35 protein-coding genes are annotated in these 42,427 nt (G+C 58.8%); 14 read left to right on the top strand and 21 right to left on the bottom strand.

Annotated features, from left to right (window positions below):
- Window positions 1-24 precede the first annotated feature (24 nt).
- The 7 genes from lepB to rpoE form a co-directional block, all read right to left on the bottom strand.
- The gene (gene lepB / locus EGI20_RS04500) at window positions 25-1,005 is read right to left on the bottom strand and encodes a signal peptidase I (RefSeq protein ID WP_498629991.1); all 981 of its coding nucleotides are present in this window, start codon (window positions 1,003-1,005) and stop codon (window positions 25-27) included.
- The gene (gene lepA, locus EGI20_RS04505) at window positions 1,006-2,799 is read right to left on the bottom strand and encodes a translation elongation factor 4 (protein WP_124734374.1); all 1,794 of its coding nucleotides are present in this window, start codon (window positions 2,797-2,799) and stop codon (window positions 1,006-1,008) included.
- Between the two features lie 71 nt (window positions 2,800-2,870).
- Window positions 2,871-3,122, bottom strand: coding sequence for a glutaredoxin family protein (locus EGI20_RS04510; protein WP_124734375.1), 252 nt, complete (start codon window positions 3,120-3,122; stop codon window positions 2,871-2,873).
- A gap of 2 nt (window positions 3,123-3,124) precedes the next feature.
- Window positions 3,125-3,610 (bottom strand): SoxR reducing system RseC family protein, encoded by a 486-nt coding sequence (locus EGI20_RS04515; RefSeq protein ID WP_498629994.1) that lies wholly within the window; start codon window positions 3,608-3,610, stop codon window positions 3,125-3,127.
- Entirely contained in the window at window positions 3,607-4,563 is a 957-nt protein-coding gene (locus tag EGI20_RS04520) for a MucB/RseB C-terminal domain-containing protein (RefSeq protein ID WP_498629996.1), read from the bottom strand. Before EGI20_RS04520 ends, EGI20_RS04515 begins: the two co-directional genes overlap by 4 nt.
- Window positions 4,563-5,045, bottom strand: a complete 483-nt coding sequence (locus EGI20_RS04525; protein ID WP_498629998.1) for an RseA family anti-sigma factor — start codon at window positions 5,043-5,045, stop codon at window positions 4,563-4,565. Before EGI20_RS04525 ends, EGI20_RS04520 begins: the two co-directional genes overlap by 1 nt.
- Before the next feature lie 2 nt (window positions 5,046-5,047).
- Window positions 5,048-5,647 (bottom strand): RNA polymerase sigma factor RpoE, encoded by a 600-nt coding sequence (gene rpoE, locus EGI20_RS04530; protein ID WP_124734379.1) that lies wholly within the window; start codon window positions 5,645-5,647, stop codon window positions 5,048-5,050.
- A 321-nt stretch (window positions 5,648-5,968) separates the two neighbouring features.
- Between rpoE and prpB the strand changes: the two genes are divergently transcribed.
- From prpB to EGI20_RS04570, 8 genes are all read left to right on the top strand, one after another.
- Window positions 5,969-6,847: a methylisocitrate lyase gene (gene prpB / locus EGI20_RS04535; protein WP_498630000.1), complete on the top strand. Its 879-nt coding sequence runs from the start codon at window positions 5,969-5,971 to the stop codon at window positions 6,845-6,847.
- Between the two features lie 36 nt (window positions 6,848-6,883).
- A complete protein-coding gene (locus EGI20_RS04540) occupies window positions 6,884-7,597 on the top strand; it encodes a citrate/2-methylcitrate synthase (RefSeq protein WP_498630002.1) in 714 nt (237 codons plus the stop codon).
- Window positions 7,598-7,684: 87 nt separating this feature from the next.
- On the top strand, window positions 7,685-10,306 hold the full coding sequence (gene acnD, locus EGI20_RS04545) for a Fe/S-dependent 2-methylisocitrate dehydratase AcnD (protein ID WP_498630053.1): 2,622 nt from the start codon (window positions 7,685-7,687) through the stop codon (window positions 10,304-10,306).
- Window positions 10,307-10,442: 136 nt separating this feature from the next.
- The gene (prpF, locus tag EGI20_RS04550; protein WP_498630004.1) at window positions 10,443-11,639 is read left to right on the top strand and encodes a 2-methylaconitate cis-trans isomerase PrpF; all 1,197 of its coding nucleotides are present in this window, start codon (window positions 10,443-10,445) and stop codon (window positions 11,637-11,639) included.
- Between the two features lie 153 nt (window positions 11,640-11,792).
- On the top strand, window positions 11,793-13,421 hold the full coding sequence (locus EGI20_RS04555; RefSeq protein ID WP_498630006.1) for a methyl-accepting chemotaxis protein: 1,629 nt from the start codon (window positions 11,793-11,795) through the stop codon (window positions 13,419-13,421).
- 152 nt (window positions 13,422-13,573) lie between these two features.
- Complete coding sequence (locus tag EGI20_RS04560) at window positions 13,574-15,730, top strand: methyl-accepting chemotaxis protein (protein WP_498630008.1); 2,157 nt, start codon at window positions 13,574-13,576, stop codon at window positions 15,728-15,730.
- A 167-nt stretch (window positions 15,731-15,897) separates the two neighbouring features.
- Window positions 15,898-17,505: a methyl-accepting chemotaxis protein gene (locus EGI20_RS04565; RefSeq protein ID WP_498630010.1), complete on the top strand. Its 1,608-nt coding sequence runs from the start codon at window positions 15,898-15,900 to the stop codon at window positions 17,503-17,505.
- A gap of 85 nt (window positions 17,506-17,590) precedes the next feature.
- The gene (locus tag EGI20_RS04570) at window positions 17,591-19,369 is read left to right on the top strand and encodes an aminopeptidase P family protein (protein ID WP_498630013.1); all 1,779 of its coding nucleotides are present in this window, start codon (window positions 17,591-17,593) and stop codon (window positions 19,367-19,369) included.
- 113 nt (window positions 19,370-19,482) lie between these two features.
- Here the strand turns inward: EGI20_RS04570 and EGI20_RS04575 are convergent, their stop codons facing one another.
- From EGI20_RS04575 to EGI20_RS04605, 7 genes are all read right to left on the bottom strand, one after another.
- Window positions 19,483-20,790 (bottom strand): hemolysin family protein, encoded by a 1,308-nt coding sequence (locus EGI20_RS04575; protein ID WP_498630015.1) that lies wholly within the window; start codon window positions 20,788-20,790, stop codon window positions 19,483-19,485.
- 238 nt (window positions 20,791-21,028) lie between these two features.
- Window positions 21,029-22,000 carry a M14 family metallopeptidase gene (locus EGI20_RS04580; RefSeq protein ID WP_498630017.1) on the bottom strand — a complete coding sequence of 324 codons (972 nt, stop codon included), beginning with the start codon at window positions 21,998-22,000 and terminating at the stop codon, window positions 21,029-21,031.
- Between the two features lie 180 nt (window positions 22,001-22,180).
- Entirely contained in the window at window positions 22,181-24,484 is a 2,304-nt protein-coding gene (locus EGI20_RS04585; RefSeq protein WP_498630019.1) for a Tex family protein, read from the bottom strand.
- 73 nt (window positions 24,485-24,557) lie between these two features.
- Window positions 24,558-24,914: a SpoIIAA family protein gene (locus EGI20_RS04590; protein ID WP_498630021.1), complete on the bottom strand. Its 357-nt coding sequence runs from the start codon at window positions 24,912-24,914 to the stop codon at window positions 24,558-24,560.
- Between the two features lie 37 nt (window positions 24,915-24,951).
- The gene (locus EGI20_RS04595) at window positions 24,952-25,821 is read right to left on the bottom strand and encodes a DMT family transporter (protein ID WP_498630023.1); all 870 of its coding nucleotides are present in this window, start codon (window positions 25,819-25,821) and stop codon (window positions 24,952-24,954) included.
- A gap of 19 nt (window positions 25,822-25,840) precedes the next feature.
- On the bottom strand, window positions 25,841-26,731 hold the full coding sequence (locus EGI20_RS04600; RefSeq protein ID WP_498630025.1) for a DMT family transporter: 891 nt from the start codon (window positions 26,729-26,731) through the stop codon (window positions 25,841-25,843).
- Window positions 26,728-27,264, bottom strand: a complete 537-nt coding sequence (locus EGI20_RS04605; RefSeq protein WP_498630027.1) for a hypothetical protein — start codon at window positions 27,262-27,264, stop codon at window positions 26,728-26,730. Before EGI20_RS04605 ends, EGI20_RS04600 begins: the two co-directional genes overlap by 4 nt.
- A gap of 254 nt (window positions 27,265-27,518) precedes the next feature.
- Between EGI20_RS04605 and EGI20_RS04610 the strand changes: the two genes are divergently transcribed.
- Window positions 27,519-29,051: a methyl-accepting chemotaxis protein gene (locus EGI20_RS04610; protein WP_498630029.1), complete on the top strand. Its 1,533-nt coding sequence runs from the start codon at window positions 27,519-27,521 to the stop codon at window positions 29,049-29,051.
- 85 nt (window positions 29,052-29,136) lie between these two features.
- On the opposite strand, the gene EGI20_RS04615 is transcribed toward EGI20_RS04610, so the two are convergent.
- Window positions 29,137-31,641 (bottom strand): EAL domain-containing protein, encoded by a 2,505-nt coding sequence (locus tag EGI20_RS04615; protein WP_498630031.1) that lies wholly within the window; start codon window positions 31,639-31,641, stop codon window positions 29,137-29,139.
- 253 nt (window positions 31,642-31,894) lie between these two features.
- Between EGI20_RS04615 and hypF the strand changes: the two genes are divergently transcribed.
- Entirely contained in the window at window positions 31,895-34,198 is a 2,304-nt protein-coding gene (hypF, locus tag EGI20_RS04620; protein WP_498630033.1) for a carbamoyltransferase HypF, read from the top strand.
- A gap of 65 nt (window positions 34,199-34,263) precedes the next feature.
- Here the strand turns inward: hypF and phaR are convergent, their stop codons facing one another.
- Entirely contained in the window at window positions 34,264-34,836 is a 573-nt protein-coding gene (gene phaR / locus EGI20_RS04625; RefSeq protein WP_498630035.1) for a polyhydroxyalkanoate synthesis repressor PhaR, read from the bottom strand.
- A gap of 228 nt (window positions 34,837-35,064) precedes the next feature.
- Here phaR and EGI20_RS04630 point away from each other — a divergent pair, with 228 nt between their 5' ends.
- The 3 genes from EGI20_RS04630 to EGI20_RS04640 all read left to right on the top strand — a co-directional run bounded on the left by EGI20_RS04630 (window position 35,065) and on the right by EGI20_RS04640 (window position 37,745).
- The gene (locus EGI20_RS04630) at window positions 35,065-35,619 is read left to right on the top strand and encodes a phasin family protein (RefSeq protein WP_498630037.1); all 555 of its coding nucleotides are present in this window, start codon (window positions 35,065-35,067) and stop codon (window positions 35,617-35,619) included.
- 150 nt (window positions 35,620-35,769) lie between these two features.
- Window positions 35,770-36,897 carry a M14 family metallopeptidase gene (locus tag EGI20_RS04635; RefSeq protein ID WP_498630038.1) on the top strand — a complete coding sequence of 376 codons (1,128 nt, stop codon included), beginning with the start codon at window positions 35,770-35,772 and terminating at the stop codon, window positions 36,895-36,897.
- A 365-nt stretch (window positions 36,898-37,262) separates the two neighbouring features.
- Entirely contained in the window at window positions 37,263-37,745 is a 483-nt protein-coding gene (locus EGI20_RS04640; protein ID WP_498630040.1) for a glutathione peroxidase, read from the top strand.
- Between the two features lie 42 nt (window positions 37,746-37,787).
- Here the strand turns inward: EGI20_RS04640 and EGI20_RS04645 are convergent, their stop codons facing one another.
- From EGI20_RS04645 to cysK, 4 genes are all read right to left on the bottom strand, one after another.
- Complete coding sequence (locus EGI20_RS04645) at window positions 37,788-38,816, bottom strand: histone deacetylase family protein (RefSeq protein ID WP_498630041.1); 1,029 nt, start codon at window positions 38,814-38,816, stop codon at window positions 37,788-37,790.
- Between the two features lie 97 nt (window positions 38,817-38,913).
- Window positions 38,914-39,309, bottom strand: a complete 396-nt coding sequence (locus tag EGI20_RS04650; RefSeq protein ID WP_498630043.1) for a YchJ family protein — start codon at window positions 39,307-39,309, stop codon at window positions 38,914-38,916.
- Window positions 39,306-39,776: a hypothetical protein gene (locus EGI20_RS04655; RefSeq protein ID WP_498630045.1), complete on the bottom strand. Its 471-nt coding sequence runs from the start codon at window positions 39,774-39,776 to the stop codon at window positions 39,306-39,308. Before EGI20_RS04655 ends, EGI20_RS04650 begins: the two co-directional genes overlap by 4 nt.
- Window positions 39,777-39,819: 43 nt before the next feature.
- Entirely contained in the window at window positions 39,820-40,752 is a 933-nt protein-coding gene (cysK, locus tag EGI20_RS04660; RefSeq protein ID WP_498630047.1) for a cysteine synthase A, read from the bottom strand.
- 120 nt (window positions 40,753-40,872) lie between these two features.
- On the opposite strand from cysK, the gene EGI20_RS04665 reads away from it, so the two are divergent.
- A complete protein-coding gene (locus tag EGI20_RS04665) occupies window positions 40,873-41,739 on the top strand; it encodes an ion transporter (protein WP_498630049.1) in 867 nt (288 codons plus the stop codon).
- On the opposite strand, the gene EGI20_RS04670 is transcribed toward EGI20_RS04665, so the two are convergent.
- A partial coding sequence (locus tag EGI20_RS04670; RefSeq protein ID WP_498630051.1) for a glycerate kinase occupies window positions 41,736-42,427 on the bottom strand: 692 nt, incomplete at its 5' end. The genes EGI20_RS04665 and EGI20_RS04670 overlap by 4 nt on opposite strands.

Raw genomic sequence — 42,427 nt, forward strand, 5'->3', positions numbered from 1 at the left:
CCGGGCAGTCAAAAGGCGAAACCGTTACTCTATTTTCATTCCGATGCGCGAAAAATCACCGAAATTCATCCAGATCAGGAAAGCTTTGCCCACTAGCAGATCATCGGCAACAAAGCCCCAGTAGCGGCCATCCAGACTGTTGTCGCGATTGTCGCCCAGCATGAAGTAGTGGCCCTGTGGCACTTTGCACACAAAACCGTCTTCAGCATACTGGCAATTATCGCGATACGGGAAGTCGCGCACCTGTGCCGGATCATAGACTGGCGCCTGAGGACTCTTCAGCACCTTATAGGTCTTGGCCTCAGGTGTGGATGGCAGGGTTTCAATGTACTGGTCGTTCCGTATCATCGCCAGACCCTGCTCCAGATAGTCATAAGTACCATCCGCCACATCCGGCACGGCCTTGCCGTTGATAGTCAGACTCTTGTTGCGGTACTCGACCGTGTCCCCCGGCAGCCCGATCACACGCTTGATGTAATCGACGCGCGGGTTAGGCGGGAAATTGAACACCGCCACATCACCACGCGCAACTTCATGCACCGGCACTATCACCTTGTTCAGCACCGGCACCCGTATGCCGTAGGTGAATTTATTGACCAGAATGAAGTCGCCAACAATCAGCCCCGGCCGCATGGAACTGCTGGGAATCTGGAACGGTTCGGCAATAAACGAGCGCAGCAGGAATACCACCAGAATGATGGGGAAAAAGCCCTTGGCGTTGTCGACCATATGGCCGGGCTCTTCGCCCGGCGCTCGGCGGCGTGCCAGATAGAACTTATCCAGCGCCCAGCCAAAGCCGGTCACCAGCACAATCACCAGCATCACGGCTGAAAAGCTCATCCAGCTCGACAGCACGCCGAAGCAGCCGACCAGCAAGGCGATATAGCCCCACTGCACGGCAGCCGGCCACTCTTTGGCGCCCGCCTCTTTCTTGCCGGCCGACGCGATCAGCGCAATGCCGACTACCGCTACAACGACAAACACCCAGAACAGATTCCCGCTCACTTATTTGTCCCCTACTTGCAAGATGGCGAGGAAGGCTTCCTGCGGAATTTCCACATTACCCACCTGCTTCATGCGGCGCTTACCGGCTTTCTGCTTTTCCAGCAGCTTTTTCTTACGGGTAATATCGCCGCCATAGCACTTGGCCAGCACGTTCTTACGCAAGGCCTTGATGGTTTCGCGCGCGATAATGTGCGCACCGATGGCCGCTTGCACCGCGATATCGAACATCTGGCGCGGAATCAGTTCGCGCATCTTGGCGGCAACGGCACGGCCGCGGAACTGGGCGCTCTGACGGTGCACGATCAGGGACAGCGCATCCACCTTCTCGCTATTGACCAGAATATCCAGCTTGACGAGGTCGGATGCCTGATATTCCTTGAAGTCGTAGTCAAGCGATGCGTAGCCGCGGCTGGTGGACTTGAGCTTGTCGAAGAAGTCCATCACCACTTCATTCATCGGCATATCGTAAGTCAGCATCACCTGGCGGCCCAGATACTGCATATTGCGCTGCACGCCACGCTTGCCGTTACACAAGGTCATCACCGCACCGACATACTCCTGCGGCAGCAGGATATGGGCGGTAATGATGGGTTCGCGGATTTCTTCCACCTTGGCAGGATCCGGCAGCTTGGACGGGTTTTCCACATGGATCACCTCGCCGTCCTTCATCAGTAGCTCGTACACCACGGTAGGTGCCGTGGTGATCAGGTCCATATCGAACTCGCGCTCGAGACGTTCCTGCACAATTTCCAGATGCAGCAGCCCCAGGAAACCGCAACGGAAGCCGAAGCCCAGCGCCTGCGACACTTCCGGCTCGTACTTGAGCGAAGCATCGTTCAGTTGCAGCTTTTCCAGCGCATCGCGCAGATTATCGTAGTCGTGGCTTTCCACCGGATACAGACCGGCAAACACCTGCGACTGGACTTCCTTAAAGCCCGGCAATGCTTCGGCCGCCGGCGTTTTCATCAAGGTAATGGTATCGCCCACTTTGGCCGACTTGATGTCCTTGATACCGGCAATGATAAAGCCCACCTCGCCGGCCCTAAGCTCGCTGCGCTGCAAGGCTTTAGGCGTGAATACGCCGACCTGCTCGCACAGATGCTCGGCACCGGTGGCCATGAACTTGATCTTGTCCTTGGGCTTGATCACGCCGTCCTTGACACGCACCAGCATCACCACGCCGACGTAGTTATCAAACCACGAATCGATAATCAGCGCCTTGAGCGGGGCATCCACATCGCCGACCGGCGGCGGAATCTTGGCAATCAGGGTTTCGAGGATATCCTCGATACCGATACCGGATTTAGCCGAAGCGCGCACCGCATCGATGGCCTCGATACCGATGATGTCTTCGATTTCCTGACAGACGCGCTCTGGCTCGGCAGCCGGCAAATCGATCTTGTTCAGCACCGGCACCACCTCGACCCCCAGGTCGATGGCGGTATAACAGTTGGCAACGGTCTGGGCTTCTACACCTTGCGAAGCGTCCACGACCAGCAGCGCGCCTTCGCAGGCGGACAGCGAACGCGACACTTCATAGCTGAAGTCGACGTGTCCCGGTGTGTCGATCAGGTTGAGGTTGTAGACCTCGCCATCCCGCGCCTTGTAATGCAAGGCTGCAGTCTGCGCCTTGATGGTAATGCCACGCTCTTTCTCAATATCCATTGAGTCGAGCACCTGGGCGCTCATTTCGCGTAGATCCAAGCCACCGCAGAACTGGATAAAACGGTCAGCCAGCGTGGATTTGCCGTGGTCGATATGGGCAATGATAGAAAAATTGCGTATGTGTTTCATCAGGCTCGCAGACAACAAAAAGACGAGGGCACGTAGTGCGCCCTCGTACAGGTATCAATTAGTGCGCGATTCTAGCGGATTTCGCCGGCATGTGCAGCCAAACGTTCCGCCAGAGCGGCTTCATCCAAGTGCCAGTGGCAGATCTCGCCCTTTGCATCCAGCAACACGGGCACCAGTTCGTTGTACTTTTCTTCCAGCACCGGGTCGGCATCCACGTCGACAATATCCAGCTCAAAGCCGTAGCGCGCCTGCCAGGGCAATAGTGCATCACGCATGGCATGGCACAGGCTGCAATAATCGCGGAACATCAGCGTCAGCGTCATTTTTACTCCAAGGGCCGGTTTTTTGAACGGCAAGTACGAGCCGGCGCGGCCACAATGGCGTCAGGGTCCAGCTTACTGGCAATATGAGGCTGAAAACGCCCATCCTCCGACAGGCGTTGCGCCCGGCGGCGCACCAGCAGCAAGCTCAGCAGCAAGCAACCCAAACCGGCAAGCGCCGACGCCATCTCGCCAAACAGTGCGCCCAGCAGCGCGCCGGCGAACAAGGCTAACAGCGGCAAGACATACATCAGCAACACACTTTGTCTCAGGCTTTTTTCCGGCACGGCCACCATCACCTGGTCCCCGGCCCCTACACCCAGGCTATCCAGCACCCGGAACACCGGATCACGCCCGCTAAACAGGCGCGCGATACTCAAGGAACGACAACCGCCCTCAGCATCACACTGACCGCATGGCGAATGCGGCTTGGGCTCGACCCAGGCCGCACCGGGCTCGACGCGCAATACGCGTGCTTCGGTTTCAATCATGATTTTTTAACAAGCCGCAGATGACGGGCAATGGCCTGCAAGCCGGCATCAGGCAGATCCCCCACCAAGGTCAAACGGTACTCGCCCTCATTGTCTGTAGCTACCGAAATAGGCCCATGCGTCAGATGAGGCGCCGGTTTGGCATCCTTGGCATACTCGACAAACAGAGAAAACACGGCCAGACCATCGCTATACACCCGGTGCTGAACCGGTGGTGCACCATCATTACCCGGCATTTTACGCATGACAGAACGCAGCAGCCGAAAACCCGGCGGAATGCCTTTGATCTCTAGCGACTCCACTCCCTCTTCAGCCTTCACGGCAGAAGCAGAGGATGCTGCGCTTAAGGGATAAACCGGCTGCACACTCACCTTGGCGCGCGGTGCGCGATCATCCAGATCAATAAAGCTGAACAACTCGACCACATCCTGCTGTGCATCCAGCGTGACCCACTTCAGCGGCAGCTGACTGGCCTTATCCAGACAAACGCGCTGTGTATAGCGCTGCCCGGCTTCCAGCGATTTCAACTGCCACCATTGGCATTCGCGCGACGCTACCCTATCCGAGCCCAAGCGGCTTAGGGCATAGCCATCAGCCAGCATGGCCACATTATCCGGCAGAATGGCCGGAAACAGCTTGGCACTGCTTATTTTTGCTGCCAGCAGCGAATGCTCGTCCGGAGCGGACGTAATCAGCACGTCGCCATGACGGATAATCTCGCGCGGCAAGCCATCCAGCGAAACACGGCGCTCCCTGACTTTCCCCTTGCTGACTGAACGCTGGATACGGAAGGTCTCGGATGCAGAACCTATCTGGTGCAGGTAACTGCCGGACAATGTTTGCTGGCGTGCAACCTGCGCAGCCTTGCCAAGCAAGGCCCAGTCATCATCAGGACCGGCCTGTACCAGAGGTGCCAGCAACATGCCGAAAAAAACACAAAACCTGAACTGCATCAATGTGCTGCCTTGTCACGCGCTGGCACATAGGCAACCCGCCGCTGCGAGCCGTCTATTGTCCCCGCCATTTCCTGATGCGCCAGCAGATAAGGTGCATCTACCGCTGTAGCCGGGCTGAACACCTGGGCTTCGCTTGCTTTGGCCACCACCATTTCCGACTCATCCTGCTGCCAGCCCATCCAGCCGACAACGGCCGCGCAAGCAACCGATGCGGCCAATGCATAATGGCGCAGCTTTCGGGAAGGCAAAGGCCAGCGTCTGGCCGGCGCCAAAACAGTAGGCTCATCACGCAGGCGCTCACTGACTTCGCGCCGCACATCCAGCGCAAGACCCCCGCCCCCGCGCATGGCATCCCCGATCAGCTGATAGGTATCCCAGCTATCCTTCAATGCCTTATCCGCCTGTAAATCCGTGATGGCCGCGTGTGCCGCTGCATCATCCAGCGCATCGTCCATCAAAGCAGAGATATTTTCTTTCATCACTACCACCTCTTGTCTTTTGCCGTATCCAGCAAGGGGCGCAACTGCGTTGCAATCGCTTCACGCGCACGGAAAATACGCGACCTGACCGTACCAATCGGACAATCCATCACTTGGGCGATTTCCTCGTAGCTGAGACCATCCATTTCACGCAGGGTAATTGCCGTACGCAACTCCTCAGGCAACGCATTCACCGCCTGGTTAACCGTCTCCACGATCTGGCGGTTCATCATGTCCGCTTCGGGCGTATGGTAATCCGGCATCTGATCGCCCAGATCAGCGACCTCGCCATCTTCATCCTCGACCCCGGCCTTGAACACAGGTCTTCGACCATTGGCACTGAGAAAGTTCTTGGCCGTATTGATTCCGATACGATATAGCCAAGTGTAAAAAGCGCTCTCACCCCGAAATGACGGCAATGCCCGGTAGGCCTTGATAAAGGCCTCCTGTGTCACATCCTCAATGTCCGCGCTGTCCTTGATAAAGCGCGACAACAAGCGCCCCAGGCGTCTTTGATACTTGGAAACCAACAAATCAAAGGCGCGCTTCTCCCCACGCTGGACGCGTTCCACCAATTGCTGATCGAGTTCCCGATCACTCATTCTTGTTTACAGCTCCTGATTTTTTCTATGCTTGCTGTCCAGATTTTTATAGTCATCTCTTATGACTCCTCTGCTCCGGATAAGTTCGACCGTAATAAGCCGTCACCTTAACAGAGCACATTGCAAAGCAAAACCGACAAGCACCAGCTTCTGACCATTGCACGTACTTCCAAACGTGCGTTTACCAGACAAAAACACAACAAGCGGCAAAAAAACAGCTGGGTGCAAGAAAAATAATGCCCTCGCCATTTACGAACTTACCAAGCACTTGCTAGAATTTGGAATAATCACTCAGCCAACACATCATCAAGGAGCCGCCAGATGCATACCCCGGGTCAACGTTTCCGTCTTGCCGTCGAGCAGGAAAAGCCGCTGCAGGTTGTCGGCGCGGTCAATGCCTATTTTGCCCGTCTTGCCGAGCACTCCGGCTTCAAAGCCATTTATCTGTCCGGCGGCGGTGTCGCCGCCTGCTCCTGCGGCATTCCCGATCTTGGCATCACCACCCTGGAAGACGTACTGATCGATGTACGCCGCATTACCGACGTCACCGAACTGCCACTCTTGGTCGACATCGATACCGGCTGGGGCGGCGCATTCAATATCGCCCGTGCCGTGCGCAACCTGGAAAAAGCCGGTACCGCCGCCGTGCATATTGAAGACCAGGTCCAGCAAAAACGCTGCGGCCATCGCCCTAACAAGGCCATCGTCAGCAAGGAAGAGATGGTTGACCGCGTGAAGGCCGCCGTCGATGCCCGCCGTCAGGATATGGTGATCATGGCGCGCACCGACGCACTGGCAGTCGAAGGCCTGGAATCGGCCATCGAGCGCGCCATCGCCTGCGTCGAGGCCGGCGCCGACATGATCTTCCCCGAAGCGATCACCGATCTTGCCATGTACAAGCAGTTTGCCGAAGCGGTGAAAGTGCCGGTACTGGCCAACATCACCGAGTTCGGCTCCACCCCGCTCTATACCACCGAACAACTGGGCAATAACGGCGTCTCACTGGTGCTCTATCCGTTGTCGACCTTCCGCGCCGCCTCCAAAGCCGCGCTGAATGTCTACGAGGCACTGCGCCGCGACGGCACCCAGGCCAATGTGGTCGACACCATGCAGACCCGTATGGACCTGTACGATCACCTCGGCTACCACGACTACGAACAAAAACTGGACGCCCTGTTTCAACAGGAAAAAAACAAATAATCCGCGTCCGCCCCGCTATCTGCAAAGGAGAATCACATGACTGAAGTCGTCATCGGCAAGCCGAAAAAATCCGTCGCCCTGTCCGGCGTAGCCGCCGGCAATACCGCACTGTGCACCGTTGGCCGTACCGGCAATGATTTGAGCTATCGCGGCTACGACATTCTCGACATCGCCGACCGTTGCGAATTCGAAGAAGTCGCCTACCTGCTGGTTCATGGCAAGCTGCCCAATGTGGCTGAACTTGCCGGCTACAAGGCCAAACTCAAGGCGCTGCGCGGCCCCAAGCATGGCGGCGCCAACGAGGTGGCATTCGATATCCAGAAGCGCTACGACACGCCGGATGAAGCGGAAAATGACATCAAGGCACGGGTAGAGAAAAAAGAAGTGGTGATCGGCTTCGGCCATCCGGTGTACACCATTTCCGATCCGCGCAACAAGGTGATCAAGGAAGTCGCGCGCGAGCTGTCGGCCGCCGCCGGCGACAGCAAGATGTTCGACATCGCCGCGCGTCTGGAATCCGTGATGTGGGACATCAAGAACATGTTCCCCAACCTCGACTGGTTCTCCGCCGTGTCCTACCACATGATGGGCGTGCCGACCGCGATGTTCACTCCGCTGTTCGTGATCGCCCGCACCAGCGGCTGGAGCGCGCATGTGATCGAGCAGCGCATCGACGGCAAGATCATCCGTCCGAGCGCCAATTATGTCGGCCCGGAAGATCAGGCCTTCATGCCGATCGAACAACGCTAAGCGCCTGAATTAAGCGGGGGAGCCGTGCGCCTGGCGCCGGCTCCCCCTTGCCGCATGCATGCCTACCCTATCGTGATGACCGACACCATGAATACTCACTACCGCAAACCCTTGCCCGGCACCGGCCTCGACTATTTCGACACCCGCGCCGCAGTTGATGCGATCGCGCCGGGTGCCTACGCCAAACTGCCTTATACCGCGCGCGTGCTGGCCGAAAACCTGGTGCGCCGCTGCGACCCTGCCACACTGACCGACGCCCTCAAGCAACTGATCGAGCGCAAGCGCGACCTCGACTTTCCTTGGTTCCCGGCGCGCGTGGTCTGCCACGACATTCTGGGCCAGACTGCGCTGGTGGATCTGGCCGGCCTGCGCGACGCCATTGCCGATCAAGGCGGCGACCCGTCACAAGTCAATCCGGTGGTACCGACCCAGCTCATCGTCGACCACTCGCTCGCCGTCGAATGCGGTGGCTTCGACCCGGACGCCTTCGCCAAGAACCGCGCCATCGAAGACCGCCGCAACGAGGACCGCTTCCATTTCATCGACTGGACCCGTACCGCATTCAAGAACGTGGATGTAATCCCGGCCGGCAACGGCATCATGCACCAGATCAATCTGGAAAAAATGTCGCCGGTGATTCAGGCACGTGACGGCGTCGCCTTCCCGGACAGCTGCGTCGGCACCGACAGCCACACGCCGCATGTGGACGCATTGGGCGTGATCGCCATCGGCGTCGGCGGCCTCGAGGCCGAAACCGTGATGCTGGGCCGCGCCTCGATGATGCGCCTGCCCGACATCGTCGGCGTCAAGCTCACCGGCAAGCGTCAAAGCGGCATCACCGCCACCGACATCGTGCTGGCACTGACCGAATTCCTGCGCAAGGAGCGCGTCGTCTCCGCCTGGCTCGAATTTTTCGGCGATGGTGCCGATAGCCTGTCTATCGGCGACCGCGCTACCATTTCCAACATGACGCCAGAGTTCGGCGCCACGGCCGGCATGTTCTACATCGATGAACAGACCATCGCCTACCTGAAGCTGACCGGGCGCGAGCCTGAACAGGTGGCACTGGTCGAGAACTATGCCAAAACCACCGGTCTGTGGGCAGACAGCCTTGCCAGTGCCGAATACGAGCGCGTACTGGCGTTCGACCTGTCCAGCGTCACGCGCAATATGGCCGGCCCGTCCAACCCGCACAAGCGCCTGCCGACAACCGAATTGCAGGCACGCGGCATTGCCAGCGAAGCCCAGCTTGCCGCCGCCCGCGCCGAAGAGGCACAAGGACTGATGCCGGACGGCGCGGTCATCATCGCGGCCATTACCAGCTGCACCAACACCAGCAACCCGCGCAATGTGGTTGCGGCGGCACTGCTGGCGAAAAAAGCCAATGAACTGGGTCTGACCCGCAAACCGTGGGTGAAGTCGTCGTTTGCGCCGGGTTCCAAAGTGGCCGAGCTGTATCTGAAGGATGCCGGCCTATTGAGCGAACTGGAACAACTGGGATTCGGCATCGTCGGCTTCGCCTGCACCACCTGTAACGGCATGTCCGGCGCGCTTGACCCGGCCATCCAGCAAGAAATCACAGAACGCGATCTTTACGCCACCGCCGTGCTGTCCGGCAACCGCAACTTCGACGGCCGCATCCATCCCTACGCCAAGCAGGCCTTCCTCGCCTCGCCGCCGCTGGTGGTGGCCTACGCCATTGCCGGCACCATGCGTTTTGACATTGAAAAGGACGTGCTGGGCGTGGTGAATGGGCGCGAGATTCGCCTGATCGATATCTGGCCATCGGATGATGAGATCGACGCCATTGTCGCCAAGAGCGTCAAGCCCGAGCAATTCAAGCAGGTCTATATCCCGATGTTCGATCTGGGTGTGGCACAACAGGCCGACAGCCCGCTCTATGCCTGGCGGGAGCAAAGCACCTATATCCGCCGCCCGCCCTACTGGGAAGGCGCACTGGCCGGCGAGCGTACACTCAAGGGCATGCGGCCGCTGGCGCTATTGCCGGACAATATCACCACCGACCATCTGTCGCCGTCCAATGCCATTCTGGCCAACTCGGCCGCCGGCGAATATCTGGCCAAGATGGGCCTGCCTGAAGAGGACTTCAACTCCTATGCCACGCACCGTGGCGATCACCTGACCGCACAGCGTGCCACCTTCGCCAACCCCAAGCTGATCAATGAAATGGCGGTGGTCGATGGCCAGATCAAGCAAGGCTCGCTCGCCCGTATCGAACCAGAGGGCAAGGTCACCCGCATGTGGGAAGCGATCGAGACCTATATGGCACGCAAGCAGCCCTTGATCATCATCGCCGGTGCCGACTACGGCCAGGGCAGCTCGCGCGACTGGGCGGCCAAAGGCGTGCGTCTGGCCGGCGTCGAGGCCATCGTGGCCGAAGGCTTCGAGCGCATCCACCGCACCAATCTGGTGGGCATGGGCGTGTTGCCACTCGAGTTCAAGCCGGGCGTCACCCGCAAAACCCTGATGCTGGACGGCACGGAAAGTTACGACGTGCTGGGTGCGCGCACCCCGCGCGCGACACTGACGCTGGTCATCATCCGCAAAAATGGCGAGCGCGTCGAAGTGCCGGTCACCTGCCGCCTCGATACCGCCGAAGAAGTCTCGATTTACGAAGCAGGCGGTGTATTGCAGCGCTTCGCACAAGACTTCCTCGAGTCAAGCAAGACTGAAGTTGCATTAGCGTAAGCGCCGGTTATAAGTGTTAGCTGCCAGATGGCGGCTAACACCCGGCTAGGCAATGCAAACCGGTCTGGCCGGTAGCGACCTGCCCTGCCAGACTCGGCCGCCTGGCCTACCCAATACATTCATCAGGAATTCAGCCATGGCTCACCTTCCACAGATCAGGATTCCCGCCACCTACATGCGTGGCGGCACCAGCAAGGGCGTGCTCTTTGCCCTGCAAGAGCTGCCGATTGCCGCGCAAGTAGCCGGTGCGGCGCGCGACGCTCTGCTGATGCGCATCATCGGCAGCCCCGACCCGTACGGCAAACAGATAGACGGCATGGGAGGCGCGACCTCAAGCACCAGCAAAACCGCGATTGTCAGCAAAAGCACGCAGGCAGGGCATGATGTCGATTACCTGTTCGGCCAGGTTTCCATCGACAAGCCCTTCGTCGACTGGAGCGGCAACTGCGGCAACCTCACCGCCGCCATCGGCTCTTTCGCCATCAGCAAAGGTCTGATCGATCCTGCTCGCGTACCGGACAACGGCATCTGCACCGTACGCATCTGGCAGGCCAATATCGGCAAAACCATCATCGCGCATGTACCGGTCAGCGCAGGTGCTGTGCAGGAAACCGGCGACTTCGAACTGGATGGCGTTACTTTTCCCGCTGCCGAAGTCGCCATCGAGTTTCTGAACCCGGCCGCCGACGAGGATGGCGCAGGCGGCGCGATGTTCCCGACCGGCAATCTGGTCGACGATCTGGTGGTGCCCGGCGTCGGCACCTTCAAGGTGACCATGATCAATGCCGGCATCCCGACCGTGTTCGTTAACGCAGCCGATATCGGCTACACCGGCACCGAACTGCAGGATGCCATCAATAATGACAGCGCCGCGCTGATCCGCTTCGAGACCATCCGCGCCTACGCGGCACGGGCCATGGGGCTGATCCAGGATGTGGACGAAGCCGCAAAACGCCAGCACACACCCAAGATCGCCTTTGTTGCACCCGCAGCCGACTATCTGTCGTCCAGCGGCAAAGCCATCAAGGCCAGCGAGATCGATCTTTTGGTACGCGCGCTGTCGATGGGCAAGCTGCACCACGCGATGATGGGCACCTGTGCGGTGGCCATCGGCACGGCTGCCGCCAGTCCCGGCACGCTGGTCAACCTTGCCGCCGGTGGCGGCGAGAAAAGCGCGGTGCGCTTCGGCCACCCGTCCGGCACCTTGCGCGTCGGCGCCGAGGCACAGCAGGCGAACGACCAGTGGACGGTCACCAAGGCAGTGATGAGTCGCAGCGCGCGCGTGCTGATGGAAGGCTGGGTGCGCGTACCCGGCGACACATGCGAATCTTGATCCGCTAAGCAGCAATACCACCCCATCTGCGACCCCGGGCATAGCCCGGGGTTTTTGTCATATCCGGCTTAACTTTTATCACTCCATATCATCTCAAATGGCATATTAATAAGTTATACTTTCCAAATTCCTTTCAGGTATGGATCTTTCTTCATGCGAAAATTTTCCGACTGGCCGATCTGGCTACGCCTGACTTCCGCCATCTGGCTTTGCCTGGCACTGGCATTAGGCGGATTGATTACCTGGGAGACCCGCGTCAGCCGCGAGATAGCCGTCGATCAGGCCAAGGGATTGGCGCACAGCATGAACGAAATGACGCTGGCTGGACTGACCGGGATGATGATCACCGGCACCGTGGCACAGCGCGATGTTTTTCTGGACCAGATCCGGGAGCTGTCCAGCGTGCACGACCTGCGCGTATTACGCGGCGAAGGTGTAAGCAAAATATTCGGCCCGGGCAACGGCGGCGACAAAGCCCGCCCGGTTGACGACATCGAGCGTCAGGCACTGGCCAGCGGCAAACCCTATATCGCCATCGAAAGCTCACCGGCTCAGGGCGAGATGCTGCGGGTGGTCTATCCGGCACTGGCATCCAGCAACTATCTGGGCAAAAACTGCACCAGCTGCCATCAGGTGGCCGAAGGTACACCGCTAGGCGCAGTGAGCATGCGCATCTCCCTGACCAAGACTTATGCTGCCGTAGATGGCTTTCGCAACCAGAGCATCGCCTTTGCCCTGCTGATGTCGCTACCGCTGATGGGACTGATCTTCCTGTTTATCCGCCGCTTCGTGACCCGCCCGCTAAACCAGATGTCGCAGGGGCTGGCGGAACTTGCGGGGGGGGATGGAGACCTGAGCCGGCGCCTGCCGGTCGCCAGCCGTGACGAGATCGGCATCGCGGCATACCGCTTCAACCGCCTGCTGGAAACCATCTCGGCGCTGGTACGTGATGTCAGCCGTTCAGCCGGCGCCGTCGCGACCGCATCGCACACCCTGTCCAGCCACGCCGCCAGCCTGGCGCAAGGCTCGAAACTGCAAAGCAACCAGTCACAGGCCGCGACAAGCGAAGTCGAAACGCTGGCCCAGCACATCGTGGCCATTGCCGGACAAGCCGGCACAGTACGCGATATTTCAGCGCGCAGCTGCGAACAATCCGAAAGCGGGCGCCAGAATCTGGCGCTGCTGCGTAGCGAGGCATTGCAAGTCGAGCAAGCCGTACGCTTAATGGCCGATGCCGAAAACGACTTTATGCACTCGACCTCGGCAATCAACGACATGACGCGTCAGGTACGTGAAATTGCCGAGCAGACCAACCTTCTGGCCTTGAACGCCGCCATCGAAGCGGCACGTGCTGGCGAAGCCGGCCGCGGCTTTGCCGTCGTCGCCGACGAAGTACGCAAGCTGGCAGAGAAATCAGCCGCCTCGGCCGCACAAATCGACAAGGTGACCTCGGCACTCGGGCCGAAATCACTGGCCGTACGTGAAGCACTGGAACACAGCTTGAGCCGCTTGGCGTCCAGCCAGCAATCGACAGAGCAGGTTGTCGCCGTACTGGATGCGACCCGGGTTTCGGTCGCCGATGTCAGCCACGGCCTGGATCAGATCGTGGGTGTGACCGAGCATCAAAAGGCCAGCAGCAACGTCGTCATTCACAATATCGAGAGCATTGCCGAGCGCGCACGCGAAAATGACATCGCCATCGGCCACACTGTTCAGGCTGTGGCCGAACTGGACAAGCTGGCCTCGACGCTGCAGGAATCGGTTTCGCGCTTTCGCACCTGATGCCCCCATATGGGGCATAGCAGTAAACCGCCCCCTTCCAATCGCAAGCCCATTCAGCCAAACGGCAGCGCAACTACGCTGCCGTTTGGCTTCTCCCTGCCCGTCATTGGCACGCCATTTGCATGTCTGTTTTATCGGAAATGGAGGCCACCATGCAAAACATGCTTAAAAGCACGCAAATGGCGCGTAGCACACAGGAACAGCACTGGCTCCCCCTGCTTGGCAAGACCGGAAAAATCGCCATGCGCTGGTCCTGTTTCCTTAATCGCGACCGCTATCCGGTACTCGAAGACATCTTCGAAAATTTTGCCCGTACCCGGGTAGGGATACTGCTCGACTGGACAACGCAACACTGGCAGGCACTGGATAGCCTGGGCAAACACCTGTCCAGCCTGGGGCAGGGCCAATATACGGCAGCGCTTGAAGAGGCTTATGCCACCTTAGGCGATGTAACCGAACTATTTATTCTGTCACCACAAGGGCAGCTTCTGGCGAGCACGGCCAAACACACACGCTCACCAACCTCCCCCCTCCCCCCTTTACTGCAACAGGGTCTTTGCAAACCGGTACTGTACGGGCCGTACCGCGACGAGGAAACCCTACGTCTGGGTGCACGCAGTTCACGCTTTCACGATGCAGTGACCCTGATGTTCCACCAACCGCTGATACGCGACGGCGCAAGCTGGGGCTGCCTGTGTGCGCGTGTGCCCAACGATGTGCTGGGCGACCTGATCCAGCGCGAGGCCGGGCATATTTTCCATGCGTCAGGCGACAACTACCTGTTCATGGTCAAGCCAGTCGTCGATCCTTCCATTCGCCCCGGCACTGCTTTATCGCGATCGCGTTTCGAAGACCATACTTTTAGCGGCGGCGACAACCTGAAAGATGGCGTGCCCACATCCTACGGCACGGTAAAGGTACGCGAACACACCGAACTTGAACTCGTCTTCAACGACCCGGCCAGCGGCGAACTGCACCCTGGCGTGCGCGAAACCATACGCCGCGGCGAAAACCTGTTTGTCACCTATCCGGGCTACGCCGACTACCGCCACATCCCCGTCGTCGGCAAGGGCATCAGCTTCAGCCTGCCCGGCTCGCCCGACACCTGGGGCATGATGTGCGAAGCCGATCTGGAAGAGGTCTATCGCTACCGCTCGGTCAGCTACCAGTTAAGTAGCCGCTTTCTGGGCCTCCAGCTGGCATTGACGACAGCAACGCTGGGGGTCACACACTTTACAGCACTGCCAGGCATACTGCAGGCCGGTGCGGCACTGTGTCTGGCACTTGGCGGAACGCTGGGGTTTCATGCTCTGTTTGCAAAACCGCTGGCGCTACGCATGCGAGCCATGTCGGGGATGATACGCAATGTTGCCGAGGGCGCTGGCGACCTGACCTTGCGCATCAAGCGTGACTCGCTGCGCCATGACGAAACCGGCCTGATGGCCCAATGGGTCAACAGCCTGATTGATAATCTGGATTTGACGCTGGGCCGCCTGCTTGGCGTCAGCCGTACGCTTGGCCACACCAACTTGCGCATGAGCGAACACAACCAGGCCGCAGGCGTCGCAGCCACCCAGGTACAAAGCACCGCGGCCCGCACACGGGAAGGGCTGCAGATGCAAGCGGTCATACTCGCCGACGCCAACCGTTACGCCGACCATGTACGCGCTGCAATGCATGAACAGAACAACAGCAGCCGCAGCCAGATGCAGACTGTCAGCGAACGCACAGGCAGCATTCGCCAGACCGTCGCGCAATCGGCATCAATCATCGACTCGCTAGGCGACAGTACGCAACAGATCAGCAGTGTGGTCGGCCTGATTCAGGACGTCGCCGACCAGACCAACCTGCTGGCACTGAATGCCGCCATTGAGGCTGCGCGTGCCGGCGAGGCCGGGCGCGGCTTTGCAGTGGTCGCCGACGAAGTCAGGAAACTGGCCGAACGCACCCGCAGCAACACCGAAGACATTCGCAACATGATCAGCAGCGTGCAGCAACAGGCTGCCAGTGCGGTCGCGAGCATGCAATCCGGCATGCGGGATCTGGAAGAAGGCTTACAGCTGGCCGAAGCATCCGCCGGAGAAAACCCAGAAGTACAGGCACTTGTCGACGGACTGATCGGCATCATCCAGCAATTGTCGAATGCCGGTCACCAGCGTTTGCATGAGGCAGAAGAAATCGGCGATGTCAGCATCAATCTGGGGCAAACCCAGGCCGCACTGGCCGGTAGCGTCAACGAGGCACGCAACGGCATCGACGGTCTCACCCTGCTGGCTGGCAAATTCCGCGTCTCGCAACTCGCGCGCTAGCCATTTCGGCCATGGGCATAAACGAAGCCCGCATCTGGCATAGACGCGGACACGAAAACAATAGCCAACTGATGACGAGCATCAAATTCCAAATAAATATATAAAAAAGACAATGGACTGCAAAAACCTTAAAATTAATAAGGTCAAAAACAATCAGGCCATGACATATGTCGCTTAAAAAACAGATCATGCTGGCTTTTGCCGGCTCATTGTCACTGCTTCTGGTCGCGGTCTTGCTGGCGCTATTTGCTTTGGGCCAGATCAATGCCGGTTTTAACCGGCTGGCCCAACACGATCAGGTCCTCGCCGACAGCGTCTCCTCGATGTATGCCCAAGGCCTGCAGACAGGACAGGCACTACGCAATGTATTGCTCGACCCGGCGAATCCAACGGGCCATAAAAATCTGGCAAAGGCACAGGCAACATTTCACGAAGACCTGAAACGGGCCGAATCGCTCTCGGATGCGCAATCCCAGAGCGCCCTGGCTCAAATCCGTGCCAAAAGCGAACAACGTGATCGCCTGATCACCGAGATTGCCAGCATGGCAGCCAGCGATGGCGTACTGGCGCGTGAGCGATTGAATAAGCAGGAAACGCCGCTATGGCGTGAAATACGCCAGACACTGATCGAGCAAGGCAAACAAACGGCGCAACATGCCACAAACAAGCGTGCCGAACTGGCCGCAGATCTGCAGTATTACCAGATAGTCTGCGCGAGCCTCGCGCTGGCGGCCGTACTGATGGCCATGCTGTCGATAGCCTGGATGCTGCGCGGTCTTCGCCACAGCCTGGGAGCCGACCCGCAAGAATTGGCGCAGATCGCGCATCAGGTTGCAGCCGGGCATCTGGATATCGCCATACCCTTCGCACCGCCCCGTAGCGCCATGGCGGCCATGGGACAGATGCAATCCGGGCTGACTACGCTGGCGCAAGCCATTCATGCCCAATCAGATGAGCTATCCACCCAGTCCGCGCAAATTGACCAGCAAAGCGAAGGGCTGTTCGAGCGCATCACACGTCAAAGCGATGCCGTGGCGATGATGGCAAGTTCAGTCGAACAACTGACCGTCAGCGTCAACCATATTGCCGAATCCGGACAGACCATTTTGCAAAATGTCGAGGACGGCATGGCGCACTCGGGCAAGGGGCTGATAGCAATAGATCAGGCCAGTAAAGGCATGCTGGATGTTGCCCGGAAAGCGGGAGATGTCAGTATGGTGCTCGAGAGCCTGCAGTCCGAATCGACAAAAATCCAGAATATTGTCAACGTGATCCGCGATGTGGCAGAGCAGACCAATCTGCTGGCGCTGAACGCAGCCATTGAAGCCGCTCGTGCCGGCGAAGCCGGACGCGGCTTCGCCGTGGTGGCGGATGAAGTACGCAAGCTTGCCGAACGAACAGCTCGCTCAACCGGCGAGATCGAAAGCACAATGGCGAGTATCCAGCACAGCATCAAAAACGCCAATCATGCCATGCAGAACAATGCCGAGGCCGTCACCGCGCAAGAAGGACTCATTGCCCAAACCGGGACAACGATACGCCAGCTGGACTCGAGCAATCAGCACATTCAGACGCAGGTTGCCCAGATCGTTCACGCTATTGGCGAGCAGGGGCTGGCTAGCAAGGAAATTGCCACCGGGATCGAGCAGGTCGCTCAACTGGCCGAACAAAACCAGATCGCGCTGGCACAATGCCGCCAGGCAATCGGCCAGACCGCGGGTCTGATATCCACACTGCGCAAGAGCGCAGGACGATTCCGGCTGAGCCGGAGCTGATGTGTAAAGCTGGCGGCCACTATCCACACTTGCCGCCAGCGCCCTCGCCACCGACAATGGGGACCTACCCGCAAGAGGAAGCCCCATGAACTCAGCCCTGACCCGCCTGCGCCAGCATATGGCTGCGCTAGGCCTTGATGCCTGCCTGATTCCGTCGTCCGACCCGCATCTGTCCGAATATCTGCCCGGGCACTGGCAGGCGCGGCAATGGCTGTCGGGTTTTACCGGCTCCATGGGGACGCTGATTGTCACTCAGGATTTTGCCGGCCTGTGGGCGGACAGCCGCTACTGGACGCAAGCCGAACAGGAGCTTGCCGGCAGCGGGGTTACGCTGGTCAAGGTTGAAACGGCCGCCAGCACCCAGCATCTCGACTGGCTGGCCAGCCAGCTAAAAGCGGGCCAGGTACTGGCTGTCGATGGTGATGTACTGTCGCAAGGTGCCGCCCGCGCCCTCAAGCAGGCGCTGAGTCATAGCGGCGTCGTGCTCAACACCGCGCTTGATCCGGTCGCTGCCATCTGGAGCGAGCGCGCGGCACTGCCAAGCGCGCCGGTGTACGAACATCTGCCACCTGCCGCCTGCGAAAGCCGAGCCGACAAGATCACACGCGTACGCAGCGCCATGGCCACGCAAGGCGCCAACTGTCACTGGCTCTCGACACTGGACGATATCGCCTGGCTGCTCAACCTCAGGGGCAGCGATGTCAGCTACAACCCGGTCTTTCTTGCCCATCTGCTGCTGAGGCAGGACAGCGCCACCTTGTTTGTCGGCGCCGGCAAGCTGGATGCGGCCCTGGCCGCACGCCTTGGCGCCGATGGCGTCACGCTCGCCCCCTATGCGCATGCCAAGGCGGCGCTGGCTGCACTCGCGCCGGACGCTACGCTATTACTGGATCCGGCACGGGTTACCCAGGGTTTCGCCCAAAGCGTGCCGGACAATGTGCGCATCATCGAAAGCATCAATCCCAGCACGCTATTCAAGTCATGCAAGAGCAAGGCCGAAGCCAGCCAGATCCGCGCCACCATGGAGCAGGATGGCGCGGCACTGTGTGAATTTTTTGCCTGGTTCGAATCGGTCATAGGCCGCGAAAGTATGACCGAGCTGGATATCGACACCCAGATCACCGCCGCGCGCGCGCGCCGGGCGGGCTTTGTGTCCGAGAGTTTCGCCACCATTGCCGGCTTTAACGCCAACGGCGCATTGCCGCACTACCGCGCCACAGCTCAGGCACACGCCACCATTCAGGGCGACGGCTTGCTGCTGATAGATTCCGGCGGCCAGTATCTGGGCGGCACCACCGACATCACCCGCGTCGTCGCGGTTGGCACCCCCAGCGAGGCTCAAAAGCGCGACTTTACGCTGGTACTCAAGGGCGTGATCAATCTGTCGCGCACCCGTTTCCCCAAAGGCACGCTGTCACCCATGCTGGACGCACTGGCGCGTGCGCCGCTGTGGCGGGAAAACATAGACTTCGGCCATGGCACCGGCCATGGTGTCGGCTATTTCCTTAATGTGCATGAAGGCCCGCAAAGCATTTCGCGTGCGCTGCCGACCCCGCATATGGCGATGCAGCAAGGTATGGTGACCTCGATCGAGCCGGGCATTTACCGTCCGGGGCGCTGGGGGGTACGCATTGAAAATCTGGTACTCAATGTCGAGGCTGGCGCCAGCGAGTTCAATGATTTTCTTGCTTTCGAGACGCTGACGCTGTGCCCGATCGATACGCGCTGCATCGTGCTTGCACTGCTGGATACCGCCGAGCGCGACTGGCTTAACACCTACCATGCCGAAGTACGCAGCCGGCTACTGCCGCATGTAGAAGGCGCCGCCCGCGACTGGCTACTGACCTCTACCCTGCCAGTCTGATGCAAGCGCCGGCTTTCGGATGCCGGACGCGCGTACAGCGATAAAAAAGCCGCGGGCATCTGAACGCCCGCGGCTTGCCGAAAAAGTAGCGGCTCGCCGCTGTGCCTGGCCACTCAGGCAGGCAAGTCATTATCCGGCTCGACCACCTCCCGGCTGGCAAGCACCTTGTCGATACGCATCTCGTCCATATCGACCACTTCCAGCTGCCAGCCTTGCCAGCACACGATATCGCCGGTACGCGCGACCCGCCCCAACAGCAGCATGATCATCCCCGACAAGGTGTGGTAGCGGCCCTTGTCCTCCTCCGGCGTTTCCTTGAGTTCAAGCTTGTCCTTGAGCTCGGGCACCGGAATCGAGCCGTCCAGCAGCCACGAGCCATCCTCGCGCTGCAAGGCCCAGGCGTCGTCAGCGTCGCGCGGGGTAAACTCACCGGTGACCGCTTCCAGGAGGTCATGCAAGGTGACAATGCCCTCGACCTCGCCATACTCGTCGATCACCATCGCCATCTGGGTGCCGCCAACGCGGAACTGTTCGAGTAGCTCCATCCCGGTCAGCGTCTCCGGCACGAACAACGCCGGTTGCAGCAGCGATGCCCAGTCCGGCTCGCCGCCGGCCAGGGCGGCGGTCAGCACATGCTTGGCGTTGGCCACGCCGCTGAGCCGGTCCAGCGCACCGGCACAGACCGGATAGCGGGTAAATTCGGAGCCGGTCATCCGTGCCAGGTTGTCGGCAAACGGCAGCGTGGTGTCGAGGCTGACCACGTCGGCACGCGGAATCATCAGCGACGAGAGCTGGCGGTCATCGAGACGGAACACATTACGCAACATCTCGTGCTGGTGGGTGTCGATGGTGCCGCTCTCGCTGCCCTCGTCGAGCATGGTCTGGATCTCTTCCTCGGTCACACCACTGGCAATCTGGTTACGCACCCCCATCAGGCGCAGCAAAGCCTCGGTCGACAGCGACAGTAAATGCACGAACGGCCGGGTTGCCAGTGCCAGATACTGCATCGGGCGCGCCACCAGCCGGGCGATAGTCTCGGGGGCCATCTGGCCGATCCGTTTAGGCACCAGTTCGCCGACCACGATAGAGACATAGGTGATGACGATCACCACCCCCACCGTTGCGCCAATCGACGCACCGTGCCCCGGTACGCCCAGCGACACCAGCCACACGGCCAGCGGCTCGGCCAGTACCGCCTCACCGAAGATACCGTTGAGGATGCCGATCGAGGTGATGCCGATCTGCACGGTGGAGAGGAAGCGGGTCGGCTCTTCGCCCAGCTTGAGCGCGGCAGCGGCGGCGTGGTCGCCGTTATCGGCAAGCTTGGACAGACGTGCGCGGCGCGCGGTGACCAGCGCGATCTCGCTCATGGCAAACACGCCATTGAGAATAATCAGGCCTATCAGGATCAGCACTTCCACGACGTTGCCTCCTGTTGGCAATACGCGTGGCAGTACAAGGGGGATGCAGGATGAACAACAGAACGGACAGAGGGGAAAGGGTCCATAGGATCGCGGGCAGGCCCGCAGTCATTCCTTAACAATAAAAACGGCTAGATCTTACCTACATTTTGCATGTTTGCAAGATCAGCGCACATCAGCGGGACTCATAGGCACGCGATGGCTGGCGGTGTTCAGCCAGCCTTGAAACGGCATTCACTTAGCCCAAACGCCCCGACTCGCGCGCCAGATAAAACCACTCCTGCCCCGCCTGCGATTTCACATTGGGGAACACGATGCGCCCGTCGTCCACTGCCAGTACCGGCGTGCCGTCGGCACGGATGGCGATCTGCTCACCCTTTTTTACCTTGTCAAAGCTGACCCACTCGCGCACAAACTGATCATCGGCGTGCATGCGGTCAATCACCTCATACAGCGACAGCGCCTCCATCCCGTCAACCGGTGCAGGTGCGGGTGCATCAATCAGCCCCAGATGCGCCAAGGTATTGACGATGGCCTGATACGCCACATCGGGTGCAGCCGGGTCTTCATGCTGGCCGCACTCCAGCGTCAGCGCCCAGCCGCCACAACGGCGCATCCATTCGGTCGTACCCATGCCGTAGCGCGGGTCGGTATTCAGCTGCATCTGGCGCGAATCGGCCTCGCCAAACAAGGCCACCCGCCGCTTCACCCCCAGCGCGTAGGTCGACAGCCAGCCATCCACCGCACGATTCACCCCCAAACGGCGTGCCAGCGCTTCTTCCTTGCCCGCATGGACAAACGGCTCCAGCGTACCGGCATTGTCATGCGGCCCCATAAACACAAAAGCCTGCCCCTTGGACTGGAAAGAATGCAGGTCAAGCAGCACATCGTGCTGCGCCAGCAGCGGGCATAGCCAGTTGGCGATGCGGTCTTCAAACTCCAGTGGCGTATCGGTCGGCGCAAAATTACGGTTAAGGTTGCGGTCGCCCGAGCGCTCGCCCTTGTTGTAGGCCAGCGGATTGGTCACCGGCACCAAGGTTACGCAGCCTTGCTTGAGCACGCGTGCGCCACTCTCGAATTCGGCCAGCAGACGGCGGATACCCAAGGTGCCGCAAACCTCGTTACCGTGCACGGCGCCCAGCACGATTAAGCGCGGACCGGCTTGGGGAGAGGCAAATTGGTAGGATGAAAATTGCAAAGGGATAGACATGGTGCGCTCGCAGTTTGGCAATCCCCAGAAGATAAACCGGATCACCTCATCATGCCAATGCAGTTAGCACTCTCAAGTGCCCGCAAATCAGCCTGCGCTTGCCCTGAATCCCGGGCCTGGTGATGCATGCCCGCAAAAAAAGCCCGCACTTTGGCGGGCTTTTCAAGAAAACAGATGGGCTTAGCGCTTCAGCCTTGCCAACGCTTCCGCCATCGCATTATTGGCCGGCGCTTTTTCCGGCGCCTTGCCCTTGCCGCCACGCGGGGCATCGCTGCGACCAGCCGGTGCACTGGAACGCTGGGCACCAGGCTCGTCGCTCATGCGCATGGTCAGCGCGATGCGTTTACGCGCCACATCCACTTCCATCACCTTGACCTGCACCACATCGCCTGCCTTGACCACGGTACGCGGATCATCGACAAACTTATTGGACAAGGCGGAAATATGCACCAGCCCGTCCTGATGCACGCCGATATCGACGAAGGCACCGAAGTTGGTGACATTGGTGACGCAACCTTCCAGCACCATGCCCGGCAGCAAATGCTTGATGTCCTCGATCCCGTCCTGAAAGGTCGCCGTCTTGAACTCGGGGCGCGGGTCGCGCCCCGGCTTTTCCAGCTCTTTGAGGATATCCATCACCGTCGGCAAGCCAAAACGCTCGTCAGTGTAGTCGGACGGACGCAGCGCCTTGATGGCGCCGGCGTCGCTAATCAGTTCGGACACCGCACGCCCGGTACGACTGACGATTTTCTCCACCACCGGATAGGCTTCCGGGTGAACCGACGACGCATCCAGCGGATTGTCGCCGCCGCGTATGCGCAAAAAGCCTGCTGCCTGCTCGAAGGTTTTTTCACCCAGACGCGGCACTTTCAATAGCGCCTTGCGGCTTTTGAACGCACCGTTGGCATCGCGATAGGCCACGATATTTGCTGCCAGCGTGGCATTCAGCCCCGAGATGCGGGTCAGTAGCGGCACCGAGGCCATATTCACATCCACCCCGACGGCATTGACGCAGTCTTCCACCACGGCATCCAGCGACTTGGCCAGCTGGCTTTGGTTGACATCGTGCTGGTACTGGCCAACACCAATGCTTTTAGGATCTATCTTCACCAGTTCGGCCAGCGGGTCCTGCAGGCGCCGGGCAATCGACACCGCACCGCGTAAGGAAACGTCCAGCGCCGGAAATTCGCGCGCGGCCAGCTCGGATGCCGAATACACCGATGCGCCGGCCTCTGACACCACCACGCGCGTCATCGCCAGTTGCGGCAGTGCACGGGTCAGCTCTTCGGCCAGCTTGTCGGTTTCGCGGCTGGCGGTGCCGTTGCCAATGGCAATCAGATCAACCTGATGGCGCACGGCCAGCGCAGCCAGGGTAGAGAGCGCGCCATTCCAGTCGCGGCGCGGCTCGTGCGGGTAAACGGTGGCGGTATCCAGCAGTTTGCCGGTGGCGTCGACGACGGCGACTTTCACGCCGGTACGGATGCCGGGATCCAGCCCCATGGTGGCACGCGCGCCAGCCGGTGCGGCCAAAAGCAGGTCGTGCAGATTGCCGGCAAACACCTTGATCGCCTCGGCGTCAGCCGCATCTTTCAGCCGGCCCAGCAGCTCCAGCTCGAAGGAAAGGAAAATCTTGGCACGCCAGCACAGGCGCACCCCGTCCAGCAGCCATTTATCGGCGGCTCGGCCCTGATCGGCCACCGCAAAATGGCGGGCAATCAATAGCTCATAAGCCGAACGCTCGGTAATCGGCGTTTCGTCCGGCTGGTATTTAAGGCTGAGCGTCAGAATGCCCTCATTGCGGCCACGCAGTAGTGCCAGCGCGCGATGCGAAGGCGTGCTGCGTATCGGCTCGCGATGGGCGAAGTAATCGGAAAACTTGGCACCTTCGGCTTCCTTGCCCGCAACCACGCTCCCGGTCAGCTCGCCCTCTTGCCACAATTTGTCGCGCAGAACGCCCAAAAGCGCGGCATCTTCGGCAAAGCGTTCGATCAGAATGGCGCGGGCACCATCCAGTGCGGCCTTGGCATCAGCGACACCCTTATCCAGCGCGATATAAGCGGTGGCCGCCGCTTCGGGCACTTGGTTGGGATCGGCCAGCAGGCTATCGGCCAACGGCTCCAGCCCGGCTTCGCGCGCGATCTGGGCACGGGTACGGCGTTTGGGTTTGTACGGCAGGTACAGATCTTCAAGCAGGGTTTTATTGTCGGCCCGCAAAATGGCGGCCTGCAGCTCGGGACTGAGCTTGTCCTGTTCGGCAATGCTTTTGAGTATGGTATCGCGGCGGGCATCCAGCTCACGCAGATAGACGAGACGCTCATCCAGCAGGCGCAACTGGGTGTCATCCAGACCTCCGGTCACTTCCTTGCGGTAGCGCGCGATAAAGGGCACGGTTGCGCCCTCGTCAATCAGTTCGACCGTGGCAAGGACTTGCGCCTCGCGGACATTGAGTTCCGCCGCGAGGCGGCTGGCAATAGACTTGATCATGCGGCTTTTCTGTCTTGGCGAAGAAAAGTCCCTACTGTAGCGGCTAAACCGGTAAAAGCAAGCCCTGCAAGCCTTACAGCGGTTCCGCGCCCTTGAGCCAGGCCTGCGCTTCTTCCAGCGTTTCAAAGTGGTGCGAGCGCGCATCGGACAGCATGCCGGCAATATGGGTCGCCAGCTTGATCCACACATCCTCGACCACCAGCGCGATGCGGCCGAAGTCTTTTTCATGCGCACGCATGAATTTCACCTCTTCCAGCGCCATGTCGATGGTGAAGTCCTTCAGCTCGGACAAGTCCAGCAATACATCAGGCTTGCGCTGCTCGCCGACACGCTTCATCAGCGCCGCTTCGAACAATTTGAAATCGGCCAGAGTAAATTCGCCATACAGGGCGACATCCAGGCCATAGTCCTGCTCACGGATGGAAATCATGCGCTACACCTCTCACGTTATTCATGCAATTAACATTCTAGCGCCGGCTGGCGAGCATTCCACTGATCACAATCAATATTATTGCCGACAGCGATGCCCCGGGCAGGGACTCGTCCCACAACAGTACACCCAGCAAGGTGGAAAACACCACGGTCAGGTAGGACAGGTTGGCTGCCACCAGCTTGTTGCCAACCTTGTAGGCGCGGGTCATCGCCAGCTGGGCAATGGTGGCGGTGATGCCCAGCCCGGCCACCATCAGCATGGTGTAGCCATCCATAGGCTGCCAGCCCTCGAACGATACCAGCACCGCCCCGCCCAGCGTCGCAATCAGCGCGAAATAAAACACAATACGCCACTCAGGCTCGCCCAGACGCGCAAGCTCGCGCACATGCAGATAAGACCAGCCGGCCAACAGGCCCGAACACAGCCCCATCAGGCCCACCAGCCAGGCATCCGACGCCAGTGTCGGGCGCAATAGCAGCACCACCCCGACAAAACCCAGCGCCAGCGCAAACAGTGCGCGCGGCGACAGTTTCTCGCGCAAGAATACGACCGACAGCAGCGCAAGGAACATGGGCGAGGTGTAATTCAAGGTCACTGCGGTCGCCAGCGGCAGATGGGCGATGGCATAAAAGTACAGCAGCAGCGAGGTGTAAGCCAACAGACCGCGCTGGACATGGCGCCGCAGGCAAGGCGTCGCAAAACGCTGGCCTTTGAGCAAGGCGGGTATCCCCAGCAGCAGCACGCCAATCAGCGTGCGCCAGAACACCAGTGCGCTTGAGCTCAGACTGGCTGAGCCCAGTTTGACGAATACCCCCATCAGGCCGAAGAAAAAAGCGGCCACCACCATCCAGCCCGCGCCCAGGGAAAAATCCCGCCTGCGCGCAGGCAAAAACAAATACTTCATACCGTTCCAAAAAGAAAATTTATCCGCGCCGTGCCGCAATCACACCGGACAGGATCACCAGCATCATCGCCAGCACCGCGTCGCCGCTCATGGCTTCACCCCAGAGCAGAACGCCAAACAAGGCGGAAAAGACGACAGTCAGATAGGCAAGGCTGGCGACCAGAAAACGCCGCCCTTCCTGATAGGCACGGGTCATCGCCAGCTGGCCGGTCAGGCCGAATAGCGCGACACCGAGCAAGGGCCCGACATTGGCGCTATTTAATGGGGTGAAGCCCGGGCCAAACAGCAAAAACACCAGACCAAAGCCGCTGGCGAGCCAGAAGAACCAGAACACCGTGCGCCACGATGGCTCCCCCATCTGTCCCAGCTCGCGCACCTGAAACACGGCGAAGCCGGCACACAGGCCAGAGCCCAGGCCTATCAGCGTGGCAAACCAGGCATCCGAAGCGAAGCCGGGTTTAAGCAGCAGCACCACCCCGATAAAGCCCAGCGCCAGAGACAGCCCCACGGCCGGTGTCAATCGGTCGCGCAGCTTGATCATGCACAGCAGGACAAAGAAAAGCGGCGAAGTGTAATTCAGCGTAATCGCGCTCGACAAGGGCAAATGGGCGAGTGCATAAAACAGCATGGCCATGGAGGCATAACCGATAACGCTACGCTTGAGATGGGCAGGAAAATTACGCGTGCGCGGCGACTGTCCGCGTAGCCGCATCACCCCCGACAGGCACAAGGCGCCCAGCAAAGTGCGCCAGAACAAAAGCTCGGTCGAAGAAAACGTGCGCGCCCCCTCCTTGACGAATACCCCCATCAGCGCAAACGACAGCCCCGCCAGCACCATCCAGCCGGCGCCCAGTCGTCCCGCGCGCACGCGTAGCCATAGCGCCTGCCTTGCGCGGATGGCCGTACTCATGGCTGCTCGCGTTTGCTACTGACGGCAAACTTCAGGCACAGGCTGGAAAAAGGCTGGCGGTAGTGTTTGAACTCGGACGCATTGGCACTGCAATCGGCCTCGAACACCCGGCGCGAAGCCTTGTCCAGCTGCCACACCTTCTGGTGGCGCCGCACGATCCACAGGCCATTCTGTACATTTTCGCTTTCGCGATAGTCCAGCAGCACACGGCCACGCTTTTCATCCAGCTCGATACGGCTGGCAGCCTCGCGCCCGCCCCGGGCACTACGGTATGGCTGGGTCAAGCGCTGCAAGCTGTCACGCTTACCCAAGCGGCGCACGCTGAACACCGCACGCGCATCGCCACGCTCCCGGTCTTCTGCACGTCGGGGCAGAACCTGCAGGCTGCGGCGCTTTTTCTCGGTCTTGCTAGTGACCTGCCACTGCGCCGGCAAATCGAAGGTCAGGGGCCACACGGTATCGCGATAGGGCGCAGCCCATGCCCAAACAGGGAAACAGAGCAGCAAAACAGGCAACAAAGGCAAACGCAACATGAGGGCAATCGATTTCTAGGCATGGCGGAATAGGCCGCTTTTATCATTCTGCCTCAAACCATACTTATGACACCAGCGATTCAGGCAAGACCCACACCCAAGCCAAAGGCCAAAAATACAGCGTTGCGGCTTGATCGCCCCCCCAAAATACACCATTGTTCTAATCGAACATTTGTTTTAGAGTTCACCCACAAAACCATTCATCACCGCTACGGTTTTGATAATAAAAAGCAAATCACGGGAGAGACTTCATTATGACGCTACAAAGCATCACCGAGTGGTTTATTCCTGCCGCTGTCCGCCAGCAGCAGGAACTGCTCATCCGCGCCCGTACCATCATCAGCGCGGCGCTAACCGCGGGCCTGATCGCACCGCTGTTTGCCCTGTCTTACTACAAGCTGAACCACCCGGCGATGGCAGACGGCATTTTGCTTGGCTGCCTGTTGCTACTGGCCGGCGCTTTCGCACTTAAATTCAGCGGCATGGTACGTCTGGTTGGCGAGTACGTGGTGCTATGCATGTTTGCACTCGTGAGCTGGATGGTCTACGTTAACGGCGGCGTCATGTCGACCAGCATTGTCTGGTATGCCGCAGTGCCGATGGCGGCCATATTTATCAATGGCCGCAACTCGGGCACGGTATGGAGCGGAATGACCATTCTGGCCATCATCGCCATGCTTGTTTTGTCGGAGAATCACGGCTGGCTCCCGCCTACCCCCATTGCCCACGAAGAATTCCCCAAGCTACAGGCAAAATCCCTGATCGGACTCACGCTGACGGTATTCATCCTGTCGCTTTCATTTGAAAAAGCCAAAGCTCGTGGTTTCGGGAAACTGGAAGCCGCGCGCGAAGAGGCGGAAAATGCAAGCCGCATCATGAAGGAGATGATGGCGCAGGTGACGCATTCCATTCAGGCTGCAACAACCGAAAGCCGCGACATTGCCAGCAGCGCCGGCCTGATGGCCGACACCATGACCAAACAGCGCCAACGTGCCGAAAACATGGTGACAGAAACACGGAAAATGTCGGCATTGACGCAGCAAAGTGCCCATGAGTCACAACGGGCCACCACCATGGCCGAGGCCGCAGGCACCGCGGCGCATGCGGGTGGAGAGGCGATGGATGCCGCCGTACAACAACTTAACAAAGCGCGTGCCGTCATCGATGCGGCAGCAGAAAAACTGGAAGAACTGGGCGAGCGCAGTACGGAAGTCGACAGTATCGTACAGATGATCCGTGAAATTGCCGACCAGACCAATTTGCTGGCACTCAATGCAGCGATCGAAGCGGCACGTGCTGGCGAGTTCGGCCGAGGTTTTGCCGTCGTCGCAGATGAAGTCAGGAAACTGGCTGAGCGCACACAAAAAGCCACCGTGGATATCGGCGACAAGATACATCTTATTCATGAGGGCACGCAGTCATCGCTTATCGCCATGCGGGAAGGCAATACCCAGATGCGAGCGGGCCGCGAGCATACACTGTCGGCTCATGAAAAGCTTGGAGGGATGATCGCCAATACGCTGGAACTTGGCCACCTTTTGCAACAGGTTTCAATGGCAGAGGCCAAGCAAAACGAAGGCTTCAGTCACTTCGCCAGCAATATTACCTCGATCGAAAGCGATACCCGGGCGCTATCTGCAGAAACCGATACCATAGCCCATGCAACCCGGCAACTGGATAGGCTGATGGCGGAGCTTGGCAAGTCAATCACCACATTCCAGACGCGAAATACAGCGCCCCACTTGGCACCAGATGCGCGTAGCGAGCCGCAACGCTACTATGCCTGACCCGGTTTAAGCCCCACAAAGGGTGCGCATCTGACTACAGCCGCGCACCCTCGCTTTGCCTTTGCTCCCGTCAGGGCCGCCGCCCTTATAACAGGCAGGCCGCTTTATCCCCAGCCAGCCAGCGTCCCATCTCCTGGGCCGGCAAGGGTCGGCTAAACAGATAGCCTTGCGCCATCGTGCAGCCATGCTGTAGTAAAAACTGGCGGTGCGCTTCCAGTTCGACACCTTCGGCGACAATGTCCAGCTCCAGACTGCGGGCCATCGAGATAATGGCCGCAGCAATAGCGGCATCATCCCGGTCGTGATGCAAATCTTTGATAAAGGATTGGTCAACCTTGAGCACACTGACCGGCAGCTTCTTCAGATATGCCAGCGATGAATAGCCGGTGCCGAAATCATCAATGGAAAGCGCAATCCCCAAAGCGCGCAAGCTGCTTAACTGGCCCAGCACGTCGCTATCGACATCCATGGCCGTGCTTTCGGTAATTTCCAGCTCCAGAAACCCGGCCGGCAAACCGGTCTCATCCAGAATACGCCGGATCATGGCAACAATATTACCGGAAGCGAACTGACGCCCGGACAGGTTTACCGCCACCCGCCCCTCCAGCACACCCTGTGCCAGCCAATGACTAGCCTGTGTGCAGGCAGTGCGCAATACCCATTCACCGATAGGAATAATAAGTCCGGTTTCCTCGGCCAGCGGAATGAAGTCAGCCGGCGAGACCGAGCCCAGATCCGGGCTAAACCAGCGCAACAGCGCCTCGGCACCACAGCAACGGCCACTGGCCAGATCTATCTTGGGCTGGTAGTAAAGCGCCAATTCCCCACGCTCCAGTACCCGGTGCAACGCGAACTCCAGCTCCAGCCTGGCCATGGCACGGACATTCATATCTGACGCATAAAACTGGAATGCATTTTTTCCGCGCGCCTTGGCCTTGTGCATGGCCGCATCGGCATTCAACAATAAAGTCTCGGCGTTATGTCCGTCATCCGGGTACAAGGCGACACCGATGCTGGCGGTAATAAAGAGGGGGTTGCCGTCTACCTGAATTTCGCCAGCTAACTGATCCAGTGTTTTCTGCACCAGCGCCGCCAGTAGCACTACGCTTTCGCCGTATTCATACAAAACCCCGAACTCGTCTCCGGCCAAGCGTGCCACGCGTGCACTGTCTGGCAGGCTGGATTTCAGCGTCGTTGCGACTTGGCGCAACAAGGCATCCCCGACCTGATGGCCAAGCGTGTCGTTGATCAGCTTGAAGCGGTCCAGGTTGACATGCAGGACAGCAAACTGCCCGCCATTCAGGCTGCGCTGCACCGCATCTGCGACATAATCAGCAAACAAGGTGCGGTTGAACAAGCCGGTCAACGCGTCATGATTCGCCAGAAAATGCAAACGCTCTTCAGACAACTTGCGCTGGGTGATGTCCGAGAATACCCCTACATAGTGCAGGATGCTGCCATCAGGCTCACGAATGCCGGAGATGGACAGATGCTCGGAATACAGCACACCATTTTTGCGCCGATTGACCAGTTCGCCCTGCCAATTCCCTTCATTTTTCAGGCTCTGCCAGAAAGCCTGATAGAACTCGGGCGACTGCTGGCCGGATTGCAGTATCGCCGGCGTATTTCCCAGCACCTCCTCACGGCTGTAACCCGTTATCCGGGTAAATGCCGCGTTGACATGCAAAATCACACCCGCCGGGTTGGTTACAACGATGCCCTCCTGCGTCGACTCGAAGACCTTTTCCGCCAGCATCAGGTTTTGACGCGAATTTGCCAGCGCCGCATCCCGTTGTTGCAAAGCTTGCTGCAACTCGGCAATGAACTCGTGCTCGATCGAATACATGATATCGACCACACCGACTATCGCCTGCAAGCATCCATCCAGCCCGGATACGCCCATATGGCGCGTTTTTTGCGCCAACAATTGCTGGCGCACCGCCAGTAATGACGTATTCACGGCGACGCTACGCATCGGGTAACTGCACACTTCGCGCACGGCGACATCCTGCTGCTGCCGGGCAAGCAGCGCCAGCACATCTCGCGCAGTCAGGATGCCCCAGCTGCCATCGGCAAAATCGATGGCCAGCGCATCACGGCCGCTATCACGCAACGCCTGCAAGGCTTCAGATAAAGGACGATCTGCACCGATACTCACCAAAGGTGCCAGCGACAGGTTGTCCAGCCGGGTACAGCGTAAAAAGACCTCGCTGCCCTGATGCGATACGATATCGGAGGCTGACACCACGCCTACATACTCCCCATCCCGGGTCAGCAATGCATGGCGGATCTGCTTCTGGCGAAAAAAGGCAGCCACTTCCTGTGTACCCAACTCGGCATCAAGCGTGAATACCGGCGCGCTCATCACCTCGGCGATCGCTTGCGATAAACCATCATGGCAGCCTACACCCATCTTCAGCGCGTCGCTTTCGGTCCAGATACCCAGAGCCTTGCCGGCAGGGCTCATCACCACAATGGATCCGCAATGCGCATCGACCATCATGCGGGCCGCCACGGCCGCAGGGGTTTCTGGACTGCAACTGAGTATATTGCTGGATGCCAGCGTTGCTATCGCGCGTTGGAACGTCACACACACCCCCAATAAAAAACCGCCACCGGCCATTTACCATGCACGGCAAGCACGATAAATGCTGGACAATCATTTTCACCACCTCACATTCAATTCGAATAATAACAAATTCATCCAATTTAGTTCATGAAATTATCAATTTCCACTTTCAATCAATATTTAAAAGCTTAAAATGCAGGAATTACTTTCCGCGCTGCAGCATGGCTCGACATAAGCTGCATGTTTATCCGATACAGCACACCGAGAAAAACACATGACGACTTGCCGCACCCGCCTCACCATTCTCGGACGCGTTCAGGGCGTCGGCTTTCGTCCTCATGTCTGGCGTATAGTTAAACACCACCATCTGGCTGGTTTTGTGAAAAATACCGGCGAAGGCGTCGTTATCGAGTTGCAAGGCCCTAGCGAAACAGTGGCAGCATGCAAAAAAGCTCTGCGCCAGAACTTGCCACCCCTGGCCAGACTGGACAGCCTGACGCAGGAAACCATCCCGCCGCAAGACGAATGCGATCAATTCGAAATACTCAGCAGCAGCGGCAAGGCAACACACGCTTATGTGCCGGCAGACATGGCAAGCTGCCCCAACTGCCTGCATGAGCTTTTCGAACAAGGCAATCGCCGCTACCGCTACCCGTTTATCAACTGCACGGATTGCGGTCCACGCTACAGCATCACCCACGCCCTGCCATACGACAGGGCCGAAACCAGCATGGCCGCCTTTACCTTGTGCCCAAGCTGCCATGATGAATACCACACCCCGGAAAGCCGTCGCTTCCATGCCGAGCCGAATGCCTGCCCGGCATGCGGCCCGCGCCTTTCATTGACCGATCGCTTTGGCCAGGCCCTTAAAGGCGATGCGATAGCGGGCTCCTTGCAAGTACTCAATATGGGACGCAGCATCGCCATGAAAGGTCTGGGAGGCTTCCACCTGGTTTGCGATGCAAATAAGGAAGAGGCCGTAAGACGGATACGCGGACAGAAAAAACGGCAGGACAAACCTCTGGCAGTCATGGTGCTCAACATCGCCTCTGCCCGACGTCTATGCCATATCAGCGAGGAAGAAGCCGAGCTATTGGCATCACGCGAGCGTCCTATCGTACTGCTGCGCAAGCGTCATGACACCGACGCCAAACTAGCTGGCGTGGCACCAGGACTGGACAGTCTGGGGGTTATGCTGCCTTACACGCCACAGCAATGGCTGCTGTTTCATGAAGCACTGGGCAGGCCGGATGGCCATGCATGGCTGGAAGAAGCCTGTGACCGCGTCTGGGTCATGACGAGCGCCAACCCTAGCGGCGAGCCTATTGTGATCAGCAACAAGGAAGCGCGCGAGCGACTGAACCAGTTGGCGGATGTATTCTTGCTGCACAACCGCAATATCGTCGCACGCTGTGACGATAGCGTACTGATTCAGGATGGCAAGCAGCCACTCTTTCTGCGTCGCGCCCGTGGCTACGCACCAGACCCGCTCCCTCTGGCAAGTACCGGCCCCAGTATTCTGGCACTGGGCGCCCAGCATAAAAATACCGTTTGCGTCCTGCGGGGACAGGAGGCCTTTGTCTCACCACATGTCGGCGATCTGAACCATCCGCTTAACTGCGATGCCATGGAGGCCAGCGCCCATCACCTGCTTGAACTGACCGATATCACGCCTGCCGCCATTGCCTGCGACCTTGACCTCAGCCAGGACTCAAGCCGGCTGGCCGAAGAGATGGCCAGACACTACCGTGTGCCTCTGTTTCATATCCAGCACCATCAGGCGCATATTGCCGCAGTACTGGCCGAGCATGGCCACACCAGCCCGGCATTAGGCCTGGCGCTGGACGCATTCGGACTTGGGGAAGACGGCAAAGGCTGGGGTGGCGAACTCATGCAGGTCCATGGTGGCCGCTTCGAGCTATTGGGCCAACTCGCCCCCCTCCCCTTGCCAGGCGGCTTGCGCGCCATGCGCGAGCCATGGCTTATGGCAAGTGCCTTGCTCTATGCACTGGGTGAAGAACAGGAGGCCCAGCGCCGCTTTGGCCAGCGCCCGGCCTGGCCTGCCATTGCGGCCCAACTGGAAAAGCCGCTGCAACTACAAAACACCAGCAGCATGGCGCTTTGGTTCGCGGCGATCGCGGGCCTGTGTGGCCTGTGCGATGAACAGCGCTTTGACAACGAGGCCTTGCAACGTCTGGAGGAAATAGCAGCAGAATGCGCGCCCATACTGGATGGCTGGCAGATAAAAGACATGCAGCTTGACCTCAAACCGGTATGTCGCCAATTAGCCAGTCTAGGAGGTAAAACCGGTGAAATTTCCGGCATCTGGCATGCGACACTTGCCGCTGCACTGGCGGACTGGGTACACCATGCCTCCGTGGCCAGTGGCATCAATACCGTGGTGCTAAGCGGAGGCTGCTGTAGCAACCGCAAACTGATGGCAGCATTACTGCCCCGCCTGCAAGACGACGGCATCAAGACATTGCGCGCCAGGCAACTGCCGCCAAACGATGGCGGAATCAGCCTGGGACAAGCCTGGATCGCCCGCCAGCGCCTGCAGGCCCAGACAAAAGGGTAAATGGGGTGAATGCAAAACGCCTGCCACACTGGCAGGCGTTTGTATGCGGAAGCTGCAGACAAGCTTTATTTTTTGTTGCTGTCTTCGGCTTGTACCGGTGGGACAGGAAATCCGGGGAAAGCAAACCCCGAGAACAACTGCTTGGTCTGCTCCTGCATACGGCTTTGCATATCAAGAAACGTACTGCTGCTCTGCTCCATATAGTTCGACATCAGGTTTTGCATCGCAGGTGCCTGAAGCTTCATATACTCGCCCCACAAATTGGCATTCCAGCCGTTGCCATCCGAGCATAAGGAACGGCTCTGCTCCTGCATCTTTTTCTGCAACTGGCCGAAAATTTCCAGGTTCTTCTCCAAAAACGGCCCCATCATGCCCTGCATCGCCTGACCATAAGAACGGATGAACTGGGTCAGCACATCATGAGTAAATATGGGAGAGCCACCGCTTTCCTCCTCCAGGATGATCTGCAGCAAAACACTGCGCGAAATATCCTCTTGGGTCTTGGCATCCACTACCTGCAGGTCGACATTGTCCAGTACCAGACGCTTAACATCCTCCAGCGTGATATACGAACTGGTCGCGGTATCGTACAGACGGCGGTTGGGATATTTTTTAATAACCCGTTTTTCTGTGCTCATGAAACTCCCCCTTTGTATATTTCTGTTTTACATTGCAACACAACATTACTCTATCATAAAAACAACAGAGTAGAGTTAAACGTCTAGCACCATGCTGCACTGCATGATAGATTGAGGTGGATTGTGCATAGCACAACCAAAAAAAACAATCACTTGCTGCAAAAAGAACTCAAAACGGCATCCTGAATCGCCCGATTAAAACCTTCAAAACTTAAGGAAACCGACGATATGAATACCGCCAAAGAACAACTCAATACCTTTTCTCTCAATCACTACGAGATCACATTGCGCGCAGCACAAATCGCGCTAGACAGCACCGAGCGCCTGATCAGATTCAATCTGGACATCTCCAAGCAAACCTTGCAAGAAAATTCCGAGTTTGCCCGTGAACTGTCAGGCACAAGTGACCCGCAAAGCATCGCAGCGAATTTCAACAAAATGGCCGGCCTCGCCGCTGAAAAAGCCGTTGAAAATGCACGCGGCTTCTACGAGATCATTTCCCAGACGCAAAGTGCCATGACCAAACTGGTCGAAGACAATATCGGCAACTTCAATAAAGGCCTGATCAGCTCGATTGAAACCCTGGCCAAGAATGCACCGGCAGGCTCCGATGCAGCCGTCAGCGCCGTCAAAACATCGATTGCGGCCACCGCTGCGGCCGTCAACAGCGTGACGCAAAGCGCACAGCAAGTGGTACACCTTGCCGACAGCAATATCAAAACGGCCGGCAGCGCGACCGCTGATGCGGTTAAAAACGCCAACGCCAAGCGCAGCAACGCATAAGTCTGCACTTTCGGGCTTGCCGCCACCGGCAAGCCTGCATCCGACACCCCGCTAGCCGGGGTGTTTTGCATCATGGGGGTGATACGCCAGCCAACAAGCAGTACAATCTGCCCTTGTTTCCACCGTTCACCGAGCCCGAGGTTATATCGGATGAAAATCAGCAGCCATTTTGACGCCGGCAGTATCGAAGTTGTCCAGTTTGACGATTTTTCCGACATCCAGCTAAAGATCCGTCAGGACAATGCAGCCAGCTTTGCCCAATGGTTTTATTTCCGCCTGCAAGGCGCAGCCTACCAACCCTGTACGCTACGCTTTCTCAATGCAGGAGAATGTGCCTACCCGCAAGGCTGGCAGGACTATCAGGCCATGGCCTCATACGACCGCGTCAACTGGTTTCGCGTACCGACGACTTATGATGGGCAGACACTGACCATCGAGCATGTACCGCTGGCCGGCAGCATCTACTACGCCTATTTCGAGCCCTACTCCTACGAGCAGCACCTCAACCTGATCGGCCAGGCACAAAGCTCCGGCCTGTGTGATGTCAGCTCGCTGGGCTCAACCATTGAAGACCGCGATATCGACCTGCTGACCATAGGCCACGAAGTCGAGTCCGACCTCAAGATCTGGATTATTGCCCGCCAGCATCCGGGGGAAACCATGGCCGAATGGTTTGTCGAAGGCTTGCTCAATCGCTTGCTGGACCCACAAGACCCGACCAGCCGTTTGCTACTGGACTCGGCCACGTTCTACATCGTGCCCAATATGAATCCGGACGGTGCCATCCATGGCAACCTCAGGACCAATGCCGCCGGTGCCAACCTCAATCGTGAATGGAATGCACCAAGCGCAGACAAAAGCCCGGAAGTACTGGCGGTTCGCCAAAAAATGCTGGAAACCGGGGTTGACCTGTTCCTCGACATCCACGGCGACGAGGCCCTGCCTTATGTCTTTGCCGCAGGCAGCGAGGGTGTGCCTTCATACGATGAACGTATTGCCAGACTAGAGACGCTCTTCAAGGAGCAATTGCAGCTTGCTTGCCCGGATTTCCAGGATGAAATCGGTTATCCGAAGCAGGAAAAAGGACAAGCCGAGCTGACCTGGGCAACCGCCTGGGTCGCCGAACAGTTCCGCTGCCTCGCTTTTACGCTGGAAATGCCGTTCAAGGATAACGCCAACCTGCCGGATGACGACTTTGGCTGGAGCGGCCAGCGCAGCCTGCGCATGGGTGAAGCTGCACTCTCCCCCAGTCTCGCCGTCTTGCGCCACCTGCGCTGATTTCACATCAGCCTGACACTTTACATACCAATACCGGCAAGCAGATCTCGTCCTGACTCAGGCGGACTGCTTCCGGACACATGACACCGCCTCCCCTTTTTGTTGCAGATAGTAATCAGATCCATCTCCTTTCTCTATTCATCCTCGCTTTTCCCCCATACATGCTCTACCTTTAACGAAGGATCCGGTTTGCCCTTGATGGGCGCAGGGTTCTTGCACAGCAAGCAGTTTTCCTTGGGGCGTCGTGGTTCCCCCTTGCCACGGCGCTTCTTTTTTGCCTGTGACTTCCCGCCAGTACTCCAGCCATTGCGTTTGGCATCCACCTTGTCTTAAGCTGGCTATTCTTCATCCTTGCGGTAGCCCTGATGCCATCCCCTATCTATCAATACGCGCCGTTGGCGATAAATGGCCAGCCTTTGCCCATGAGCCAGTTTGAAGGTCAGGTTCTGCTCATCGTCAACACCGCCAGCGCATGCGGCTTCACCCCGCAATATGCCGAGCTTGAAGCGCTGCATCAGCGTTATCATGCACAGGGCTTGGTCATACTGGGCTTTCCTTGCAACCAGTTTGGCCAGCAAGAACCGGGGGATGCGGCAAGCATCGGTGCGTTCTGCCAGAAAAACTACGGCGTCAGCTTCCAGCTGATGGACAAGGTCGACGTCAACGGTAAAGACGCGAGCCCCTTGTGGGATTACCTGAAAAAAGAAAAGCCAGGCTTGCTGGGCCTGCCTGCGATCAAATGGAATTTCACCAAGTATCTGGTTGACCGTCAGGGCCATGTCGTCAGGCGCTTTGCCCCGCAAACCACCCCCACTTCCATGGCGAACGAGATCGAAGCGCTGCTGTAAAGCATAAAGGGCTGGCATCTCGGATGACCGCCAGCCCTCCTATTAAGCGCCTTCAAATCCGGTCAGGACATTGACCGCATTGATGCCGATAGCCTCCACCGCATAGCCCCCCTCAAAACAGAACTGGGTAGGCAGACCCAGGCGTGCCAAACGGGCGCCCAAGCGGATAAAGTCTTCGTGTTTGAGTGCGAAACGAGAAATCGGATCGCCCTCATAGGTATCCACGCCGAGCGACACCACCAGCGCCTCGGCGCCATATGCCTGAATGCGGGTGCACGCAGCTTCCAGCGCCGCAAACCAGCCAGCCACATCCGTGCCCGCAGCCAAAGGATAGTTGGCGTTAAAGCCCAGTCCGTCACCCTCGCCCTCCTCGTCGGCAAAGCCGAGAAAGAACGGATATTCGGTGCGCGGGTCACCATGTATGGACAAAAACAGCACATCGGAGCGGCGATAGAAAATATCCTGCGTCCCGTTGCCGTGATGGTAGTCGACATCCAGCACGGCAAGCTTGCGCACGCCGCCATCCAGCAGGCGCTGCGCGGCAATCGCCGCATTATTGAAGTAGCAGTAGCCGCCACAGTAGTCATAGGCCGCATGATGACCGGGCGGACGCGTCAGGGCGAACACCGATTTCTCGCCAGCCAGCAGACAATCGGCTGCGGTGACGGCCACATTGGCAGCCGCAGTAATCGCAGGCCAGGTACCGGCGGTCAGGGGGGTACCTGCATCCATAGAGTAATAGCAAAGCTGGCCTTCGACATGCTCGGGAATACGCTCGCGCAAACGCCGTACCTGCCACATTTTGGGCAAGGCATCCCAATCGCGCCCGGTAGCCGACCAGCGCTGCCAGGCACTCTCCCAGAAACGTACATAGCCCTCATCGTGCACCTTGAGCACGGGCTCCAGCCCATGCGGCTTAGGTGCCAGCACCTCGCCTAGCGTCTGGGCGCGAACCTGCGCCAGCACCATATCGGCACGCGACGGTTTCTCAAAGCTTGCAGTCAGCGTGCCGTTGTAGAGCTCGGCCCGGCCTTGATGCAGGTGGTGATCATCGGTATAGACAGTGCGCATGGTTTCCCCGCAGGACAAGAAAACCACATGCTGCGCTGCTTTAAAGACTCAGGTCAAACAAGACCTTCAAGCTGTTTGCGCTAGCGCAATGCCGGCTTTACGCAATGTCGCCATCCACATAAAACCAGCGACCGCCTTCGAACACAAAGCGGCTTTTTTCCGTCAGATGCTGCGCCCGGCCACCCGCTTTGTAGCGTGCGACAAATTCGACCGTCCCGCTTGCATCACCGGGCAGACCTTGCGACAGCGAGCGAATTTCCAGAGCAGTCCATTTAACCGGGTCTTCGGCCAGATCCAGGCTTGCCGGGCGGGTGGACACATGCCAGCTTTGCAAGAGATAGGCCGTGTCTTTTTTGACATAGGCCGTGTAGCGCGAACGCATCAGGGCTTGGGCGCTGGGTGCGGCCTGGCCCGCCAGATAGGGCGCGCAGCAGGCGTCAAAATCCAGAGCGCTGCCACAAGGGCAGCGCTCTAAAGTCTGCTTTTTTTTCATTGCAAAGGGGGAAGGCTGTAAACCTTCATCAGGAAATTGGTAAAAGCAGGCTCACTTGGCTTGGGTTTCAGGTACAGCCAGCGACGCTGCCAGTTTTTAAGCAGCTCGAACATGCGGTTATGCGCCATCGGCTGCGTCATGATATCGGCGTCCCGCGCCACTGCCATCTGCCGGTAGGCGCGAAATACCTCATCATCCACGCTATTGCGCCCGACCCAAGCCAGACGGGCGCGCCCCAGCGCATCGGCCGCCTGGGTGCGCGTCATCCGCCCGGTCTTTACTTCGTCTGCCAGCCGGTTAGCTTCGAACAGCAAACGCTCGCTCTGGCTTTGTATCGCCGGCTTGGCTACTTCAGGCTTGGGCATGGGCTTGATGCCGGCAGGTGCACTTGCCTTGAAAGGGTCGAAGCCGGCACAGCCGGCTAGCAAAGACGCCGCAAGAAAAACAATCAGCAATTTTGGTTTCATGTCTGCATTCTATACGACGTTGGCGCAGCCGGCCGCCAAAGCCTCAAGCCAGATCTTCAAACAGCGGGGTCGACAGATAGCGCTCGCCAAACGAAGGCACCACCACCACGATCAGTTTGCCGGCATTCTCACTCTTGCGCGCCAGTTGCAAAGCGGACCAGACGGCGGCGCCGGACGAGATACCGACTAGCAGCCCCTCTTCTTTTGCCAGCGCACGCGCGGTGGCAAATGCGTCGTCGTTCTTGACGCGGATAATCTCATCGTAAACGGCGGTATCCAGTATGGCAGGCACAAACCCGGCACCTATACCCTGCAGCGGATGCGGGCCCTTGGCACCACCGGACAAGACCGGCGAGGCATCCGGCTCGACTGCGACAATCTGCACCTCAGGCTTGTGTTCCTTGAGGAAAGAGCCCACGCCGGTGATGGTGCCGCCAGTGCCGACCCCAGCCACGAAAATATCGACCTGACCATCGGTATCGCGCCATATTTCTTCGGCCGTAGTACCGTAGTGGATGGCGGGATTGGCAGGGTTTTCAAACTGCTGCGGCATAAAATGAGTAGTGGGGTTGGCCTCTACCAGTTCGCGCGCGCGCGCGATCGCGCCGCCCATACCTTCCGGCCCCGGCGTCAGGATCAGCTCGGCACCATAGGCCTTTAGCAGCATGCGCCGCTCACGGCTCATGGTTTCCGGCATGGTAATCACCAGCTTGTAGCCGCGCGCGGCACACACCATGGCCAGCCCGATGCCGGTATTGCCCGAAGTCGGCTCGACAATCACCGTGTCCGACCCGATTTTGCCGGCTTTTTCACCCGCGTCTATCATCGCGGCGGCGATACGGTCTTTGACCGAGTGCGCCGGATTGTAGAATTCCAGCTTGACCACCACGTCGGCCACACAGCCTGTGGTCACGCGGTTGAGTTTAACCAGAGGGGTGTTGCCGATCAGGTCGGTTACCGTATTGGCGATGCGCATGAACTGCTTCTCCTAGATAGAATAGCGGGCTGGGGTTTCATCTCAGCCACTATATTAAACAGAATAACAAACACTGCCATAATATCTATTTTTTATAAGAAAGAAACCAAGCTCCCCGCTATGGAACAAGAACCCCTGATCCCACTGCAAGGCTGGCGCCGCAAGCTATACATCATTATCTTCGAAGCCGATACCCGCGCCGGGCGCAGCTTCGACATTATGCTGTTGCTGATCATTGTCGCCTCGGTACTGAGCGTCATGCTGGAAAGCGTGGCCAGCGTACGCGAGCACTATGGCCCGCAGTTGCAACTGCTGGATGTGGCATTCGCCCTGTTTTTTACCGTCGAATACATCCTGCGTCTGGTGTGCGTACACAAGCCCATGCGCTACGCCAAAAGCTTTTTCGGTGTCATCGATTTGCTGGCCGTGCTGCCCTTTTATATCGGGCTGTTTATCCCCGGCAGCCATTTTCTCGCCGACATCCGCATCCTGCGCCTGCTGCGCCTGTTCCGCATCCTCAAGCTCACCCACTATATCGGCGAAGCCCAGCAGTTAAAGCGCGCCCTGATTGCCAGCCAGCGCAAGATCACCGTCTTTCTGGCGACCGTCATCATGCTGGTCATCATCCTGGGCACGCTGATGTATCTGATTGAAGGGCCGGAAAACGGTTTCAACAGCATTCCGCACAGCATTTACTGGGCCATCGTCACCCTGACCACGGTCGGTTTTGGCGACATCACCCCCAAAACCCCACCCGGTCAGGCGCTGGCCAGCGTCGCCATGATTATGGGCTACGGCATTATTGCCGTACCGACCGGCATCGTCAGTGCCGAGATAGCCAAAGGCGGAGCCAGTCCACTGCCGGAGGTGCGCTCGGGCACGCGTTTGTGCCCGCACTGTTTCAGCGAGGGGCATGACTGGGATGCACGCTATTGCAAATATTGCGGCGGCCACTTGCCGCGCCCGGCGCGGGGCACGGTCAGCTAAGCACGCCTTGCCCGCAACACCGTCCGTGCCAGCTGCTCGCAAGCTTGTTCCAGCAAGGCCGGCGCCTGCCCCATGGCCACACTTAAAGACATAGGCTCATGGCACAGCGAGAAGCAGCCATCGAAAGAGGCTGCTAGGCGCCCTGCCGGATCCGGCCGGATCGCACCGGATAGCAGCGACACCGGCACGCCGGCGGCTTGCGCCAGTTTCGCCACCACAAAAGGTGCCTTGCCCGACAGGGTTTGCACATCGGAAGCGCCCTCGCCGGTCAGCACCCAGTCGGCCTCGCGCAAGGCCGCCGCCAAGCCAGTGTGATCTGCCACCGCCTGCGCCCCACAGATCCGCTGCCCTCCCAGCAACAGCAAAGCCCAACCCATGCCACCAGCCGCACCGGCACCGGCCTGCTGCGCCAGCGCATCGCCCCCCGCCAGTATGGCGAGCCGCTGCAGCACTTTGTCAGCGGCTAACTGCTCTGCCGCAGTCAGCCCTTTTTGTGCACCGAAAACCGCCGAAGCGCCTTGCCTGCCGCACAAGGGGTGATCAACATCGCTCCACAACTCGATCCGGGTGTTCGCCAGACGCTGATCCAGCGCCGATAAGTCCACCTGCGCCAAATCCGTCAATCCCGCAGGGCTAGGCCGCAGCAATTCCCCCTGCGCATCCACAAAGCGCGCCCCCAGCGCAAGCA

This window comes from Aquitalea sp. S1-19, from assembly GCF_024343515.1.

Excerpts from the sequence above, each read along its gene's own strand:
- lepA (WP_124734374.1), bottom strand. The coding sequence starts at position 2,799 with ATGAAACACATACGCAATTTTTCTATCATTGCCCATATCGACCACGGC.
- EGI20_RS04510 (WP_124734375.1), bottom strand. The coding sequence starts at position 3,122 with ATGACGCTGACGCTGATGTTCCGCGATTATTGCAGCCTGTGCCATGCC.
- EGI20_RS04515 (WP_498629994.1), bottom strand. The coding sequence starts at position 3,610 with ATGATTGAAACCGAAGCACGCGTATTGCGCGTCGAGCCCGGTGCGGCC.
- EGI20_RS04520 (WP_498629996.1), bottom strand. The coding sequence starts at position 4,563 with ATGCAGTTCAGGTTTTGTGTTTTTTTCGGCATGTTGCTGGCACCTCTG.
- EGI20_RS04525 (WP_498629998.1), bottom strand. The coding sequence starts at position 5,045 with ATGAAAGAAAATATCTCTGCTTTGATGGACGATGCGCTGGATGATGCA.
- rpoE (WP_124734379.1), bottom strand. The coding sequence starts at position 5,647 with ATGAGTGATCGGGAACTCGATCAGCAATTGGTGGAACGCGTCCAGCGT.
- prpB (WP_498630000.1), top strand. The coding sequence starts at position 5,969 with ATGCATACCCCGGGTCAACGTTTCCGTCTTGCCGTCGAGCAGGAAAAG.
- EGI20_RS04540 (WP_498630002.1), top strand. The coding sequence starts at position 6,884 with ATGACTGAAGTCGTCATCGGCAAGCCGAAAAAATCCGTCGCCCTGTCC.
- acnD (WP_498630053.1), top strand. The coding sequence starts at position 7,685 with ATGAATACTCACTACCGCAAACCCTTGCCCGGCACCGGCCTCGACTAT.
- prpF (WP_498630004.1), top strand. The coding sequence starts at position 10,443 with ATGGCTCACCTTCCACAGATCAGGATTCCCGCCACCTACATGCGTGGC.
- EGI20_RS04555 (WP_498630006.1), top strand. The coding sequence starts at position 11,793 with ATGCGAAAATTTTCCGACTGGCCGATCTGGCTACGCCTGACTTCCGCC.
- EGI20_RS04560 (WP_498630008.1), top strand. The coding sequence starts at position 13,574 with ATGCAAAACATGCTTAAAAGCACGCAAATGGCGCGTAGCACACAGGAA.
- EGI20_RS04565 (WP_498630010.1), top strand. The coding sequence starts at position 15,898 with ATGTCGCTTAAAAAACAGATCATGCTGGCTTTTGCCGGCTCATTGTCA.
- EGI20_RS04570 (WP_498630013.1), top strand. The coding sequence starts at position 17,591 with ATGAACTCAGCCCTGACCCGCCTGCGCCAGCATATGGCTGCGCTAGGC.
- EGI20_RS04580 (WP_498630017.1), bottom strand. The coding sequence starts at position 22,000 with ATGTCTATCCCTTTGCAATTTTCATCCTACCAATTTGCCTCTCCCCAA.
- EGI20_RS04585 (WP_498630019.1), bottom strand. The coding sequence starts at position 24,484 with ATGATCAAGTCTATTGCCAGCCGCCTCGCGGCGGAACTCAATGTCCGC.
- EGI20_RS04590 (WP_498630021.1), bottom strand. The coding sequence starts at position 24,914 with ATGATTTCCATCCGTGAGCAGGACTATGGCCTGGATGTCGCCCTGTAT.
- EGI20_RS04595 (WP_498630023.1), bottom strand. The coding sequence starts at position 25,821 with ATGAAGTATTTGTTTTTGCCTGCGCGCAGGCGGGATTTTTCCCTGGGC.
- EGI20_RS04600 (WP_498630025.1), bottom strand. The coding sequence starts at position 26,731 with ATGAGTACGGCCATCCGCGCAAGGCAGGCGCTATGGCTACGCGTGCGC.
- EGI20_RS04605 (WP_498630027.1), bottom strand. The coding sequence starts at position 27,264 with ATGTTGCGTTTGCCTTTGTTGCCTGTTTTGCTGCTCTGTTTCCCTGTT.
- EGI20_RS04610 (WP_498630029.1), top strand. The coding sequence starts at position 27,519 with ATGACGCTACAAAGCATCACCGAGTGGTTTATTCCTGCCGCTGTCCGC.
- hypF (WP_498630033.1), top strand. The coding sequence starts at position 31,895 with ATGACGACTTGCCGCACCCGCCTCACCATTCTCGGACGCGTTCAGGGC.
- phaR (WP_498630035.1), bottom strand. The coding sequence starts at position 34,836 with ATGAGCACAGAAAAACGGGTTATTAAAAAATATCCCAACCGCCGTCTG.
- EGI20_RS04630 (WP_498630037.1), top strand. The coding sequence starts at position 35,065 with ATGAATACCGCCAAAGAACAACTCAATACCTTTTCTCTCAATCACTAC.
- EGI20_RS04635 (WP_498630038.1), top strand. The coding sequence starts at position 35,770 with ATGAAAATCAGCAGCCATTTTGACGCCGGCAGTATCGAAGTTGTCCAG.
- EGI20_RS04640 (WP_498630040.1), top strand. The coding sequence starts at position 37,263 with ATGCCATCCCCTATCTATCAATACGCGCCGTTGGCGATAAATGGCCAG.
- EGI20_RS04645 (WP_498630041.1), bottom strand. The coding sequence starts at position 38,816 with ATGCGCACTGTCTATACCGATGATCACCACCTGCATCAAGGCCGGGCC.
- EGI20_RS04650 (WP_498630043.1), bottom strand. The coding sequence starts at position 39,309 with ATGAAAAAAAAGCAGACTTTAGAGCGCTGCCCTTGTGGCAGCGCTCTG.
- EGI20_RS04655 (WP_498630045.1), bottom strand. The coding sequence starts at position 39,776 with ATGAAACCAAAATTGCTGATTGTTTTTCTTGCGGCGTCTTTGCTAGCC.
- cysK (WP_498630047.1), bottom strand. The coding sequence starts at position 40,752 with ATGCGCATCGCCAATACGGTAACCGACCTGATCGGCAACACCCCTCTG.
- EGI20_RS04665 (WP_498630049.1), top strand. The coding sequence starts at position 40,873 with ATGGAACAAGAACCCCTGATCCCACTGCAAGGCTGGCGCCGCAAGCTA.